Raw genomic sequence first — 45,827 nt, 5'->3', positions numbered from 1 at the left:
CGGCAAGACCGAAGTCGCCAAGCAGCTTGCGCAGATCATGGGCATCCCGCTTCAGCGTTTCGACATGTCCGAATATATGGAACGCCACTCGGTCAGCCGACTGATCGGTGCCCCTCCGGGCTATGTCGGCTTCGACCAGGGCGGCATGCTGACCGACGGCGTCGATCAGCACCCCCATTGCGTGCTGCTGCTGGACGAGATCGAGAAGGCGCACCCGGATGTCTACAACATCCTGTTGCAGATCATGGATCACGGCAAGCTGACCGATCACAACGGCCGACAGGTGGATTTCCGCAACGTGGTGCTGATCATGACCTCGAATGCGGGTGCGTCGGAACAGGCCAAGGCCGCCATCGGCTTTGCGCGTGACCGGCGCGAGGGCGAGGATACCGCCGCGATCGAGCGGACGTTCTCGCCGGAGTTCCGCAACCGTCTCGACGCGGTCATCAGCTTTGCGCCGCTGCCCAAGTCGGTGATCCTGCAAGTGGTGGAGAAGTTCGTCCTGCAACTCGAAGCGCAGCTGATGGACCGCAACGTCACCATCGAGCTGACGAAGGCCGCCGCCGAATGGCTGGCCGACAAGGGTTATGATGACAAGATGGGCGCGCGACCGCTGGGCCGCGTGATCCAGGAACACATCAAGAAACCCCTCGCCGAAGAGCTGCTGTTCGGCAAGCTTGCCAAGGGCGGGCTGGTCAAGGTCGGCATCAAGGACGGCAAGATCGACCTGCGGCTTGAGGCGCCCGAAAACCGGCGCCTGTCGAGCAAGAAGCCGCCCTTGCTCACGGCGGAATGATCCGCGCCGCCACGGCGTTTGTGCTGGCCTTCGCGTTCCCGGTGAACGCGGAGGCCTTTTCGCTTTCGCTGCCGCTGGATTGCAGCATCGGCCGCGACTGTTTCGTTCAGAACTACGTCGACAGCGACCCCACATCCGACGCGGCCGATTACCGGGGCGGGTCGCTCAGCTATGACGGCCACGACGGCACCGATATCCGCCTCATCGACAGGGCGGCGATGCGCCGTGGCGTGTCGGTACGCGCAGCCGCGGCGGGTCGGGTGATCGGCCTGCGCGACGGGATGGACGATGTCGCGATGGACGACCCCGCGCCGCCCGACATCACCGGCCGGGAATGCGGCAACGGCGTGCTGCTGCGTCATGAGGACGGCTGGCAGACGCAGTATTGTCATATGCGCAAGGCCTCTGTCGTGGTGCGCGAAGGTCAGCGGGTGAACCGCGGGCAAGTTCTGGGACAGGTCGGGCTGTCGGGGCAGACGATGTTCCCGCATGTGCATCTGTCCGTCCGCAAGGACGGGCGCGACGTCGACCCGTTCACCGTCGGCAACGCCGATGCCCCCACCCTCTGGCAAATACCGCCGCGCTATATCGCGGGCGGGGTGCTGACGCTTGGCATCGCCACCGCGATGCCGGATTTCGCAGCCGTCCGCGACGGGCTGGCCACGCCCCGATCGCTCGCCGGGCCTGTCCCCGCCCTGGTGATCTGGGGCTATCTCTTCGGCGTCAGGAAGGGCGACACGCTGCGCCTGTCGCTGCGTGGCAAGGACGGCGCGATCATCGACGAAACGCTCACGCTGACGCGCACCCAGGCACAGATCTTTCGCGCGCTTGGCCGACGCTTGCCGCTCGGCGCCGTGCCTGCCGGAGAGCTGCGCGCCTCGGTGGCGCTGATCCGCGACGGCGCGGTGATCTCGCGGCGCCGCATCCGCACACGCATCCAGCCCTGAGCCGACGTCGGCAGAGCGCCCCCCAGTGGCGCTCCGTCAGTGCCGCTCCCTCAATGCCGCTCCCTCACCGCTCGGTCAGTTTCAGTTCGATCCGGCGGTTCTGCGCCCGCGCCTCGGGCGTGTTCGCCGGGTTCACCGGCTGATATTCACCGAATCCCGTCGCCGCCAGACGGTTCGCGGGCATTCCCAGATCCCCGGACATATAAAGCACGACCGACAGCGCCCGCGCCTGGCTGAGTTCCCAGTTGTTGGCATATTGCCCCCGCCCGCTCAGCGGAATGTTGTCGGTATGGCCGTCGACGCGGATGATCCAGTCGATGCCCTCGGGGATGTCATCGGCCACGCGCTTGAGGATATCGGCCACCTTGGCGATTTCCTGGCGGCCGTCGGCGGACAGCTGCGCCGATCCCGGCTCGAACAGCACTTCGGAGGAGAACACGAAGCGATCGCCGACGATCCGCACGCCCTCGACGCCGCCGAGCACGCGGCGCAGCTGGCCGAAGAACTCGGACCGGAAGTTTTCCAGCCGCTTGGCTTCCTGCTCCAGGCGCTTGCGCTCGGCCGCCTCCAGCTCCGCGCGCTTCTTCTGCTCGGCCGCGGTCTGCGCGAGGGCGACGTTCAGCTTCGAGCCCAACGCCTGAATCTGCACCTGATTGACCACGTCGCGCGCCTGCGCGTCGTCCAGCAGCGACTGCAGGTTCGCCAGCTGCTTTCGCAGCGCCGCGGTCTGCTCGTTCAGCAACGCCAGCTTGCGTTCGGCAGCCTGAGTTTTCTCATCGGCCTGCGCCAGTTCGGATTTCGCCTGCGACAGCAGCGCGTCCTGACGCTCGGCGCGGCTCAACTGGCGGCTCGCGGCCTGCTCGGCCTCCAGCTTGGCGGCAAGGGCGCTGGCCAGCCGATCCTCCAGCGTCTGGGTGCCGTCATCGGCAAGCGTGGCGCGCAGCGTCTCGTTTTCCGCCCGCAGGCGGGCGAGTTCCGCGTCGCGGGTCTCGCTCTCGGACTTGAGCGCGGAGGCGGATTTCTCGGCCGCCAGCCGCGCGGCGAGGGCAGCGGCCAGATCCTGCTTCAGCGTATCGCGGCTTTTCCGGGCGGCGGCCAGCATGGCAAGGGTGTCTTCGGCTTTCTTGCGCTGCGTCTCCAGCGACATGCTCATCGCCGTCAGCTCGTCGGAGGCGTTTTTCAGCCGTTCGCGCAGCGCTTCGGCGGCGGCCGCCTCGGCCAGACGCGCCTGTTCCTTCTCTGTCAGCCCGGCCTGCGCGTCGGCGAGTTGCCGGCGCAAGGCCTGGGCGGCGGCGGCCTCGGCCAGACGCTGCTTTTCGGCATCGCTCAGGGTCGCCTCGGCTTCGGCCAGACGCTTGCGCAGCGCCTCGGTCGCGGCGATCTGGTCCAGCCGCGCGGCTTCCTTCTCGCTCAACGTCTCGCCGACGCTCGACAAGCGCGCCTGCGCATCGTCGAGCCGCGCCCGCAGCGCCGAAAGCTGCGCCCGGGCCTGCTCGCCCGCGGTCCGGGCGGCCTGCCGGTCGGCGCGGGCCTGTTCCAGATCGGATTGCAGCACCGCGATCTGCTGCGTCAGATCGGAGGCCTGACCGCGACTGTCCTGCAACTGCGCCAGCATCTGCTGCATCGAGGCGCGGCTTTCGCCCGCGCTCTTGCGCATGTCTTCGATCATCGCCTGCAAGGCTTCGCGGCGGGCGGCCGCAAGACGCGCGGCCTCGGCCCCGGCGTCGATCTCGCTTCGTGCGCGCGCCAACGCCAGCCGCATCGCCTCCTGGTCGGAGATCAGCCGCGCGTTGGCGGCTTCGATATCTGAAATGCGCGCGGCAAGCCCCTGTTTTTCCTGCTCGAGCTGGCTGTTGCTATCGCCCAGGCGCGCCAGCTTCTCATCCGCGGCGCTATTGGCGTCCTCCAGCTGCGCGATGCGCTGGGTCGCGGTATCGTTGAGCGTCATCAGGTTGCCGATACGGGTCTGCGCATCCTCGGCCTGCGCCAGCAAGCTGGCTATCCGGGCCTCCGCGCTCTGCCCCTGCGCGACCAGTGCCGCGACCTGCGCCTCAAAATCGGTGATACGCTGCGCCTGCTGGTCGGTCCTCGCGTTCAGCGTATCTATCAGGCTGGCCTGAACCTGGCTCAGGCTCTGGCTTTCCTTCAGGTTGCCGCTCAGATCATCGACTTGGGTTTCCAGCTGGAAACTGCGCTGTTGCTCCAGCCCCAGCGCCTCGGCCAGGGATGCCACCTGCCCCGACAGCTGGTCGAGTTCCGTATCCTTGGAATTGATCGTCTCGCGCAGCATGAACTGTACGATCATGAAGATCGTCAGCACGAACATCAGCACCAGCAGCAGCGCCGTCATCGCGTCGACAAAGCCGGGCCAGATGCTGGCCGACATGCGCTGCGACGCTCTGCGAGACAGGGCCACGGTTTAGATCCTCGGTCGCGGCGCGGGGGCGCCCATCGTGCGGATCGCGCGGGCGAGAGAGGCCAGATCGCTGCGCAGCTCCGACAGGCTTTCCTGACGGCCCGCGGACATTTCCTCGAGGATGCGCAGCAACTGAACATCGATGGAACGCAGCCGCATTCTGCTTTCGGCGTCGACATGGCCGCCGGTCGCCTGTTTTTCCATCACCTCGATCAGCCGTTCCTGCCCCTCGGCCAGGCGCGCCGCCGCGCCGTCGTCCTGCGGCTGGGGCTGGGGCTGCTGGCCCAGCCGATCGGTCAGCGCATCGAGCGAGCCCGACAGGCGCGAAAGGGTCTCATCGGTCAGCGCGCGGCCCTCGTCGGCGCGCAGAAACAGCCGTTGCAGCGCCTCCATCTGGTCGACCATCTGATCGAGCAGGCTGGCCATCGCGCCCTGATCGCCGCTCGTCTCGCCATCCGCGCCCGCCAGCCCCAGCCGCGTGATGCTGGACAGCCAGTCCTCAAGCTCGCGGTAGAAGCGGTTCTGGCTCTGGCTCGCGAACAGCTCCAGCAGGCCCACGATCAGCGACCCCGCCAGCCCCAGCAGCGAGGACCCGAAGGCCGTGCCCATGCCGCCCAGCTGCTTTTCCAGCCCGCCCATCAGTCGGCCCAGCACCGCAACCGCATCCTCGCCCTGCTGCGGCGTGAGCGAGCGGATGGTTTCCACCACCGCGGGCACCGTCGTGGCCAGCCCGTAGAAGGTGCCCAGAAGGCCGAGAAAGATCAGCAGATTGACCAGATAGCGCGTGATGTCGCGCGCCTCGTCCACGCGGGTGGCGACGGACTCCAGGATTGTGCGGCTGGAAGTCGCGCTGATCTGCATCCGGCTGCCGCGCGAGCGCAGCAGCGTCGCCGTCGAGGCCAGCAGCCGCGGCGCCTTGGCGGGCTCCGCCCCCAGCTGGTCGCTGGCGTAGAGCTTTATCCATTTGACCGAGGCGATCAGCTGGAACACCTGCCAGAAACAGGCCAGCACCCCGATGAAGAACACCGTCACGATAAAGCCGTTCAACCACGGGTTGGACAGGAACACCGGCGCGACGCTGGGGATGACGAAATAGCCGCCCACCACGCACAGGCCGATCACGATCACCATGAAGGTGATCTGACGGATCGGCAGCGCGAAATGTGGATCGGTTTCTCGGCCCGATGGGTCCATGCCTATGGTCCTGTGACCTGTTGTCTTTCCCGGACCATAAGGGGGCGGCTGAGCCGTGCCAACACGCAAAAAACGGCACCGGAAAAGCGTTGCGCTTCAGTCGCGCGGGGATCGCGCACGAACCTGATCGGCCAGCCAGGCGAGATCGTGATCGCGCAGGCCAAGCTCGGCCAGATGCTCGGTCGTGTTGAACAGATATTCGGCGTTGGGGCCGCGCCCGCCGTGGGCGCGCGCGATGATGTCGGCCTGTTCGCTCAGCGGCAGCCCGCCGCAGTACTGGACGTGATCGGCATCGACCACATAGGTCACCGCATCGACCCGGCGCCCGTCGCGCAACGTCACCTCGAGCCGTTTTTCCATATAGGCCGAAGAGATCAGCTCACGCTCGCGCAGGTAGGCCAGCGCCGCGGAGGCGCTGTCGTCGGGGACGCGGAATGCCACGCCATCACAATGATGTGCGGGCGCGTGATCGAGTGCAAGCACCAGTCCCGGGGCCTCGGGCGTGCCGCGATGATGGATGGAACGCATGCAAAACCCGCGGTGATAGCCGTCAAGCCGCGCGATCTGGCGTTCCGCGACATCAAATCCCGGATTCCAGATCAGCGATCCATAGCCAAAGACCCACAACGGTGTCTGCATCTTGCTGGCCCTTCCCCTCTGCGCGTCTATAAACAGCAGCAACGGGACAGATAAAAGGGAAAAGCGGATGCGGGTTCTGACGATCTTTTTCGCGGTGTTGGCGGTGGCGTCGCTCGCTTGGGGCGGCTACTGGTTCGTCGGCTCCAGCGCGCTCAGGGACCGTACCGAAAGCTGGCTGGAACAGCGCCGCGCCGATGGCTGGCAAGCCGAGGCGCAAGTCACCGTCCAGGGGTTTCCCAATCGGTTCGACCTGACGCTGGACAACGTGGCGCTGGCCGATCCGCAAAGCGGGCTGGCCTGGCAGGCGCCGTTCTTTCAGTTGCTGGCGCTCAGCTACCGACCCAATCACCTGATCGCGCTCTGGCCTGACACGCAGCAGATCAAAACCCCCTATGAGACCATCACGCTGCTGTCGCGCGACATGCGCGCCAGCCTGGTGTTCGATGCGGAAAGCCGCGCCGCGCTCAACCGCAGCAGCCTGACGGCAGGCGCGGTCGAGCTGTCGTCGGACATCGGCTGGCAGGCGAGTGCGACGGATCTGCGCGCGGCGGTGGAGCGGACCGAAAAGCAGAAAAACCGCTACCATCTGGGGCTGGAGGCCACGGGCCTGCGCCCCGGCGGCGATCTGCTGGGTCGCCTCGACCCGCAAGGCACGCTGCCACAGGAGCTGGAGATGCTGCGCCTCGACAGTCTCGCCGCTTTCGACGCGCCGTGGAATCTCGATGCGATCGACCGGCGCAGGCCGCAGCTGACCTCGTTGCAACTGGACGATCTGCGCGCGCAGTGGGGCGACATGAAATTCCGTCTGACTGGCCAGATCGACGTGGATGCCCAGGGCTATCCGGCGGGCAAGCTGACGCTGGAGGCGCAGAACTGGCGCCGAATGCTATCGCTGGCCGTCAGCGCGGGCGCGGTCCCGCAGGGGCTGGCGGGCACCGTCGAAAGCGTGCTGGGCATGATGGCCGGCGGCGACGGCGATGCGCTGAACGCGCCGCTCAATTTCCGCGACGGGCGGCTCTTTTTCGGACCCCTGCCGATCGGCCCCGCACCCCGGCTGGTGCTGCGCTGAGCCAGGGCGGCTCCGCGCTCAGCGGCAGTAGGAGCCGCTGCGATAGCGCGCCGTGTCGAGGTGGAAATGATCCTTGTGATACCGGTCTGAATCCGGCCCCAGTACGGTGCCGAACGGCCCGCAGGCAGCGCTGTGCAACCGGCGCAACCGGCGGCCTTCGCCACGGCGCGACCAGCCTTTCAGCACGCTGAGCGTCGCACCGTTCTTCAGCGTGATGCCCGAAATGTCGATGGCGCGCCCCCTGGCATGTTCGCTGAGCTTGGCGCCCTTGCGGCTGTTGCGGGTCCGGCAGGAATAGCCCGCCGCCACGCGCAGCACATCCGCCCCGCCGCCGATCCCGGCCAGCGTCGGGTTGACGCCCTTTCGCACCCAGGATTTCAGCGCCTTGGCGGTGTTGCAATCCATGCGGGTGGGTGTGCTCAGCCGGACCCCCTCGACCGCCTCGACGCGCACGGCGTTGGGAATGCCGCAGCTGCCGCGCCCGCGCACCGGATCGATGACCCGGCCGCGGATGTTGGGATCGCCGCAGACCGACCCCTGCAACCCCTTGGCAATGCGCTGATTGCCGCGGCGGATGTGGATGCTGGCCAGCTCCAGCTCGGACGGGCCCTTCAGCCCACGCGGGCGTGCCAGCGGGCGCGCGGATCGCGCCACCGCCGACAGATCCGACCCGCCGATCGCGGCGATCAGCGCGGCGGCGGTGATGCGCACCCCCTGCCCCGCCTCCATGCGCGGCAACGGGCGCGGCAACGGGCGCGCCGATCTTTCGGGCCCCATCGCGGCCAGCGCGGCCCAGGGCAAAAGCGCGCAAAGCGCGGCCGCACCGGCCAGGCGCCGCATCCTCACCGCGGGGCCCGGCCGCTGGCGCGGCCGAAATTGGGCGCGTCGGTATCCTGACCCGCATCGATGATGCCGCGCCGGATCGCGCGCGTGCGGGTGAAATAATCGTGCAGATGCGCGCCGTCGCCCTGACGGATCGCCCGTTGCAGCGCGAACAGCTCTTCGGTGAAACGGCCGAGAATTTCCAAGGTGGCGTCCTTGTTGCTGAGGAACACGTCCCGCCACATTGTCGGATCGCTGGCCGCGATACGAGTGAAATCGCGGAACCCGGCCGCGGAATATTTGATGACCTCGCTGTCGGTGACGCGTCGCAGGTCGTCGGCCACGCCGACCATCGTGTAGGCGATCAGATGCGGCGCGTGCGACGTGACGGCGAGCACCAGATCGTGCCGGTCGGCGTCCATCGTTTCGACATTGGCGCCCATGCCTTCCCAGAGCGCGCGCAGCCGCGCCAGGGCCGCGTCGTCGGCATCGCGGTCGCCCGTGCCCAAGCCCATGTCGGCGCCGGCCTCGGCACCGCTGCCGTCCTGCGGCGTGATGAGCAGGCACCAACGGTTGTCGAAAAGCTCGGCAAAGCCGGACCTGGGGCCGGAATGCTCGGTCCCGGCAACCGGATGGCCGGGAATGAAATGCACGTCGGCGGGCACATGCGGACCCACCGCCTGGACCACCGCCCCCTTGACCGAGCCGACATCGCTGAGCGTGCTGCCCGGTTTCAGATGCGGACCGATATCCGCGGCCAGCGCGCCCATCGCGCCCACGGGCACGCAGAGCACCACCAGATCGGCGCCCTCGACGGCCTGCCGCGCGGTTTCCACGATTTCGTCGCAATAGCCCAGCTCGGCGGCGACGCGACGCGTTTCGGGCGTGTGGTCCGTGCCCACGACCTCGCCCGCCAGCCCGCCCCGGCGCATCGCCAGCGCCATCGACGAGGCGATCAGGCCAAGCCCGATCAGCGCCACCTTGCCATAGATCGGCGGGCTCATTGCTTGGACGCCTTGAAGACCCCGATCGCATGGGCCACCCGGCGGCAGCTCGCTTCGTCCCCGATGGTGATCCGCAGGCATTGCGGCAGCTTGTACCCCGCGACGCGCCGGACCAGAATGCCCTCGGATTTCAGATGCGCGTCGCAGGCGTCGGCCTCTTCGGCGTCGGCGAAACGCGCCAGGATGAAATTCGTGCAGGACGTGTCCGAAGGCACGCCCAGTTCCGCCAGCGCCTTGCCGAGCCAGGTGCGCATCCGGGTGTTTTCCGCGCGGCATTTCTGTGCATGGCCGACGTCGCGCACGGCCGCCTCCGCGGTCGCCAGCTGCGGTTCCGACAGGTTGAAGGGGCCGCGTATCCGGTTGAGCACGTCGATGACGTGCCGTGGGCCATAGCCCCAACCGATGCGCAGCCCGCCCAGACCGTAGAGCTTGGAGAAGGTGCGCGTCATCACCACGTTGCGGCGGCTGTCGACCAGCCCCGCGCCACCGTCGAAATCCTCGACATATTCGGCATAGGCGCCATCGAGCACCAGAAGGGCCTGCGGCGGAATGCCATCGGCAAGCCGGGCGATCTCATTGCCGCCGATCATCGTGCCGGTGGGGTTGTTGGGATTTGCGATAAAGATCAGCCGTGTGCGGTCGTTGCAGGCGGCCAGTATCGCATCCACGTCGGTGACGCGTTCGCTTTCCCTCACCTCCACGGGTGTGGCGCCCACCGCCAGCGTGGAAATGCGGTACATGCCAAAGCCGTGCTCGGTGTGGATCACCTCCTGCCCCGGACCGGCATAGGCCTGGCACAGAAACGCGATGATCTCATCGGACCCGACGCCGCAGATGATCCGGTCGGCATCCAGCCCGTGCACCTCCCCGATCGCGTGCCGCAGCGCCGCATGATCGGTGCGCGGATAGCGGTGCAGCTGATGCGCGGTGCGCCGGAAGGCCTCTATCGCGGCATCGCTCGGCCCGAAAGGGTTTTCGTTGGAACTGAGCTTGACGACATCGTGCCGCCCCGGAAGCGTGGCCTGCCCCGCCTCATACAGTTCGATATCCAGAATTCCTGGTTGCGGTTGAATTTCCGACGTCATCCCAAACCTCCGTCTCGCCGTTTTCTAACGGCCCCGCAGCGACCCTGACCAGTACCCGCCAGCCGATGGCGGAACAAGGTGGCAAGGGCGACACACCTTCGCCACATTTTCATGACGCACCCCCCTGGCGGGCCGGGACGGATACCCGAACGCCCCGCATTCACCGCCGTTGCCGACCGGGCAGCCCCCAGCCCCCACGCGGCGCCGGAAAAGGGACAGCGCGTAAAAAAGGCCGCCCCGGCTTCCCGGCGCGACCTTTGAAAATCCGGACCGGCGATACGCCGGGTCCGATCAGTTCTTGGCGTAGAATTCGACGACGAGGCTGGGTTCCATCATCACCGGATAAGGCACATCGCCCAGGCTGGGCGTGCGGGTGAAGGTGACGACCAGCTTGTTGGTGTCGACTTCCAGATAGTCGGGGATGTCACGCTCGGGCAGCTGGATCGCTTCGAGGATGGCGGCCATCTGCTTGGAGCGCTCGCGAACCTCGATCACATCGCCTTCCTTGACACGGTAGGACGGGATGTTGACGCGCTGACCGTTCACCATGACGTGGCCGTGGTTCACGAACTGACGCGCGGCAAAGATCGTCGGCACCAGCTTGGCGCGGTAGACGACGGCGTCCAGGCGGCGTTCCAGAAGGCCGATGAGGTTTTCACCGGTGTCGCCCTTGACGCGCTCGGCCTCGGCATAGATGCGGCGGAACTGCTTTTCGGTCAGATCGCCGTAGTAGCCTTTCAGCTTCTGCTTGGCGCGCAGCTGGATGCCGAAATCCGACAGCTTGCCCTTGCGGCGCTGGCCGTGCTGGCCGGGGCCGTATTCGCGACGGTTGACCGGGGACTTCGGGCGGCCCCAGATGTTTTCGCCCATGCGGCGATCAAGCTTGTACTTGGCAGACGTGCGTTTGGTCACGACTGATACTCCTTCGACAGGTGCCGTGCCGGGATTGGCAGCGGCATGAAGGGCGTTGTCCTTTCCCGCGGGCCGGGCCCTCGGGCGACAGGCAGACCCTTGCGGGGGCCACCAACACCAAATGAAAACCCCGGCCATTCAGACCGGGATCGGCGCGCTTATAACGATGCGCGCCCCGTTGTCAACGCCACGCCGCGGCGCGCGTGCGCGCCCGCGCCGCGCTATCCCATCGCGTGGCGCAGGATCGCGGCTTCGGGCCGGCTGAGATCGCGGCGCGCGGTCTCGCCATAGCTGAAGGGATCGTCGCCGAGTTCGGGGTAAAGCTCCAGCAGCCTGTCCCGCGCGTCCTCGGCCAGAGCGTCGAGCGCGGTGTTGGCGGGGTGAAAGCTTTCGCATTCCACGTTGTTGGCCCAGACGATCTGATGTTCCGACAGCATCAGATGGTGATAGGTCACCTCCGCGACGGCATAATCGACCATGATGTCCCGGTCGTTGATCAGCATCTCGGCGGCGACCAGAACCTCGTCGGTGTTGAAGAGCGCGCGCGCGGGCGCCCTTGACCAAGATGCGGTGCAGCGGCGAGACCAGCAGATCCGCGTTCGGATGGTGGCTGTCCAACGCCCCCTCGCGGATGCGCACGGGCCGGAATTCGGGCATGGCGTAAAAGCGCGCGCCGCTCATCCAGCGCGACCCGCGCCAGACGACCTGCTGGGGGCCGTTGTCGCGCGTCAGCAGCCAGTCGCCCTCGCGAATACGCTCCACGGGGCGGGGACCTTCGGGCGTGGCGATCATCGTGCCGGAGGTAAAGCAGATCACGCCGGTGCTGAAATCGGCGGTACGGCGCACCGGCGCATCGTCGCCCAGCAGCTGCACGACCCACAGATCGGTATCGGCGGGTGGCAGACGGCCCGTGAACATGACCAGCGGCTCCTCCCCGCCCCCACGTTCCACGAACGCGGCGGAGAAGGAGTCGCGCCCGTCCGTCAACACGAATCCCTTGTCGAACAGTGGCGCATCGTCGTCCAGCGGGGCCCGCGGCACGGCGATGCGCAGATGGCCCGATAGAACCCGCCGAAGCGACCGCGACGTCCGCTGCCGCATTTGAAACATTTCCGTCGGATCAGCGGTAAGTATCACCTGATCCGGTCCATCAACCCGGAGGGCGCTGCCCGACCATCGCCAGGCGGCGCCAATGCAGACGCTCGACATCTTCGGGGCCTCCATCCCGTCGATCTCGGTCTGCTTCCAACGGATGACGAACGTGCCCGTGGAGCCCGTTATCATGCCTGTAATCTGCCTCAGTCTCTTTGTTTATTGGTTCAAGCTTAACATGAACTTCGTCATTTTGCGATCAGTAATTCCACGGGTTCCCGCATCAGAACGAGAGGTTCAGCGTGAGCGAGCCCACAGCCTGCCCCGAGGGCTGCGATTCGAATTCGCGCGTCAGATAGCTCACCCCGTAGAACACCGACCACGATGCGGTGGAATGCCGGACACCCATCCGCAGCCGCCCGCGGGTCGACATCAGGTCCACGCCCATGCCCGACGGCAGATAAAAACTGTCCGCCACATGGGCCACATCGCCGCCGAGCAAAAAGGACGTGCCCCACGCACCGGCCGCGTCTATCGCGGGCATCCGCTGCCCGGTCACGACATCGCGCACCCGCAAACCGCCCTGCCCGAAGTCGCCCAAGGTCACATCCGCCCCGACGCGCGCCAAGGTCTCGATCCCGACCTGCGCTTGGAAAAAGGGACGCAGCCGCGCGGCCCCGCCCCCGAGCGCGATCCCGATGTCCCGGCCAATCTCGAAATTCACCGTGGGCACGATGGCCCCGTCGACCTGCCGCCCGGCCACATTCGGCAGGGGCTGGCCAAGCCACCGATGGATCTGCCGTTGCCAGTTCAGAATGTTGCTCTGGCTGCCCGTTGCCACCACATCGAGTCCCAGATCCAGATCATAGCCGCGCCGCTGCCAGTAACTGTGGACGCCCAGCGACAGGCTGCCCGCATAGGGGCGGTCGTCGGGGCGCGGCCTGACCAGATTGGCCGGCGCGATCACCTCGCCACGCAGGCGGAATTCGAGCAGATCGCCAAAGTTCAGCGGGCGCGCGCCCGACCACTCCGGCCCGCGTAGATAGCCAAACTGATAGGAACCGCTGCGCCAGCGGTCCCTGCCGTCGCCCAGAAGATCGTTGTTGAACAGGCGCACGAAACCCAGCCCGACCCGATCCTGCGCCAGGACCGGACCCGCCGATATCGCGCAGAGCGCAAAGAGCGCGACCTTGAAGAGACGACTGCACGGCATTGTTTACACTGCTCTTTTTTTTATAAACCTGCCCGGCTTCTGGCGCACCAGGCGCAGATACGCCTGGGTTTATGGAGAAGGATTGAGACAGGAATAAGGCCCGCCGACGCTTTTCGCGCCCGTCCGCCGTTGCGGATTTGCGACAGGCCGGGACGCGCGGACGAAACAAGGGCGACGGCAGGCCCCTCCTTGGCCGTTCACCCCAGACGCCTGGCCTCGATCACGTCCCAGATACGACCCGCGACGTCGATCCCGTCAAAACGCTCCAGCTCCTGGATGCCGGTGGGCGACGTCACGTTGATTTCCGTCAGCCAGCCGCCGATCACGTCGATTCCCACAAAAATCTGCCCCTTCTCGCGCAGCAAAGGGCCGATCCGCGCGCAAATCTCGCGGTCGCGGTCGGTCAGGCCGACCTGCTCGGGCCGCCCGCCCGCGTGCATGTTCGACCTCGTCTCGCCCGCCGCGGGGACCCGGTTGATCGCGCCGACAGGCTCCCCGTCGATCAGGATCACGCGCTTGTCGCCCTTGGATACATCGGGCAGGAACTTCTGCGCGATCAAGGGCTCGCGGTTCATGCTGGTGAACAGCTCATGCAGGGAATTGAAGTTGCGGTCGTTGGGATCAAGCCGGAACACCCCCGCGCCGCCATTGCCGTAGAGCGGCTTGAGGATGATATCGCCATGCGCCTGTTTGAACGCACGCAGAGTAGCCAGATCGCGGGCGATCGCGGTGGGGGGCGTCAGATCGGGAAATTGCAGGACAAGGAGCTTTTCAGGGTAATTGCGCACCCAGAACGGATCGTTCACCACGAGGGTGCCGGGTGCCAGCATGTCGAGGATATGCGTGCTGGTGATATAGCCCATGTCGAAGGGCGGATCCTGACGCAGCCACACGACATCGTAATCCGACAGATCGACGTTGCGGCGGTCGCCGAGGGTAAAGTGATTGCCCTTCTCGCGGCGCACCGTCAGATCGTGCCCGACCGCCATGACGCGGGTTTCGCGATAGCTCAGATGATCGGGCGTGTAATAGAACAGCTCATGCCCGCGCGCCTGCGCGGACTCGGCAATGCGAAACGTGCTGTCCGCATCGATGTCGATCGGTGCGATGGGATCCATCTGGATCGCGACCTTGAGCTTCATCTGATATGTCCCCGCCTGTTGCTGCACATTTACATGGCGCAAGCATGCGCGGGTTGCAACGGCAGCATGGGCCGCAGACGCCTGCGCCCCGCGCCGCCCAGCGCGTTTCAGAGACCGATGGCGTTTTCGATCACGTCGATGCGCCCGACCGCATCCACCAGCGCCACGTCGAAACGCACCTCGGTGTCCTGACCGCGGGGCTCGCCCGCCAGGAATTCCGATCCCGCGGCATAGATGCGGCGCGTCTGCGCCGCAGAGAGGCGCGATGCGGCCCTTGCATGTGTCGAGCTTTTCTTGACCTCGATGAAGATCACCCGGGCGCCGTCCCGCGCGATCAGGTCAATTTCGCCGGAGCGGCCGCGCCAGCGCCGCGCAGTCATCGCCATGCCGCGGCGCGCGTAGTCGCGCGCGACGCTGTCTTCGGCAGCCAGACCCGCGTGATAAGAAGTTATGCCGCTCATTGCCCCGTCTCCTTCGGATGGTCCGTCGCCTTGAGGGACAGCGCGATCTGATAGACCTGCCTGCGCGGCACTCCCAGCATCGCACTCACCGTGTTCACAGCATCCTTGGTCGATTCGCTTAACATTTGGCGAAGAAGCGCCCGGGAAATTTCCTCTTCTCCGGCCCGGGCGGGGGCGGCGCGGTCGATCAGCACCACGATTTCGCCCTTCAGCGTCATCTCGGGCAGCGCCGCGGCCAGGTCCGACAGGCTGCCCCTGCGGATTTCCTCGAAGCGCTTCGTCAGCTCGCGGCAGATCACGCCCCGCCGCTCGCCGCCCATCGCGCGGATCAGCGCATCGAGCAGCTTTCCCAGACGTTTCGGCGATTCATAAAGCGCCACCGTCGCCTGCTGCGCCGCCAGATCCTTCAGGAAGGCCGCGCGCGCGCTTGCCTGGGGCGGCGGGAATCCGGCAAAGAGGAACCTGTCGCTGGGCAGCCCTGAAACCGTCAGCGCGCTCAGCACGGCCGAGGCACCGGGCGCCGCGGTGACCTCATGGCCTGCGTCGATCGCCGCGCGGCCCAGCGCATAGCCCGGATCGGCGACCAGCGGCGTGCCCGCTTCGGACATGTAGGCCACCGATTTGCCCTCGGCCAAAGCCGCCAGCAGCCGCGGCCTTTGCGCCTTGGCGTTATGGTCGTGATAGGCGACAAGCGGCCGATCGCCCAGCGCGATGCCGTGGATTTCCATCAGGCGGCGCGCGGTGCGCGTGTCCTCCGCGGCCAGCACGTCCGCCACGGCCAGGATGTCGAGCGCGCGCAGCGTGATGTCGCGCGCCGAGCCGATCGGCGTGGAGACGAAGTAAAGCATGGGCGCCAGCCGCGCGGGGCGCAGCGGATAATCGCGCCGCGGCCGGGTCCTGTCGGTCTCGCGCCCGTCGGACTCCGTCATCGGATCGGCGTCGGCGGGTGGAACTGTCTGCCTGTCCATGTCTCGGCCCATCCATGTGTTAGCATTATCCGACGTTTACTTGGCTTTCCCGTCGGCGTAGGTTCTATCTAGTGTAAATACAAGTCAGCCAGATCACCAGTTTGCGAGGTTTCCCCCCATGATTGCCCTTCTGCGCAAGGCCCGCGCGTCCCTCACCGGCATGTTCGGCATGCTTTCGCTGTTATTCGTCGCGGCCTGCGCACCCGGCGCCGGCACCGGGATCGGGACGGCGGCGAACACCGGCCCCGCCGTCGACACCAGCCAGCCCGTTCGCGTGGCGATGTTGCTGCCCTACGGCTCCGGCCAGGCGACCGACACGCTGGTCGCACGCAATCTGGAAAACGCCGCGCGGCTGGCGTTGCGCGACGTTCAGGGCGCCCGTATCGACCTCAAGGTCTACAACACCGCGGGCAGCGCGGCGCAGGCCTCCCAGATGGCCACCCAGGCCATCGACGAAGGCGCCAAGATCATCCTGGGCCCGCTTTACGCCCAGGCCGCCAATGCCGCCGGTCTGGCGGCCGCGGCGCGGGGCGTGAATGTGCTGGCCTTTTCCAACAACACGGAAATCGCCGGCGGCAACGTCTTTCTACTGGGGCAGACCTTTGACAACACGGCGCGCAGGCTGGCCGGATATGCCACCACGCGCGGCAAGAACAACATCCTGGTCGTGCATTCCGAGGATGCGGCCGGCGATCTGGGCCGACGCGCCATCCAGCAGGCCGTGCAGAACGCGGGCGGCCGGCTTGCGGGCACCGTGGGCTATCCCCGCTCGCAGCAGGGCATCGCCGCCGCCGCACCGCGCGTCGCCGCCACGGCCACGCGCAGCGGCGCGGATGCGATCTTTATGACGGCGGGGCCGGAATCCGACCTGCCCTTCGTTGCGCAGATGCTGCCCGAACAGGGGCTGACCGCGGACAAGTACCAGTATATCGGCCTGTCGCGCTGGGACAGCCGCCCGGCGCTTTTCGCCACGGGCGCGATTCAGGGAGGCTGGTTCGCCCTGCCCGACCAGGGCCGCTACAACGAGTTCCAGCAGCGGTATCGCGCGGCTTACGGCAAGGCGCCGCACCCGCTGGCGGGGCTGGGCTATGACGGCATCGCCGCAATCGGCGCGATGCTGCGCGGCGGGCGTTCCTCGGCGCTGAGCACGCGGTCGATCACCCAGGGCGCGGGCTTTGCCGGGGTCTACGGCGCGTTCCGCTTCCGTCCCGACGGCGGCAACCAGCGCGCCCTGGCGGTCGCTCAAATCCAAGGCAACAGTGTGGTAGTCATTGACCCTGCTCCGAACAGCTTCCGCGGCGCCGGCTTCTAGGCCGCAGCTTCCCCATAGCGATCCCGAGACGCCGGACGGTCTGATCCGTCCGGCGTCTGCCATTTTCGACGCGGCGCAGGTGCGCGCCGCGCTGGATACGGCGCTGGCACAGGTCAGCGACGACGGCGCGCGCCGCGCCGCGGCCGTCGGCGTGCTGCAGGACGCGCTGCGCGAAGGGCGGCGCGCGATCGACACCGCCTTTTGCGAGGCGCCCACCCACTCCGCGCCGCTGACACGCTCCTACAGCTGGCTCACCGACCGGCTGGTCACCGAGGCGCACAGGGTGGCGACGGAGGTGCTGCACCCCCGCCCCACCCCCACCGAAAGCGAACGCCTGGCCGTCGTGGCGGTCGGCGGCTACGGCCGCGGCGAGATGGCGCCGCATTCGGATGTCGACCTGCTGTTCCTGACCCCCTACAAGATCACCGCCTGGGCCGAGAGCGTCATCGAATCGATGCTCTACATGCTGTGGGATCTGCGGCTGAAGGTCGGCCACGCCAGCCGGACCGTGCGCGACTGCCTGCGCCTGGGGCGCGAGGATTACACCATCCGCACCGCCTTGCTGGAACATCGCCACCTGGCCGGTCACGACAGCCTCACCGAGGAGCTGCACGACAGGCTCTGGGCAGAGCTGTTCAGGTCCACCGCCGGCGATTTCATCGAGGCGAAGCTGGCCGAACGCGCCGAGCGGCATCAGAAGCAGGGCGGCCAACGCTATGTGCTGGAACCCAACGTCAAGGAGGGCAAGGGCGGGCTGCGCGACCTGCAATCGCTGTTCTGGATCGCGAAATACGTGCACCGCGTGCAAAGCAGCCAAGAGCTTGTGCAGCTGGGTGTCTTCCTGCCCGAGGAATATACCGCCTTTGCCGACGCCGAGGAATTCCTCTGGGCGGTGCGCGCGCATCTGCATCTGATCGCCAACCGCGCCGCCGATCAGCTGACCTTCGACATGCAGGTCGAGGTGGCCGAGCGCATGGGCTATCGCGATCACGGCGGCAGGCGCGCGGTCGAGCATTTCATGCAGGATTATTTCCGCCACGCCACCCGCGTCGGAGAGCTGACGCGGATCGTGCTGACCTCGCTCGAGGCCGACAACGTCAAACAGGCACCGTCGCTGGTGGGCCTGCTGCGCAGACGGCGCAAGGTGCGCCCCCTCTACGCCATCCGCCAGAACCGGCTGAGCATCGCGAGCTCTGAGGCCTTTCTGTCCGACGGGCTGAACCTGTTGCAGATCTTCGAGGAGGCGCTGCGCACCGGCTATCTGCTGCACCCCGACGCGATGCGGCTGATCGCGGCCAATCTGGACCTGTTCGACGACGAGCTGCGCGCCTCGAAGGAAGCGCGGCGCATCTTTCTGGACCTGCTGCTGAAATATCCCAGCCCCGACCGCGCGCTCAGGCGGATGAACGAATTGGGGGTGCTGGCCGCCTATCTGCCGGAATTCGAGCCGATCGTGGCGATGATGCAGTTCAACATGTATCATCACTACACCGTGGACGAACATATCATCCAGTGCATCGCCACGCTGGCGCAGATCGAACGCGAAGAGCTGATAGAGGAGCTGCCGATCGCCACCTCGATCCTGCGCGAGGGCGTGAACCGCAAGGTTCTCTATATCGCGCTGCTGCTGCACGACATCGGCAAGGGCCGGACCGAGGACCATTCGGTGCTGGGCGCCAAGATCGTGCGCAGCGTGGCGCCCCGGCTGGGGCTGTCGCGCGACGATGCCGACACGGTGGAATGGCTGGTGCGCTATCACCTGCTGATGTCGGACATGGCGCAGAAGCGCGACATTTCCGAGCCGCGCACCATCCGCGATTTCGCCAAGGCGGTGAAGACGCGCAAGCGGCTGAACCTGCTGACGGTGGTGACGGTCTGCGACATCCGCGGCGTGGGCCCGGGGGTGTGGAACAACTGGAAGGCGGTGCTGCTGCGCGGGCTTTACAACGCCACCGCCCACGCGCTGGAAAACGGGCTGGAGGATCTGAACCGCGACGCCTTCGAGGCCGAGGCCAAGCGCGCCCTGCGCGCCGCCCTGCCCGACTGGCCCAAAAAGGATCTGCGCCATGAAACCGGGCGCCATTACGGCCCCTATTGGCAGGGGCTGCCGACCTCGGCGCATGTGACCTTCGCCAATCTTCTGCGCACCACGGGCGCCAATGAGATCAGCATCGACCTGATGCCCGACGAGGACCGCGACACGACCCGCGCGGCCTTTGTGCTGGCGGATCATCCGGGCATCTTCTCTCGGCTGGCGGGGGCGCTGGCGCTGGTGGGCGCCAATGTGGTGGACGCGCGCACCTATACCTCCAAGGACGGCTTCGCCACGGCGGTGTTCTGGGTGCAGGATGCCGATGGCCACCCCTATGAACAGGCCCGCCTGCCGCGCCTGCGCAACATGATCCATCGCACCCTTAAGGGCGAGGTCGTGGCGCAGGAGGCGCTGGCCGACCGCGACAAGATGCGCAAGCGCGAGCGGGAATTCCGCGTGCCCACCACCGTCACCTTCGACAACGAGGGCTCGGAAATCTATACCATCATCGAGGTGGACACCCGCGACCGCCCCGGCCTGCTGCACGATCTGACCCGCGCGCTGGCCAGCTCCAACGTCTATATCGCCTCCGCCGTCATCGCGACCTATGGCGCGCAGGTGGTCGATACCTTCTACGTCAAGGACATGTTCGGATTGAAATTCTATACCGAGGCCAAGCAGAAGACGCTGGAAAAGCGTCTGCGCACCGCGATCGAACAGGGCGCGAAAAGGGCGCGTGCATGAGCGCACCGATCAGGCTGGGCCGGGCCTTTGCGACGGTCGGCATCTGGACGATGGCCAGCCGCGTCATGGGGTTCGCGCGCGACATCATGATCGCGGGGTTTCTGGGCGCGGGCCCGGTGGCGGAGGCGTTCCTGATCGCCTTTTCGCTGCCCAACATGTTCCGCCGCTTCTTTGCCGAGGGCGCGTTCAACATGGCCTTCGTGCCGATGTTCTCCAAAAAGCTCGAATCCGGCGAAGGGCCGCTGGAGTTCGCCCGCGACGCGATGTCGGGGCTGGCGACGGTGCTGATCTTTCTGACCGTGCTGGCGCAGGTCTTCATGCCGTTTCTGGTGCTGGCGATGGCCTCGGGCTTTGCCGAGGATGAACGCTTCGGGCTGGCGGTGACCTATGGGCGGATCGCCTTTCCCTATATCCTCTTCATCTCGCTCGCGGCGCTGCTGTCGGGGGTGTTGAACGCGGCGGGGCGGTTCATCGCGGCGGCGGCGGCGCCGGTGCTGCTGAACCTTCTGTTCATCGCGGCGATTTCGCTGGCGGCCTGGCTGGGCTGGCCGCTGGGGCTGACGCTGGCCTGGACGGTGCCGGTGGCGGGCGTGGCGCAGCTGGCGCTGGTCTGGATGGCGGCGGCGCGCGCGGGCATGCGGCTGGTGCCGCGGATGCCGCGCATGACCCCCGAGCTGAAGCGCCTGGCCGTGATCGCCGCCCCCGCGGCGCTGGCGGGCGGCGTGGTGCAGGTGAACCTGCTGGTGGGCCGCCAGGTGGCCAGCTTTTTCGACGGGGCGATCGCTTGGCTGAACTACGCGGATCGCCTGTACCAACTGCCGCTGGGGGTGGTGGGCATCGCCATCGGGGTGGTGCTGCTGCCCGATCTGTCGCGCAAGCTGCGCGCGAGCGATGAGGCGGGCGGACAGGCGGCGCTGTCGCGGGCGGGCGAAATGGCGATGGTGCTGACCCTGCCCTGCGCCGTGGCGCTGCTGGTGATCCCGCTGCCGCTGGTATCGGTGCTGTTCGAGCGCGGCGCCTTCGGCCCCGAGGACGCCGCCGCCACGGCGATGGCGCTGGCGATCTATGCGCTGGGGCTGCCGGCCTTCGTGCTGCAAAAGGTGCTGCAGCCGCTGTTCTTTGCGCGCGAGGACACGCGCAGGCCGTTTTACTATGCGCTGGTGTCGCTGGTGGTGAACGCGGGCGTGGCCATCGGGCTGGCGCCGGTGATCGGCTATCTGGCGGCGGCGCTGGGCACGACGCTGGCCTCTTGGGCGATGGTGTGGCTGCTGTGGCGCGGATCGCGCGGCTGGGGTGCTGCCGCGCAGCTCGACGACCGGTTCCGCCGCCGCATCTGGCGGATCGCCGCGGCATCGGTGCTGATGGGGCTGGCGCTGTGGCTGGCGGTGCTGCCGGTGGGCCCGGCGCTGTCGGTTCCGGTGGTCCGGTATCTGGTGCTGGCGGGTCTGGTGGTGCTGGGCGCGGTGGTGTTCTTCGGGCTGTCGGGCCTGCTGGGCGCCGTGCGCCTGAGCGAGCTGCGCCGCGCCCTGCGCCGGTAAGGGTGACGGTGACTTCGACGCCAACGGCGCGGGCAGCGGCGCCTAGCTGCGCCGCAGCTTGGCCAGCACGCGGCCCCATCCGCCGGGGCTGACCACGAAGGACAGGGCAAAGCCGGTGGCGAACCCGACCAGATCCGCCACCCAATCGTTCGCGCTGCCGAACACCAGCGAGAACAGCAGCTGGATGCCCAGAAGCATCCCGATCAGCGCGAAGGCCTGATAGCGCGGCCCGCCGGTCGACGCCAGATTGACCCACAGAAGGAAGGTGTAGGCGCCGATCAGACCATAGACGCCGGGATAGCCGCCGATCAGCGGATAGCGCTCATCCAGCGCCAGCCCGTAGATCAGCGCGCCCAGCGCGCTCGCCGCGAAGAAGATCACCAGAACCGCCCAGGGCCGGAACACCGTCGCCACCATCTTGCCGATCGCCAGGATGAAAACGATCACGAAAAGGGCATGGATGAACGATGTGTGGATCAGCGGATAGGTCACGAAGCGCAACATGACCGGCCCGCTCCAGGTGCCGCGGGCGAGCATCCGGTCGAACAGCTCGTCGAAGAAGGTGTAGTCCTGGATCGCGAAGGTGCGCCAATCTTCGCCGCCGGGGATCAGGCCGGACTGGCCCAGCCAGAACAGCAGCTCGATCCCCCCGATGACGACGGCCAGGGCCACCACCACGGGCGGCAGGGCATGAAAGGGCGAGGTATTGTGACTGCTGGACATTCTGCGGGCTTTCGGTTGACGCTGCTCGGAGCACTGAGTAACCCATTGCGCACTCATTAATCCAGACGGAGTAAGCGAGATCATGGAATCGACCCATACCCCGCGCGTGTTTTCCGGCATCCAGCCTTCGGGCGGGCTGACGCTGGGGAATTATCTGGGGGCGCTCAAACGTTTCGCGGAAATGCAGGATACCGGGATCGAAACGCTGTATTGCATGGTCGACCTGCACGCGATCACCGTCTGGCAAGACCCCGGCGCCTTGCGCCAGCAGACGCGCGAGGTCTGTGCCGGGTTCATCGCCTCCGGCGTCGATCCGGAACGCTCGATCCTGTTCAACCAGAGCCAGGTCGCCGAACATGCGCAGCTGGCCTGGATCTTCAACTGCGTGGCGCGCATGGGCTGGCTGAACCGGATGACCCAGTTCAAGGACAAGGCCGGCAAGAACCGCGAGAACGCCTCCGTCGGGCTGTTCGCCTATCCCGCGCTGATGGCCGCCGATATCCTGGTCTATCACGCCACGCATGTGCCCGTGGGCGAGGATCAGAAACAGCATCTGGAATTGACCCGCGACATCGCGGCGAAGTTCAACAACGACTACGGCGTGAATTTCTTTCCCATCACCGAGCCGGTGATCGAGGGCGCGGCCACCCGCGTGATGAGCCTGCGCGACGGCACCAAGAAGATGTCGAAAAGCGACCCCTCGGACATGAGCCGGATCAACATGACCGACGATGCCGACACCATCGCCAGGAAGATCCGCAAGGCCAAGACCGACCCCGACCCGCTGCCCGAGACGCTGGACGGGCTGGACGAGCGGCCCGAAGCGCGCAATCTGGTCAACATCTATGCAGCCCTGTCCGGCCGGACCCCCGAGGCGGTGATCGAAGAGGTCGCGGGCCAGCAGTTCGGCACCTTCAAGCCGATGCTCGCCGATCTGGCGGTGGACCGGATGGCGCCCATTTCCGCCGAGATGACCCGCCTGATGCAGGACACGGGCGAGATCGACCGCATCCTGTCCCGCGGCGCCGAACGCGCCCGCACCATCGCCGCGCCGATCCTGGCGCAGGCCTATGAGATCGTCGGCATGGTGGGCGCGAAAGCGGTCTGATCGCCACCCCGAAGGCCGCCTGCGGCGCGGATATTTTCACGACAATGAGGGGGCGGAGGCGCCTGCCCACGGGCGCTGCGGGACATGCCCGCCCCCGGGCCCGCGACCCGTGCATCGTCCGTTCACTCACCGCGGGAAACACCGCCGGGAGTTTCAGCCGATTCCCGAAGCGCGTCAGAACCGCTTGCGGGCGCTTATCACCAGATCGTTGCTGCGATAGTCGTAAAGCGAGATGTTCGAGCCGTTGCGGATATGGCGAAGGCCCACGTAGGGCGTGACGCCGAAGATGCGAAACGGCTGATATGCCACGCCGATCTGAACCTCGTAGCGGTCATCCTGCCGCGGAAAGGTCGCTGCGGGGAAATCCGCACTGTAATGGCGCCGCGCATAGCTGAGCGAGAAATCGGCGTAGAGCCCGTTGTCCCAGGTTCGTTCCAGCCCGGCGGAAATCTTGCCCTGCGAATAGCTCAGATGCGATGCCTGCGTAAGCTCGCGCTCGGCCTCTGCGCCGAGGGTCAAGGCGAGGTCGGGCGCAAGGCGGTGGCGCAGCGACACGCCGACGGTGCCCTTGTACCCGTCGAGGAAATCGAGCGTGTCGTAGTTCTGGTGCACGGCGCGCAGGTGCAGCCTGCCGCTGGTCTTGTCCGACAGCTGCCGGGACAGCGCCAACGACAGCCCCACCCGATCAACATAGCGCGCGCCGTCGAGCCACTGGACCTCCGCCACGGGGCCGAAGGACAACAGCGTCCGCTCGAAGCTGTGCTGAACTTGCAGGCTGGGCGCGAAAGACAGCACGTTCTGCTGCGCATCGCTGAAACCGGTTTCCAACGTCAGCGCCGCCGCACCGACGATATCCGTGCGCTCGCCCACCGCGAGTTTGCGAAAACCGGTCAGCCCGAAGGTTACCGTCGCGCCGGAACGCTGGCGGCTGGAGGCATCGATGACGAAGGGCAGCCCGTTGATGATCACGGTGCTTTGGCCGGTGCCGCGGTTCACATTGGTCGAGGGGCTGGCGCCGAAGGTCAGGCCGAGCCCGGTGCTGGGGTTGAGCTGTTCGTATCGGGCCAGAAGGTCGTCGTACTGGCGGCGCAGGTTCGGGTCTGCCACGAAGCGCTGGTTACGGCGGATGTTGAAGACCGCGGCGCGATAATCCTGCTGCGCCAGCTGGGCATTGATCAGAAGATGGCGCGGGCGAACCTGCCGCGGAAAACGCTCAACCCAAGGGCGTATGACGGCTGCCGCCTCTGCCGCGCGACCCTCTGCCAGCAGGGCGTAGGCCAGCAGGTAGTCAGGGGCATAGCGCGGCAGGTCCGGCGCGTCTTCGACGATCTGCCTGGCATCGGCCAGCTGCCCCTTCGCGATCGCGGCGTCGAGCCGATCTAGCGGGTCGGCATGAACAGCGTGAAACGTTACGAGAAAAAGGGCAATGGCGTAGCCGAACACGTGCATGGGTGCGCTCCTTGCAGAACCGACGGTGGAAATGACAGGCGCAGCGGGAAGCCGATTGCGCCTGTCATTCCGACGATCACTTGGTCTGATCACCCGATCGCGTCACCTGGTGCCGGTGATCGTTCCGGTGAGAGTGTGGGTCGAGCTTTCGCCGGTGGTGAGCACGCCGACCTGTTGCGCGGCATTTCCATAGAAACGACCGTAGCTTTTACCCTTGAAGTCCGAAAGATTGATGCCATCGGCGCTAAATTGCGTATCCGCGGCAGTGTTCGTTACCAGATCGGGCGAAAAGCCGTTGTCTGATATTTTGGCGCCGGTGAACGTCACTGCCGCCCCCCGGGTCGCGATGTTGGTGGTGGTGGCTTGGGTTTTGGTGAAACCTTCCCGCTTTTCTTCAAGCTTGGCGTTGCCCGAAACGGTACCCGCGCCGAAATCCGCGGTAATCGTTGCACCGCCCCTGTAGCGCAGCCTCACTTGTTGATTGGCGGCCCCGGTGGAATAATCGGCGGAGCGGTTTCTGAATTCGAAGCGCGTGCGGCCGTTATAGGTGGCCTTGCCGGTCTTCGGCATGGCGCTGGGCGCGGTTTCCAAACCGACCAGCGACGCGCCGGTGATGAAACCGTCGGAATTGTTGGCGGTGGCCGTGCCTTGCGAATTGGTCCTGATGCCGTAGAACAAGGGCACAAGCGCGGTGTTGTTGGTTTTCAATTCGCGCGCGGTATCGTCCTGCTCGCTGAAGAAGAAAGCCAGGGTTCGGTCCTGACCGGCGGTGTTCTTCATCTTGACCTCATAGGCGCCGCCATTCACCTGCGCATCGGTAAAGGTATAGCTTTCGCCGGCGACCTTGATCGTATAACCCGTCGCCGTGCGCTCGATCTCGAAGGTAGAAGGGTCCAGCGATTTGAGCGTATTCGGGCCATTCGAGCCGAATTTCTCCTGAACGGCCACAGTCATGCCCTGCAAGGATTTGCCCGAGGTATCCAGCGCCTGATTGACCTGATTGAGGGTCGGGGTGGCCTGGGTCGGCATGAAGGGCAGCCCCGCGACCCGGTTGTTGCCGTTGCAAGCGGCAACAAGACCTACCGCGGCAAGCGGCAGAAATTTCAAATAGCGTTTCATCTTGCTGTCTCCTGGTTGGATTTTGTCGACGCCGGTGGAAATAAAGGAAAAAAGGGACTGGTACGTTCGCCTCGTTCCGACGCTTTTCCAACAAACCATCGCCTGATAATTGTTTCATGACCCATATTGGCTATTGTTGTTGATTATTATGAGTCGAATCACTGTCGATGCATTTTCCAGCCTGGTGGCCGAAATCGGAAAAGCCGCGCTTGAACCCGCGCGTTGGCCGAAGGTTCTGGAACAGATCCACGTTCTCTCCGGCGGCGCGCGGATTCACCTTGTCGGACATGAATTCCGAGAGACCGCCAATGCCCATGTTTATGTCGGCGGTTATGATCCGCAGATGATCGCAGACTATGTCGATCATTACTGCACGGTGAATCCGTGGCTGCCGGTATTTTCAATGCTTCCCGTCGGCAGGCCGACCTTGGCCCGCGCGATGTATTCGCAGAACAAACTTGAAAAGACCGAATTCTATAGCGACTGGCTCCGCCCTCAGGGTGATATCGTCGGAGGCGGCGGGACGGTGCTTTTTCGCGATGCCTCGCGATTCTTCGTCTTCGGGGGCAATATCGCCAGATCCGATTGCGACCGGCTGGAGCAGGGCTGGATGGATTTTCTCGGACTGGTGACGCCGCATCTTCAACAAGCTCTGGAAATCAACCGGACGCTGGCGGAGCGGCGCCTGGAAGCGGACGCCGCCGCGCTGTCGATCGATGCGACGAAGGCAGCGGTGATCGCCCTGGGGTCCGACGGTGTCCTCCTGTACGCGAACCCGGCCGCACAGGCGCGTCTGGCGCAGCGCAAGACGTTGCGCCAGGATGCGGGCAAGTTGACATTGGCGGAGAGCGGCGCGAACGACCGTCTGCAACAGGAGCTGTTGGCGCTGCGCGTCTCCCGGCCCGGGCCGCCGCTGGTGGTGGAACTCCCGACGCCCGAGGGACCGCTGCTGTGCCGGACGGTCCGGATCCAGGCAGAATGTTGCACGGCGAACTATCTCGCCTTCGTGACCGGCGAGGGCATGCCGATGCTGCTGTTGGTCCTGGAGCCGAAGGAAAAGGCGCCCCTGCGGCCCTGTCCCTTGAATGCCCTTGGGATGACGCCCGGCGAAACGAGGGTGGTGCAGATGCTGGCGCAGGGCCGGACGCCCGCCCAGATCGCCGAGCTGCGCGAGGTCAGCGTGCATACCGTCCGCAATCAGATCAAATCGGCGATGGGCAAGGCCGAGGTCTCGCGCCAGAGCGCTCTGGTCGCCGTGGTGTTGCGGGCGCAGGCCGAAACCTGACCGGCCGCGCCCGGGGGGGCTTCGGGGCAGGCACAGACGCGCGCCCGCCCCGGCTGGATCAGATCAGCTTGACCTGCGTGCCGACCTTGGCCAGGCCGAACAGCTCTTTGATCTGCTCGTTGTAAAGCCCGATGCAGCCGTCCGACGATCTGCGCCCGATCTTGCGCGTGTCCTGGGTGCCGTGCACCCGGTAGTACTGCCAGCTGAGGTACAGCGCATGGGTGCCGAGCGGATTGTCGGGACCGGCCGGGATCATCTTGGGCAGGCTCGGGTCGCGCTCGCGCATCGACGGCGTGGGCGTCCAGGTCGGGCCCTCGACCTTGCGGATCACGCGCGTCATGCCCAGGCGGGTCAGCTCTTCGCTGATGGGAACGCTGGTCGGATAGAGCTTGTAGATGCTTTCATCCTCGGACCAGAAATGCGCGGTGCGCGACTGGGTGTCGGCCAGGATCACGCCGTTCTTGAGGTTGGGGAAATGATCGCGCCAGTCGACCATGCGAAAGCTCGACAGGTTGTGGCGGGCCACGTTGGGCGCGGCAAGCGCGGGGGCCGCCAGACCCGTTGCAGAGGCCGCCGTCAGCGCGATGAAGCCGCGCCGCGACAGGGGGAGTTTCAGACTGCTCTTGGGTGCCATTCTTATATGCTCCTTCTTACATATTCAATTTACGCGATATTTGTCCGGCGCCCCCGGCTCAAGTCACAACTGTGTAATCCACCCTATCCGTGACAGATTTGCCCCGGGGGCCGGTTGTGTCGGCGCGACCGGTTGGCGCGGCCTTCCGGCGCGGGCACGCAGATCCCGGCGGCCCGGCCGCGGGCGGCGGCACGACCACCTGCGCGCTGTCTGCTGGACCTCCGGCGCGCAGGCTCCTAATGTCCGCGCATTCCGGCAAGAGGCACCCATGAGCACTGGCACAAACATCCGCACCTATTTCGACGGTCAATGGCACGATGGCGACGCGATGATCATGCGCGCCGCCGATCACGGCAGCTGGCTGGGCACCACGGTTTTCGACGGGGCCCGCTACTTCGAGGGGGTGGCGCCCGACCTGGCCGCCCATTGCCGCCGTGTCAACGCCTCGGCCGAAGCATTGATGATCGATCCCACGCACACGCCCGAGCAGATGGAGCAGCTGATCCGCGACGGGCTGTCGGCCTATGGGGCCGATGCGGCGGTCTATATCCGTCCGATGTACTGGGCGCTCGACGGCGGCGATCTGGGGGTGCTGCCGAAACGCGGCGCCACCGGCTTTGCCATCTGCCTGGAACAGATCCCGATGATGCCGCGCGATACGGCGACGACCCTGACCACCACGCGGTTCCGCCGCCCCGTGCTGGACGACAATGTCGTCAACGCCAAGGCGGGCTGCCTTTACCCCAACAACGCCCGCATGCTGGCCGAGGCCCGCGCCAAGGGCTTCGGCAATGCGCTGGTCGCCGATGCCACCGGCAACGTGGCCGAAACGGCGACGGCGAATGTGTTTGCGGTGCGCGACGGGGTGGTCTTCACCCCCATCCCCAACGGCACCTTCCTGGCCGGCATCACCCGCGCGCGCCACATCGCCAACCTGCGCGCCGATGGCGTGGAGGTGCGCGAATGCGTGATGAGCTTCGCCGATTTCCACGCCGCTGACGAAGTCTTCCTGTCGGGCAACATGATGAAGGTCACCCCCGTCAGCCGGTTCGACGACACGCAGTATCAGCCCGGCCCGATGACCCGCCGCACGCGCGATCTCTATTGGGACTGGGCGTTGTCCGAGTAACGCTGAGCCGGATGCGCCGCGCGGGCAGGACGGCGGGGCAGCGCGGCGACCGGCTGGCGGGTGCCTGCCTGACGCTGATCGCGCTGCTCACCGCCGCCTCGACCCTGCTGGCCCTGGCGGCCAACCCCTTCGCGCAGCCGCTGATCAACCGATCGACGAACGAACTGCGACAGGCCATCGACCGGGCGCTGCTGCGCGAACTGACGCCCGACCGCCTGCGCACAGAGGTTCAGGCGGCGCTCGAGGCGCAGGACAGGGACCGGCTGGACATGCTGCTGGATCTGGCACAGGCGCGCGGCCTGACGGTGCCGCCCGACCTGCGCGCCCGGACGGATGCGCTGCGCGACGCGCGCTCGGGGCTGCTGGAAAAGGCCTCCGATTGCGCGCTTTGCGCCTATGACATCACGCGCTGCCCGACGCTGAGCCAGATGGCCGCCTGCGCGCTGCCGGTGGAAATCTCGCCGCTGGGCGATCTGAACGCGCTGCGCCGTGCCGGTGCGGCCTGGCTGACGGGCGCCCCTGTCGACCGGCTGGACACCGGGCTGGCGGTGGCGGGGTTGTCGACCACGGCCCTCGTCGGGTTGAGCGCGGGCAGCAGCCTGCCGGTCAAGCTGGGCGCCACCACGCTGCGGCTGGCGCGCAGGCTGGGCAGCCTGTCGGCCCGGCTGGGCGACAGCCTCGCCGATCTGTCGCGCCGGGCGCTGCGCTGGGACGGGTTGGCGGATGTGGCAATCGGGCGGCGGCCCCTCGACGCGGTGGTCAATGCGGGGGCAATGACCCGCCTGACCCATGCCGCGCGCGATGTCGGCCGACTGCGGCAGAACACCTCGTCCGTTGAAACGCTGCGCCTGCTGCGGGTGGCGGAGACCCCTGAGGATCTGACCCGCCTTGCAAGGCTGTCGGATGCAACCGGCCCGTCCACGCGCGCCACGCTAGACATTTTGGGCCCCTCGCGCGCCTTTCGCCTGCTGACGCGCCTGTCCGATCTGGCGCGTCTGGCGCTTGGGCTCATCACGGTTCTACTGGCCCAGATCGGCGGCCTGGTCGGCAGCGCGGCCCTGTGGCTGCTGCGCCGCCACCTGCGACGACGCGGACAACACCGCGCCTGTTGCCACGATCCGGCCGCTCGTCCATGATCCGCCCGTCTGTAACGGAGCCCGAAGATGCGCAAATTCCTCGTCATTCTGGACGACACCCGCGAATGCCTGAACGCCATGCGCTTTGCCGCGCTGCGCGCCTCGCACACCGGCGGCGGGGTCGAGGTGCTGGCCGTCATTCCCCCCGACGAGTTCAACCACTGGATCGGCGTCGGCGATCTGATGCGCGAAGAAGCCCGCGAGCGGATCGAAGCCCATTTCGAGGTGTTCGCCAAATGGATGCGCGACCGGCAGGGAGTGAACCCCGAACTTGTGATCCGCGAAGGCGAGCCGGTGCCCGAGATCCTGGCGCAGATCCGCGAAGATCCGGAAATCGGCGTGGTCATCCTGGGCGCGGGCACCGACAAGGCAGGCCCCGGCCCGCTGGTGACGCAGATGTCGCGCAATGCGGGCATGTTGCCCGTGCCCATCACCATCGTGCCCGGCGAATTGTCCAAGGAACAGCTCGAGGCCATCACCTGATCGCCGCCGCCTTGCGTTCTTCTCGGCCAAATACTCCCGCCGGAGGCGTCCCACCCGCCGCGGTCCCCTCGCAGTTTAGAACCATTCCAAATCTTGACTTCGCGCGCTGGCAGGCGCATATCGGTATCTCTCAGACAAGAGGTCGCCCATGTTCATCCAGACCGAATCCACGCCGAACCCGGCAACGCTGAAATTCCTGCCCGGCCAGTCCGTGCTGGATGCGGGCACTGCCGATTTTCCCAGCGCCGACACGGCCGGAAAATCCCCGCTCGCCCGCCGCATCTTTGCGGTCGAAGGCGTCAACGGCGTGTTTCTGGGCAATGACTTCGTGACCGTGACGAAGGCCGAAGCCGTCGAATGGGACCACATCAAGCCCTCGATCCTGGGCGCGATCATGGAACATTTCCAATCCGGCCAGCCGATCATGGAAGGCGAGGCCGACCAGTCCGGTGGCCACGCCGCACATGACGGCCCCGACAATGAGATCGTCGGCCAGATCAAGGAGTTGCTGGACACCCGCGTGCGCCCCGCAGTGGCGCAAGACGGCGGCGACATCACCTTCCACGGCTTTGACCGCGGCATCGTCTACCTTCACATGCAGGGGGCCTGCGCGGGCTGTCCCTCCTCGACCCTGACCTTGAAGATGGGGATCGAGAACCTGCTGCGCCATTACATCCCCGAGGTGATCGAGGTCCGGCCGGTTGCCGCCTGACCCGTTGATCCTGGCTTTCGATACCTCGGCCGCGCATTGCGCGGCCGCTTTGCTGTAGGGGACCGGGTGCTCGCGCAAACCCACGAACCCATGACCAAAGGCCAGACCGAGGCGCTGTTCCCGATCCTGGAGGATCTGCTGCAAGAGGCCGACCGCGCGTGGTCCGACCTCGACGCGATCGCCGTGGGCACCGGCCCCGGCAATTTCACCGGCATCCGCATCTCCATCGCGGCGGCGCGCGGTCTGGCACTGTCGCTGGGGCGTCCGGCAATCGGTGTCAGCGCGCTCGAGGCGCTGGCGTTCGAGATGCCGCGCCCGGTTGCCGCCGTCATCGACGCGCGCCGGGGGCAGTTCTACGCGCAGGTTTTCGGCCCCGATGGCCCCGCCGGGCCGGAGCTGATCGGGCCGACCGATCTGCCCCGCCTTCTGCGGCCCGTCGCGGCGCCCGATATGGCGCCCGCTCCGACGCCCGATCCAATGCTCGTCTGTCAGCCTGACACGCTGCCCGCGGATCTGCCGATCGCCGCGCGCGCGCAGACGCCCCCTGTCGCGCTGGCCGAGGCCATCGGACGGATTGCGGCGTCTCGCGACTGGACCGCGCAGCCGCGCCCTGCGCCGCTCTATATCCGCAGCGCCGACGCGGCGCCGTCAGCCGACATACCGCCGCCGATCCTGCCATGACGGCACCGTCCTGAAGGGGAGCTTGCGATGACGCCAGAGCCAGATACCCCGGCGGTTGGCGGCGCGACGTCGGCGCCCGAATTGGCCGCCCTCCACGCCGCCGCGTTCCGTTTTCCCCGCCCCTGGTCGGCGGCTGAAATCGCGGCGCTGCTGGCCGCGCCGCATGTCTTCGCGCTGTGCGAGGGCGCGCGGTCGCCGCAAGGCTTTGTGCTGGGACGCGCCGTCACCGGCGAGGCGGAGCTGCTGACCCTCGCCGTGCACCCCGGTCACCGCAGGCAGGGGCTGGCGCGCGGTTTGCTGGCACGGTTCGACGCCGCAGCGCTGGATCGCGGCGCGCGGGAGGCCTTTCTGGAGGTCGCCGCCGACAATGCGGGTGCGATCGCGCTCTACCGCGCCTGTGGCTGGCAGGCTGCGGGTCGCAGGCGTGCCTATTATCGGGGCGGCGCAGGAGGCGCGGTCGACGCGCTGGTACTGCGCAAGGCGCTGGCTGCCGCTTGACCCTGCGTCAGGCGCGTTTATCCCCAACCATTCGCTGCTTCCGGCTGTGCGGCCGGAAAAATCGGTTGACCCTCTGCCGGGGCTGCGGCCTTAATCGGTCATGATCCCAGAAAGATCTTTCTGCACAGGCGCAGCGCCTGAAGAAGGCCTCAGCCCCAAACAAAATACCGGGAGTGCAAAATGACCCTGATGAAAACGATCCTCGGCACGGCGGCCACGCTTGCGCTGGGCACCGCCGCCGCGCTGGCCGAACCCGCGCTGATCTACGATCTGGGCGGCAAGTTCGACAAATCCTTCAACGAGGCCGCACATGAAGGCGCGGAGCGTTGGAAGAAGGACACCGGCAACAGCTACCGCGAGATCGAGCTTCAGTCCGAAGCCCAGCGCGAACAGGCGTTGCATCGCTTTGCGGAGGCCGGTTCCGATCCGATCGTCATGGTGGGCTTTGCCTTCGGCTCCTCGCTGGGCGAGGTCGCCGCGGATTACCCCGACACGAAATTCGTGATCATCGACATGGTGGTCGAGGCGCCGAACGTCCGCTCGGTCGTCTTCAACGAACACGAAGGCTCCTACCTGGTCGGGATGCTGGCCGCGCTGGCGTCCAAATCGGGCACCGTCGGGTTCATCGGCGGTATGGATATCCCGCTGATCCGCAAATTCGCCTGCGGATATGCCCAGGGCGTCAAGGCAGCCAATCCCGATGCCAAGGTGATCGAGAACATGACCGGCACCACCCCCGCCGCATGGAACGATCCGGTCAAGGGCGCGGAACTGACCAAGGCGCAGATCAGCCAGGGCGCGGATGTGATCTACGCGGCTGCGGGCGGCACCGGGGTCGGCGTACTTCAGGCCGCCGCCGATGAGAACATCCTGTCGATCGGCGTCGACAGCAACCAGAACTACATGCATCCCGGCCAGGTGCTGACCTCGATGGTCAAGCGCGTCGACAACGCCGTCTACGACGCCTTCACCGACGGCGCCGATCTGAAACCCGGCGTGCAGGTTCTGGGGCTGGCAAACGACGGCGTGGGCTATGCGGTCGACGACAACAACAAGGACCTGATCACCGCGGACATGAAGGCCAAGCTGGACGAAGCCAAGGCCAAGATCGTGTCCGGTGAGATCAAGGTGCACGACTACATGACCGACAACAGCTGCCCCGCATCCTGAGCGGCACCCGTGGCAGACCTCAACGACACGGGGCGGCCGGCAACGGCCGCCCCAGACAGCGCGCAGCCGGATACCGCGCCCCCCGCGATCGAGCTGCGCGGCATCTCGAAGGCGTTCGGCCCGGTGCAGGCCAACAAGGACATCTCGATCCGGGTGATGCCGGGCACGATCCACGGCATCATCGGCGAAAACGGCGCCGGAAAATCGACGCTGATGTCGATCCTCTACGGCTTTTACAAGGCCGATTCCGGCGAGATCTTCATCAACGGAAAGAAGACGCCGATCCCCGACAGCCAGGCCGCCATCGCGGCGGGCATCGGCATGGTGTTCCAGCATTTCAAGCTGGTGGAGAATTTCACCGTTCTGGAAAACGTCATCCTGGGGGTCGAGGGTGCGCGCCTGCTCAAGCCCTCCAAAGCGCGGGCGCGCGGGCTGCTGAAACAGCTGGCCGCCGAATATGAGCTGAACGTCGATCCCGACGCCCTGATCGAGGATCTGAGCGTCGGCCATCAACAGCGGGTGGAGATCCTCAAGGCGCTCTACCGCGAGGCCGATATCCTGATCCTGGATGAACCCACGGGCGTGTTGACCCCCGCCGAGGCCGACCACCTGTTCCGCATCCTCGAAGGGCTGCGGCGCGAGGGCAAGACGATCATCCTGATCACCCACAAGCTGCGCGAAATCATGGAGATCACCGACACCGTCAGCGTGATGCGGCGCGGCGAGATGACCGCGACGGTCAGAACCGCCGACACCTCGCCCGAGCATCTGGCCGAGCTGATGGTGGGCCGCAAGGTGCTGTTGCAGGTCGACAAGGCCCCCGCCCGCCCCGGCGCCAAGGTGCTGGAGGTCGAGAACCTGCGCGTCACCGACGCCAGCGGCGTCGAACGGCTGAAGGGCATCACGCTCGACATTCGCGCGGGCGAGATCCTGGGCATCGCGGGCGTTGCGGGCAACGGCCAGTCGGAGCTGTTGCAGGTGCTGGGCGGCATCACCCATGGCACCGGCACGGTGCGGCTGAACGGCCGACCCATCGCGCTGTCGGGGCGCCAGGCCAACGGCCAGACCCGGCGCGCGCAGGGCATCGCCCATGTGCCCGAGGATCGCCACCGCGAGGGGCTGATCATGGATTTTCACGCCTGGGAAAACATCGCCTTCGGCTATCACAACGACCCAGCCTATACGCGCGGCGCCTTTCTCGACAATGACGCGATGCGCCGCGACGCGCAGGGCAAGATCGAGCGGTTCGACATCCGCCCCGCGGACTGCTGGCAGGCCGCGCGCAATTTTTCCGGCGGCAACCAGCAGAAAATCGTGCTGGCACGCGAGATCGAGCGCAACCCCGACCTGTTGCTGGTCGGCCAGCCGACGCGCGGCGTCGACATCGGCGCGATCGAGTTCATCCACCAGCAGATCGTGCGCCTGCGCGACGAGGGCAAGGCGATCCTGCTGGTCTCGGTCGAGCTGGAGGAGATCTTTTCGCTCTCGGACCGCATCGCGGTGATGTTCGACGGGCGCATCATGGGCGAACGGCTGCCCGCCCAGACCGATGAGCGCGAGCTGGGTCTGCTGATGGCCGGTATCGACAGCGCCGGGCACGCCCCCGCGACGGAGGCCCGCTGATGGAACGCATGCCGAAATGGGCCGATGTGCTGCTGATCCCGCTGATTTCGCTGTTGCTGGCGGCGCTTTTGTCGGCGCTGGTGATCCTGGCCATCGGCGAGGACCCGGTGGCGGCGGTCAAGCTGATGGTCAGCGGCGCGCTGGGGTCGACCTATGGCTGGGGCTATACGCTTTATTACGCGACGAATTTCATGTTCACCGGGCTGGCCGTCGCGGTGGCCTTTCACGCGCGGATGTTCAACATCGGCGGCGAGGGTCAGGCGATGCTGGGGGGCCTCGGCGTGGCGCTGGTGGCGCTGTCGGTGCCCTGGCCGCATTGGGCGCTGGCACTGCCCGTCGCGGTGATCGGCGCGGCCCTGCTGGGTGCGGCCTGGGCCGCGATCCCCGCCTATCTGCAGGCCAAACGCGGCAGCCATATCGTGATCACCACGATCATGTTCAACTTCATCGCCGCCTCGCTGCTGAACTACCTGCTGGTCAACGTGATGCGTCCCGTGGGCTCGATGGACCCCGCGACGCGGAAGTTTCCCGCCGCGACCCATCTGCCGACCCTGCATGAGCTGCTGGCGCCCATCGGCATTCCCTTTTCCAAGGCCGCGCCCGCGAACGTCAGCCTGCTGGTGGCGGTGCTGGCGTGCTTTCTGGTGTGGCTGCTGATCTGGCGCACCCGCATCGGCTTTGCCATCCGCGCCTACGGACGGTCCGAACCGGCCGCGCTTTATGCCGGAATCTCGCCGTTTCGCATCATCATGGTGTCGATGCTGGTGTCCGGCGGGCTGGCCGGGATGATGGCCATCAACAACGTCATGGGCGAGGCCGAGCGCCTGGTGATGAACGCGGTCGAGGGGGCGGGCTTCATCGGCATCGCCGTGGCGCTGATGGGCCGCTCGCACCCCTTCGGGGTGTTTCTGGCGGCAATCCTGTTCGGGTTCCTTTACCAAGGCGGCGCCGAGCTGGCGCTATGGACCTCGATCCCGCGCGAATTGATCGTGGTGATCCAGGCGCTGGTCATCCTGTTCACCGGCGCGCTGGACAACATGGTCCGCATGCCGCTGGAAAAGCTGTTCATGGCGTTCCGCCCCAAGGCGCCGCCCGCGATCGCCACTCCTCCCGAGCCGAAAACCCACGTCACCCCCGCCGAAGACGCCTGAGGATACGCGCATGGACATGAACACCATCCTTCAGGTGCTGGATTCCACCATCCGCCTGTCCACGCCGCTGCTGCTGGCCTGTCTGGCGGGGCTGTTTTCCGAACGTGCCGGGATCTTCGACATCGGGCTGGAAGGCAAGATGCTGGCGGCGGCCTTCTTTTCGGGGGCGTTGGCGGCGGTGACGGGGTCGGTGTGGATCGGGTTGCTGGCTGGGATCGCCGCGTCGATGGCGCTGTCGATGCTGCACGGGCTGGCCTCGATCACCTTTCGCGGCAACCAGCTGATTTCGGGGGTGGCGATCAATTTTCTGGCCGCGGGCATGACGGTGCTGATCGCCCAGGACTGGTTCAGCCAGGGCGGGCGCACGCCGTCGCTGTTCGGTGGCGGGCGGTTCGCCCCGATCGACCTGCCCTTCGTCGACGCGCTGCGCGATGTGCCGGTCGCGGGCCCGATCTATGCCGAGCTGATTTCGGGCCACACGATCATCGTCTACCTCGCGCTGCTGATGGTGCCGCTCAGCTGGTATATCCTGTTTCGCACGCGCTTCGGCCTGCGGCTGCGCGCGGTGGGCGAAAACCCCGCCGCCGTCGACACGGCCGGCATTTCCGTAGTCGGGCTGCGCTACGCCGCCGTCGCCATCTGCGGCGTGCTGACCGGCATCGCGGGGGCCTATCTGGCGACCGCGCTGCAGGCGGGTTTCGTGAAGGACATGACCGCCGGGCGCGGCTATATCGCGCTGGCGGCGCTGATCTTCGCCAAATGGCGACCCTGGTACGCGTTGTGGTCGACGTTCCTGTTCGGTTTCCTGCAGGCGGTCGCGCTGCGCTATCAGAACATCGACCTGGGCGGCTTTGTCATCCCGGTGCAGTTCATGGACGCCCTGCCCTATATCCTGACGGTGATCATCCTGGCCGGTTTCGTCGGCAAGGCGATCCCGCCGCGCGCGGGCGGCGAGCCCTACGTCAAGGAACGCTGAGCGGGCGCGCCTACAGCCACGCAAGCGCAAGCGCCGCCAGAATCAGATAGCGCCCGCCCTTGGCCAGCGTCACCAGCAGCAGGAACGGCAGCAGCGGCTCTTTCAGCACGCCCGCCACCACGGTCAGCGGGTCGCCCACCAGCGGCAGCCAGCTGCCCAGCAGCGACCAGCGCCCGTAGCGGCGATACCACGCCTGCGCCCGGTCAAGCTGTCGGCCGGAGGCGGGAAACCACCGCCGGTCGCGGAAATGCAGCAGATATCGTCCGAGCAGCCAGTTGATCACCGAGCCCAGCACATTGCCCAGCGTGGCCACCAGCAACAGCGCCCAGACCGGCCGCCCGCCACTGCCCAACAGGGCCAGCAGAACGGCCTCGGACTGCATCGGCAGGATCGTCGCGGCCACCAGCGCCGAGGTGAAGAGCAGCAGATATCCCGTCATCCACGCGCCGCCTGCCCGGCCGCGTCAGAGGTGCCGCGCCGCCCCGCCACGCATCGCAAGCGAATCAATTTACCTATCTCGGTCGTCCTTCCGGCCCTGATGCCCTTGCCCCGCGCGGCGCGAGGCACATAATAGGCGGATCGATCCGATTTGTCGCAGGCTGACATCTATCTCCGCACTGCGGCAAATTGTATGGGACAGGCAGTCCTTCGGGGTTTGTTCAATGCAGATATACCTTCCTATCGCCGAAGTTTCGGTCAATGCCTTCCTTTTGCTGGGGCTTGGCGGAATTGTCGGCGTGCTCAGCGGGATGTTCGGGGTCGGCGGCGGTTTTCTGATCACGCCCTTGCTGTTCTTCGTGGGCATTCCGCCCGTCGTCGCGGTGGCGACCTCGACCAACCAGATCGTGGGCTCGTCGTTTTCGGCGCTGCTGGCGCATCTCAAGCGGCGTACCGTCGACCTTCGGATGGGGCTGGTACTGCTGGTGGGCGGCCTCATCGGCGCGGCGGTGGGCGTTCAGGTCTTTGCGCTGCTGCGCAAGCTGGGCCAGGTCGATCTGCTGGTGAACCTGTCCTACGTGGTGTTTCTGGGCATCATCGGCGCGCTGATGTTTGTCGAAAGTTTCCGCACGATCCGCAAGTCGCGCGGCGGCGCGGTCAAACCCGCCGCCCGGCACAAGCGGACCTGGGTGCACGCCCTGCCGATCAAGATGAAATTCCGCACCTCGGGCCTTTATATCTCGGTGATCCCCCCGTTGCTGGTGGGCTTTCTGGTGGGTGTGCTGGCGGCGGTCATGGGCGTGGGCGGGGGCTTCATCATGGTGCCCGCGATGATCTACCTGCTGGGGATGCCGACCAAGGTGGTCGTCGGAACATCGCTTTTCCAGATCATCTTCGTCACCGGGTTCACCACGCTGATGCACGCCACCACCAACTACAGCGTCGATCTGGCGCTGGCGGTGATGCTGCTGATCGGCGGTGTGATCGGCGCGCAGATCGGCACCCGCATCGGCCTGCTTCTGAAGGCCGAGCAGCTGCGCATCCTGCTGTCGATCCTGGTGCTGCTGGTCTGCATCAAGCTGGGGCTCGACCTGGTGCTGAAACCCGGTGAGCTTTACTCGCTGTCAAGCGTGGGCAAGCCATGATCTACCGTATCGCCTCCGCGCTGCTGTTGGTTTTGCTGGGCCAGACCGCCGCCGCCCAGAACGAAGAGATCGTGGCCGAGCTGTCGCAGAACCGCGTGTCGATCACGGCCAGTTTCGACGGGTCGGAAATCCTGCTGTTCGGCGCGGTCAAACGCGAAACCGGCATCCAGAAGGACAAGCCGCTTCAGGTGATCATCACCGTGTCGGGTCCGCTTCAGCCGGTGATGGTGCGCCGCAAGTCGCGACGCGCGGGCATCTGGATCAACACCGATGCGCTGGAAATCGACGAGGCGCCCAGCTTCTACGCGGTCTCGACGACCGGGCCGCTCGATCAGATCCTGTCCCAGACCGAGGATCTGCGCCACCGCATCTCGCTCGACCGGGCGATCCGCTCGGTGGGCGCGCCCGCGGGCATCGAGGACATGAACGCCTTCACCGAGGCGTTGATCCGCATTCGGAAAAAGAACGGGCTCTACAACGAGCAGATCGACGGCACGCTGCTGATCGACCAGACGCTGTTCCGCACCGAGGTCGCCCTGCCCGCCAATCTGGTCGAGGGCAATTACACCGCACGCATTTTCCTGACGCGTGACCGCAAGGTCGTCAACAGCTACACCACCACGCTTTACGTCAACAAGGTCGGGCTGGAACGCTGGATCTACGTGCTGGCACATGACCAGCCGCTGCTTTACGGCCTGCTGTCGCTGGCCCTGGCGATGTTCGCGGGCTGGGGCGCATCCACCGCCTTCCGCTATATCCGCAGCTGACGGGGCCGCCGCACGGGCGCGCGCCCGATCCGCCGATGGGCCGGATCAGCCGGATCAGAACGCGTTGAACGTCATCGTGGTCAGCGACCGCTGGATGCCCGGAATCTCATCCAGCCTTTCGTTGATGAACCGCCCGACATCCTGATCGTCGGGGATGTAGATCTTGGCCAGCAGGTCGTAATCTCCCGAGGTCGAGTAAAGCTCGGACACGATTTCGCGGTCGTAGATCGCGTCGGCGACCTCATAGGTCTTGCCGGGGGCGCATTGAAATTGGACGAAGACGCAACGCATGGAAAACTCCGGTTGATGATCGCGGGCACGCTAGGATGCTTCGTCCGCCGCCGCCAGCCCCTGTCTCGCCCCCGGCGCGTCGGTGTCGGCCTCGGGGTCGGCGGGCGCTTCGGGCGCGTCCGGGCTTTCGAGGGAAAACGGCACGGCCGCGGGCTTCAGATCGTCGACGACCAGCGGGCCGCCGGGACGCGCCAGCCGGTTGCGCGTGACCCAGAACAGCCGGTGCGAGGCGCGGGTGATCGCCACATAGGCCAGCCGTTTCCACAAGGGCTGGCCCGCCTCCATCCGGCCGGCACGGCTGGCGGCGTATAGATCGGGCGCAAAGACCTGCACGTTTTCCCACTGGCTGCCCTGCGCCTTGTGGATCGTGACCGCCGCGCCGTGCAAAAAGGCCGCCCCCATATGCGCGGCGAAGGGGATGAAGGGCTCTTCCTCGTCGGGATGCTCGATCTTGACGATCGAGGCGGCGCTGACCTGGGGGTCTTCGGCGCCCATGACGTGCAGCCGCGAAAACCCGCGCTTGCGCCCGGGCCCGAGATAGACGACCTGCGCGCCCTTGATCAGGCCGCGCGCCTCCAGATCGATGCGCTTCTTGCGGTGCTTGAGCGGCAGCTCCAGCCCGTCGCAAATCAGCGGCTCGCCCTCCAGCAGCGCGTCGGCGGGCGCGCCATAGGCCGCGCGAAAGGCGTGGATCAGCCGGATGCGGGTGACATTGCGCCAGACAAGAACCGGAGAACGCGCCATCAGGTCGGATTCAACACGCTGCGCCAGCACCACCCGGTCGTCGCGCCGCGCGGCATCCTCGACCATCCGCTCAAACCGCTCGAAGGTGGTGGCCTCCTCGCCCAGCGCATGGGCCAGATCGAGGATCGGATTGTCCTCCGCCTGACGGTGGATGCGGTTCAGCACCAGCCGCTGCTGCTCAGGCATCCGGTCGAAGACCATTTCGCCCGATTGTCCCACCGGCGCCAGCTGGGCGGGATCGCCGAACAGCAGCAGTGTTGGAAAGATTTCCTTCAGATCCTCGAACTGCCGCTCGTCCAGCATCGAGGATTCGTCGACGAAGCCGATGTCCAGCGGGTCCTCACGGCGTTTCCAGCCGGTGATGAAATCCGACCCCCGCAGCCCCGCCGCCGCCAGCGCGCCGGGGATCGAGCTGTGCAGCTTGTAGAAGGCCTCGGCCCGGTCCAGCGCGGTGTCGTTCAACCCCTCGATGACCGGGCGCTCGCCGTCGCCCGCCAGCCAATCGGCGATACGCTCGTATTCCGGGTCATAGACCGGAGTGTAGAGAATGCGGTGAATGGTCGTGGCGGGCACGCCCCGGTTGCGCAGCACCGACGCGGCCTTGTTGGTGGGTGCGAGGATCGCCAGACTGCGCTTTTCGCGGGTCTTCTTGCCCTCATAGTCGCCGGAGACCAGCTGCACCCCCGCGGCCTTGAGCGCGCGCGCGAGCTCCGCCAGCAAGAGCGTCTTGCCCGAGCCCGCCTTGCCGATCACCGCGAGCACCGACGCGCCGTCGGCGCCGGTACGCGGGCGCAGGATGCCGTTTTCCAGATCGACGCCCACGCCGCGCAACGCCTCCGTCACGCGGTCATGGGCCTCGGCCTGATCTTCGGAATAGGTGACGGCGGGCAGCGACATGCCGCCAGACTACCCCTTCCCGGGCGGGGAAGGCCAGAGCTTACGCGCCGTTCACGCCGCGCGCGCCTGAGGTGCCGCCGCCGCCCTGCGGAACCACAGGGCGGATAGTTCCGGCGCCATTCCGGCCGCGCGCGACAGGCTGCGCGTCACGCTGTCGCTGACCTGCCACAGACCGGCGCCGATCGCGTCCCGCCCGACGCCATCGCGCCCGCAAACCTGTGGCGACCAGCCCATGCGGCGATAGACGCCCAGCATCCGCCAGTCGAACACGCCCGCGATCTGCGCCATGCCCATGCCGCTGCCGAACTGTGCCGCCGCCAGCATCAGTCGCGCGCCCGCGCCGCCGCGCGCGCCCGGCGCCAGGCAGAAACGCGTGCATTCCCAGATGTCGGGCGCCGCGACGGGCCTGTCGCACAGGTGCGCGAAATGTTCCGCCAGCATTGTGCGACCCGATGTCGGCAGAAAACGCATCGACCCGCGATGCAGCCCGTCCGGCCCCTCCAGAATGGCGTACCAAGGGTTGAGCGCGTCGTATTCGTCCTGCTCGTGGCCGTCACGGTCGACCTTCAGCGGCCAGCCCAGCCGATCGCGGAACTGCACCGCGCGGTCGCGGAACATGCTGTCGGACAAACGCGGGTAAAGTGGCAGATCTTCTGCGCGGATATAACGGATCATGGTGCCTCCGGTCCCTGAAAAGAGAGGAGGCATTTGCCCGAAGGCGGTTAACGACCGCTTAGCGTTCGCAGGAAGAAATAATCCGCAACGCCCTTAGCATGGGCCAAGGACGGGCCGCAGGCGAGGCCGCGTCACAGCACGATCAACCCCCGCGACAGCGCGGTGGCCACCGCATGGGTGGTGTTTGCGGTGCCCAGCTTGAACCGCGCGGCCTCTATGTAGCTGCGCAGGGTGTTTTCCGAAATGCGCAGGTTCTCGGCCGCCAGCGCACGGCTGTAGCCCAGCGCCAGCAAGGTGAGCGCATCGATCTCCCTCGGGCTCAGGGACTGACCGGCCGCGTCCTCCCGGCCCTTGGCGATTTCCATCGCCTTGCTGTTGAGGTAATAGGCGATCAGGATCAGGTCACGTTGAAACTGCGCCGAAAAAAGCTGCCAGTCGCGATCGCTGCAGCGGTGGTTCACGGTGAACATCGCGAATTGCCCCTTCGGGCCGCGGATCGGCACCGACAGGCCCTGGTTGCCCACCCCGCCCTGTATTGCCTCCGCCAGGAAATTCCGCGACGATTTGGTCGACCAATCCAGCGTCTTCCACTGCACGGGGCCAAAGCGCGAAAAGCAGCCCTGCACCACGGGGTCGATGCGGGCGTAGTTGCCTTCAAGATATCGGGCGACCCAATCGGTTGAATAGGTCAGCAGGATATACTCTTCGGGCAAGGTGTTCAGCGGGTGGTAGATCAGGTGATCCACGCCGTAGAAGTCGCGCAGGAAATGCAGCAGGCGCCGTAGATCCTCAAGCGTTTTCGCCTGCTGGACAAGTTCCAGAAATGTTTCCAGCTTTGGCCCCATGCCCCGCGTGTGCCTTTGCAAACTGGCTGCCGACCTCGGCCCGGGCCACGTGCAACGTGTCGTCAAGCTGGCGCGCGAGCGCGAACATTCCGTTGCGGGTGGCAAAGGTCCGTAGGTCGGACAACACGTCCATCACCCAATCCTGTTCCATCTTCACTCTCGCTCCAAGAAGTTAACGTTTGCTTAACTCAAGCTTAGCCTGACCATAGTTCTCCGCCAATTCGCCAGTTTCACCCCCCCATTTATGAGGGGGCCGGCGTCTCCAACGCACTGATCCGCAATACAACCCCGAAAATGAACCCCCCCGCGATCACAAAAGCGATTCGCGGGGGGCCAGGTCTTGTTGGCAGATGATCGGCCAAGCCGCGCGTCAGTTGGCGCGGCTTGCCTCCAGCGTGTCGTCGAAGGTGCGCAGCCCGATGCGCGGCGCGCTGACCAGAACGGCCATGTTCCCGGGTTTATGTTCGTTGCGGCGCATCTTGACGTGGGCCTGGGGGATTTCCGACCAGGAAAACACCTCCGACATGCAGGGGTCGAGCCGACGCTCCACCATCAGTTTGTTGGCTGCGGCGGCCTGCTTGAGATGGGCGAAGTGGCTGCCCTGCACGCGCTTTTGGTGCATCCAGATGTAGCGCGCATCCATCGTCAGGTTATAGCCGGTGGTGCCCGCGCAGATCACCACCATGCCGCCCTTCTTGCACACGAAGGTGGAGACGGGGAAAGTCGCCTCGCCCGGGTGCTCGAACACCATGTCGACGTTGTTGCCCTTGCCGGTGATATCCCAGATGGCCTTGCCGAACTTGCGCACCTCGGCGAACCAGGCCTTGTATTCGTCGGTGTTGACGACGGGCATCTGCCCCCAGCAGTTGAACTCCTTGCGGTTGATGACGCCCTTGGCGCCCAGGCTCATGACAAACTCCCGCTTGTCCTCGCCCGAGATCACGCCGATGGCATTGGCGCCCGCGGTGTTGATCAGCTGGATTGCGTAGGAGCCAAGCCCCCCCGAGGCACCCCAGACCAGCACGTTCTGGCCGGGCTTGAGCTCATGCGGATGGTGGCCGAAGAGCATCCGGTAGGCTGTGGCCAGCGTCAGCGTGTAACAGGCGGATTCCTCCCAGGTCAGATGCCTGGGGCGCGGCATCAGCTGCTGGGCCTGCACGCAGGTGAATTGCGCGAAGGAGCCGTCGGGCGTCTCATAGCCCCAGATCCGCTGCGAGGGCGAGAACATCGGGTCGCCGCCATTGCATTCCTCGTCGTCACCGTCGTCCTGGTTGCAGTGGATCACCACCTCGTCGCCGACCTTCCAGCGGGTAACCTTGTCACCGACCGCCCAGACGATGCCCGACGCGTCGGAGCCCGCTATGTGGAAATCGGCCTTGTGGACGTCGAAGGGGCTGATCGGAATGCCGAGCCCTGCCCAGACGCCGTTGTAGTTGACCCCGGCGGCCATCACCAGGACCAGGACCTCGTGGCTGTCGGGCTTTTTGACGTCCACGACCTCCAGCTGGAAGGACCGGTCCGGCTCTCCGTGGCGTTCGCGCCGGATGGCCCAGGCGTGCATCTGCGCGGGGACATGGCCCAGGGGCGGCAGTTCGCCCACGGCGTAAAGGTCTTTCTTCGGCGCATCGTACTGCGCGATGGGTGCATTCGTATCCAAGGCCATGTCGCCTCCCTAAACCAAGCTCTTGCCGCGACGCAGAATCAATTGCTGCATCTGCGTCTGTGGTTGGAAATAAAACCACATACGCAACAAAGCAACCTCATGTTATCATTTTTTGTAATTTATGTCTCGGTTATCGCACTCCCTTCGCCAGTTTCTTTGAAAAACAACGGTTAACGCGTTCCGGGCGCGGCAACCGACGATTTTGCGGTGCAGCATCTGGACAGGTAACATTATTACCATTATTCCTATTATTTCAGCAGTTTTGTTGTTCGAGGCCCGTTATGACCGACCCGAAGACCGACGCTAAGACCGGCCCGACGACCGGCCCGACCAACCCCGGCAAGGACCGGCCCTGGCTGTTCCGCACCTACTCCGGCCATTCCACCGCCAAGGCGTCGAACGCGCTTTACCGCAAGAACCTGTCGCGGGGGCAGACCGGGCTGTCGGTGGCCTTCGACCTGCCGACGCAGACGGGATATGACAGCGACCACCTGCTGGCCCGCGGCGAGGTCGGCAAGGTCGGCGTGCCGGTGGGCCATCTGGGCGACATGCGCGCCCTTTTCGACCGGATCCCGCTGGAGCAGATGAACACCTCGATGACGATCAACGCGACGGCGCCCTGGCTGCTGGCGCTCTATATCGCCGTGGCAGAGGAACAGGGCGCCGATGTCGCGGCGCTGCAGGGCACGGTGCAAAACGACATCATCAAGGAATACCTCAGCCGCGGCACCTATATCTGCCCGCCGGAACCCAGCCTGCGCATGATTACCGACATCGCCGCCTACACGCGCGAACACCTGCCCAAATGGAACCCGATGAACGTCTGCTCCTACCACCTGCAAGAGGCCGGCGCGACCCCCGAGGAGGAGCTGGCCTTTGCCCTCGCCACCGCCACGGCGGTGCTGGACGATCTGCGCGGCAAGGTGTCTGAGGGCCAGTTCCCGGCGATGGTCGGGCGCATCAGCTTTTTCGTGAACGCGGGCATCCGGTTCGTGACCGAGATGTGCAAGATGCGCGCCTTCGTCGAGCCGTGGGACGAGGTCTGCCGCGACCGCTACGGGGTGGAGGATGCGCGCTTCCGCCGCTTTCGCTATGGCGT

Annotated in this window: 41 protein-coding genes and 2 pseudogenes; 21 read left to right on the top strand and 22 right to left on the bottom strand. The window is 66.2% G+C overall.

Features of this window, described 5'->3' with window-relative positions; genetic code table 11:
* Both ACU0BR_RS01040 and ACU0BR_RS01035 read left to right on the top strand, forming a co-directional pair.
* A partial coding sequence (locus ACU0BR_RS01040; protein WP_446154979.1) for an AAA family ATPase occupies window positions 1–796 on the top strand: 796 nt, incomplete at its 5' end.
* Window positions 793–1,743, top strand: a complete 951-nt coding sequence (locus tag ACU0BR_RS01035) for a M23 family metallopeptidase (RefSeq protein ID WP_446154978.1) — start codon at window positions 793–795, stop codon at window positions 1,741–1,743. The genes ACU0BR_RS01040 and ACU0BR_RS01035, both read left to right, overlap by 4 nt.
* Before the next feature lie 64 nt (window positions 1,744–1,807).
* On the opposite strand, the gene ACU0BR_RS01030 is transcribed toward ACU0BR_RS01035, so the two are convergent.
* The 3 genes from ACU0BR_RS01030 to ACU0BR_RS01020 all read right to left on the bottom strand — a co-directional run bounded on the left by ACU0BR_RS01030 (window position 1,808) and on the right by ACU0BR_RS01020 (window position 5,992).
* Window positions 1,808–4,159: a peptidoglycan -binding protein gene (locus ACU0BR_RS01030; RefSeq protein WP_446154977.1), complete on the bottom strand. Its 2,352-nt coding sequence runs from the start codon at window positions 4,157–4,159 to the stop codon at window positions 1,808–1,810.
* A 3-nt stretch (window positions 4,160–4,162) separates the two neighbouring features.
* Window positions 4,163–5,353 (bottom strand): biopolymer transporter ExbB, encoded by a 1,191-nt coding sequence (locus ACU0BR_RS01025; protein ID WP_446154976.1) that lies wholly within the window; start codon window positions 5,351–5,353, stop codon window positions 4,163–4,165.
* A 96-nt stretch (window positions 5,354–5,449) separates the two neighbouring features.
* Window positions 5,450–5,992, bottom strand: coding sequence for a gamma-glutamylcyclotransferase (locus ACU0BR_RS01020; protein WP_446154975.1), 543 nt, complete (start codon window positions 5,990–5,992; stop codon window positions 5,450–5,452).
* A gap of 67 nt (window positions 5,993–6,059) precedes the next feature.
* Here ACU0BR_RS01020 and ACU0BR_RS01015 point away from each other — a divergent pair, with 67 nt between their 5' ends.
* Window positions 6,060–7,061, top strand: a complete 1,002-nt coding sequence (locus ACU0BR_RS01015) for a DUF2125 domain-containing protein (protein WP_446154974.1) — start codon at window positions 6,060–6,062, stop codon at window positions 7,059–7,061.
* 18 nt (window positions 7,062–7,079) lie between these two features.
* Here the strand turns inward: ACU0BR_RS01015 and ACU0BR_RS01010 are convergent, their stop codons facing one another.
* From ACU0BR_RS01010 to rsmI, 9 genes and pseudogenes are all read right to left on the bottom strand, one after another.
* Window positions 7,080–7,901, bottom strand: coding sequence for an extensin-like domain-containing protein (locus ACU0BR_RS01010; protein ID WP_446154981.1), 822 nt, complete (start codon window positions 7,899–7,901; stop codon window positions 7,080–7,082).
* Between the two features lie 2 nt (window positions 7,902–7,903).
* On the bottom strand, window positions 7,904–8,887 hold the full coding sequence (locus ACU0BR_RS01005; protein ID WP_446154973.1) for a prephenate/arogenate dehydrogenase family protein: 984 nt from the start codon (window positions 8,885–8,887) through the stop codon (window positions 7,904–7,906).
* Window positions 8,884–9,972: a histidinol-phosphate transaminase gene (hisC, locus tag ACU0BR_RS01000; RefSeq protein ID WP_446154972.1), complete on the bottom strand. Its 1,089-nt coding sequence runs from the start codon at window positions 9,970–9,972 to the stop codon at window positions 8,884–8,886. Before hisC ends, ACU0BR_RS01005 begins: the two co-directional genes overlap by 4 nt.
* Window positions 9,973–10,263: 291 nt before the next feature.
* Window positions 10,264–10,884, bottom strand: coding sequence for a 30S ribosomal protein S4 (gene rpsD / locus ACU0BR_RS00995; RefSeq protein ID WP_446154971.1), 621 nt, complete (start codon window positions 10,882–10,884; stop codon window positions 10,264–10,266).
* 221 nt (window positions 10,885–11,105) lie between these two features.
* Window positions 11,106–11,676, bottom strand: a pseudogene (locus ACU0BR_RS00990) (Hint domain-containing protein).
* Window positions 11,677–12,259: 583 nt separating this feature from the next.
* Window positions 12,260–13,189 carry a lipid A-modifier LpxR family protein gene (locus tag ACU0BR_RS00985; protein ID WP_446154970.1) on the bottom strand — a complete coding sequence of 310 codons (930 nt, stop codon included), beginning with the start codon at window positions 13,187–13,189 and terminating at the stop codon, window positions 12,260–12,262.
* A gap of 197 nt (window positions 13,190–13,386) precedes the next feature.
* The gene (gshB, locus tag ACU0BR_RS00980; protein ID WP_446154969.1) at window positions 13,387–14,331 is read right to left on the bottom strand and encodes a glutathione synthase; all 945 of its coding nucleotides are present in this window, start codon (window positions 14,329–14,331) and stop codon (window positions 13,387–13,389) included.
* Window positions 14,332–14,438: 107 nt separating this feature from the next.
* Window positions 14,439–14,792 (bottom strand): YraN family protein, encoded by a 354-nt coding sequence (locus tag ACU0BR_RS00975; RefSeq protein ID WP_446154968.1) that lies wholly within the window; start codon window positions 14,790–14,792, stop codon window positions 14,439–14,441.
* Window positions 14,789–15,640, bottom strand: a complete 852-nt coding sequence (gene rsmI, locus ACU0BR_RS00970; RefSeq protein WP_446154980.1) for a 16S rRNA (cytidine(1402)-2'-O)-methyltransferase — start codon at window positions 15,638–15,640, stop codon at window positions 14,789–14,791. The genes ACU0BR_RS00975 and rsmI overlap by 4 nt, the downstream gene beginning before the upstream one ends.
* Window positions 15,641–15,878: 238 nt before the next feature.
* On the opposite strand from rsmI, the gene ACU0BR_RS00965 reads away from it, so the two are divergent.
* From ACU0BR_RS00965 to murJ, 3 genes are read left to right on the top strand one after another with little or no spacing between them, the layout of a single operon-like run.
* Window positions 15,879–17,072 (top strand): penicillin-binding protein activator, encoded by a 1,194-nt coding sequence (locus tag ACU0BR_RS00965; protein ID WP_446154967.1) that lies wholly within the window; start codon window positions 15,879–15,881, stop codon window positions 17,070–17,072.
* Complete coding sequence (locus ACU0BR_RS00960; RefSeq protein ID WP_446154966.1) at window positions 17,032–19,848, top strand: [protein-PII] uridylyltransferase; 2,817 nt, start codon at window positions 17,032–17,034, stop codon at window positions 19,846–19,848. The genes ACU0BR_RS00965 and ACU0BR_RS00960 overlap by 41 nt, the downstream gene beginning before the upstream one ends.
* Window positions 19,845–21,386, top strand: a complete 1,542-nt coding sequence (gene murJ / locus ACU0BR_RS00955; protein WP_446154965.1) for a murein biosynthesis integral membrane protein MurJ — start codon at window positions 19,845–19,847, stop codon at window positions 21,384–21,386. The genes ACU0BR_RS00960 and murJ overlap by 4 nt, the downstream gene beginning before the upstream one ends.
* Window positions 21,387–21,428: 42 nt before the next feature.
* On the opposite strand, the gene ACU0BR_RS00950 is transcribed toward murJ, so the two are convergent.
* Window positions 21,429–22,109: a rhomboid family intramembrane serine protease gene (locus ACU0BR_RS00950; protein WP_446154964.1), complete on the bottom strand. Its 681-nt coding sequence runs from the start codon at window positions 22,107–22,109 to the stop codon at window positions 21,429–21,431.
* An 82-nt stretch (window positions 22,110–22,191) separates the two neighbouring features.
* Here ACU0BR_RS00950 and trpS point away from each other — a divergent pair, with 82 nt between their 5' ends.
* The gene (trpS, locus tag ACU0BR_RS00945; RefSeq protein ID WP_446154963.1) at window positions 22,192–23,217 is read left to right on the top strand and encodes a tryptophan--tRNA ligase; all 1,026 of its coding nucleotides are present in this window, start codon (window positions 22,192–22,194) and stop codon (window positions 23,215–23,217) included.
* Between the two features lie 174 nt (window positions 23,218–23,391).
* On the opposite strand, the gene ACU0BR_RS00940 is transcribed toward trpS, so the two are convergent.
* Window positions 23,392–24,666 (bottom strand): surface lipoprotein assembly modifier, encoded by a 1,275-nt coding sequence (locus ACU0BR_RS00940; protein ID WP_446154962.1) that lies wholly within the window; start codon window positions 24,664–24,666, stop codon window positions 23,392–23,394.
* Window positions 24,667–24,768: 102 nt separating this feature from the next.
* On the bottom strand, window positions 24,769–25,785 hold the full coding sequence (locus ACU0BR_RS00935) for a transferrin-binding protein-like solute binding protein (protein ID WP_446154961.1): 1,017 nt from the start codon (window positions 25,783–25,785) through the stop codon (window positions 24,769–24,771).
* A gap of 139 nt (window positions 25,786–25,924) precedes the next feature.
* Here ACU0BR_RS00935 and ACU0BR_RS00930 point away from each other — a divergent pair, with 139 nt between their 5' ends.
* Window positions 25,925–27,070 (top strand): helix-turn-helix transcriptional regulator, encoded by a 1,146-nt coding sequence (locus ACU0BR_RS00930; RefSeq protein ID WP_446154960.1) that lies wholly within the window; start codon window positions 25,925–25,927, stop codon window positions 27,068–27,070.
* A 58-nt stretch (window positions 27,071–27,128) separates the two neighbouring features.
* Here the strand turns inward: ACU0BR_RS00930 and ACU0BR_RS00925 are convergent, their stop codons facing one another.
* Window positions 27,129–27,704, bottom strand: coding sequence for a L,D-transpeptidase (locus tag ACU0BR_RS00925; RefSeq protein ID WP_446154959.1), 576 nt, complete (start codon window positions 27,702–27,704; stop codon window positions 27,129–27,131).
* A 268-nt stretch (window positions 27,705–27,972) separates the two neighbouring features.
* On the opposite strand from ACU0BR_RS00925, the gene ACU0BR_RS00920 reads away from it, so the two are divergent.
* From ACU0BR_RS00920 to ACU0BR_RS00875, 10 genes and pseudogenes are all read left to right on the top strand, one after another.
* On the top strand, window positions 27,973–28,833 hold the full coding sequence (locus ACU0BR_RS00920) for a branched-chain amino acid aminotransferase (RefSeq protein ID WP_446154958.1): 861 nt from the start codon (window positions 27,973–27,975) through the stop codon (window positions 28,831–28,833).
* Between the two features lie 11 nt (window positions 28,834–28,844).
* Entirely contained in the window at window positions 28,845–29,969 is a 1,125-nt protein-coding gene (locus ACU0BR_RS00915; protein WP_446154957.1) for a hypothetical protein, read from the top strand.
* A gap of 27 nt (window positions 29,970–29,996) precedes the next feature.
* Window positions 29,997–30,452, top strand: a complete 456-nt coding sequence (locus tag ACU0BR_RS00910; RefSeq protein WP_446154956.1) for a universal stress protein — start codon at window positions 29,997–29,999, stop codon at window positions 30,450–30,452.
* Window positions 30,453–30,600: 148 nt separating this feature from the next.
* Entirely contained in the window at window positions 30,601–31,164 is a 564-nt protein-coding gene (locus ACU0BR_RS00905) for a NifU family protein (protein WP_446154955.1), read from the top strand.
* Window positions 31,154–31,845: pseudogene (gene tsaB / locus ACU0BR_RS00900) on the top strand (tRNA (adenosine(37)-N6)-threonylcarbamoyltransferase complex dimerization subunit type 1 TsaB). Before ACU0BR_RS00905 ends, tsaB begins: the two are co-directional and overlap by 11 nt.
* A 27-nt stretch (window positions 31,846–31,872) precedes the next feature.
* Window positions 31,873–32,343, top strand: coding sequence for a GNAT family N-acetyltransferase (locus tag ACU0BR_RS00895; RefSeq protein ID WP_446154954.1), 471 nt, complete (start codon window positions 31,873–31,875; stop codon window positions 32,341–32,343).
* Window positions 32,344–32,523: 180 nt separating this feature from the next.
* On the top strand, window positions 32,524–33,513 hold the full coding sequence (locus ACU0BR_RS00890; RefSeq protein ID WP_446154953.1) for a BMP family lipoprotein: 990 nt from the start codon (window positions 32,524–32,526) through the stop codon (window positions 33,511–33,513).
* 9 nt (window positions 33,514–33,522) lie between these two features.
* Window positions 33,523–35,136 carry an ABC transporter ATP-binding protein gene (locus ACU0BR_RS00885; RefSeq protein ID WP_446154952.1) on the top strand — a complete coding sequence of 538 codons (1,614 nt, stop codon included), beginning with the start codon at window positions 33,523–33,525 and terminating at the stop codon, window positions 35,134–35,136.
* Window positions 35,136–36,287: an ABC transporter permease gene (locus tag ACU0BR_RS00880; protein WP_446154951.1), complete on the top strand. Its 1,152-nt coding sequence runs from the start codon at window positions 35,136–35,138 to the stop codon at window positions 36,285–36,287. The genes ACU0BR_RS00885 and ACU0BR_RS00880 overlap by 1 nt, the downstream gene beginning before the upstream one ends.
* Before the next feature lie 10 nt (window positions 36,288–36,297).
* Window positions 36,298–37,263 (top strand): ABC transporter permease, encoded by a 966-nt coding sequence (locus ACU0BR_RS00875; RefSeq protein WP_446154950.1) that lies wholly within the window; start codon window positions 36,298–36,300, stop codon window positions 37,261–37,263.
* Between the two features lie 10 nt (window positions 37,264–37,273).
* Here the strand turns inward: ACU0BR_RS00875 and ACU0BR_RS00870 are convergent, their stop codons facing one another.
* On the bottom strand, window positions 37,274–37,702 hold the full coding sequence (locus tag ACU0BR_RS00870; RefSeq protein ID WP_446154949.1) for a YqaA family protein: 429 nt from the start codon (window positions 37,700–37,702) through the stop codon (window positions 37,274–37,276).
* A gap of 223 nt (window positions 37,703–37,925) precedes the next feature.
* On the opposite strand from ACU0BR_RS00870, the gene ACU0BR_RS00865 reads away from it, so the two are divergent.
* Together ACU0BR_RS00865 and ACU0BR_RS00860 are read left to right on the top strand one after the other, a co-directional pair.
* Window positions 37,926–38,846, top strand: coding sequence for a sulfite exporter TauE/SafE family protein (locus tag ACU0BR_RS00865; RefSeq protein ID WP_446154948.1), 921 nt, complete (start codon window positions 37,926–37,928; stop codon window positions 38,844–38,846).
* On the top strand, window positions 38,843–39,613 hold the full coding sequence (locus tag ACU0BR_RS00860) for a TIGR02186 family protein (RefSeq protein WP_446154947.1): 771 nt from the start codon (window positions 38,843–38,845) through the stop codon (window positions 39,611–39,613). The genes ACU0BR_RS00865 and ACU0BR_RS00860 overlap by 4 nt, the downstream gene beginning before the upstream one ends.
* 54 nt (window positions 39,614–39,667) lie before the next feature.
* Here ACU0BR_RS00860 and ACU0BR_RS00855 read toward each other — a convergent pair whose 3' ends face one another.
* The 5 genes from ACU0BR_RS00855 to ccrA all read right to left on the bottom strand — a co-directional run bounded on the left by ACU0BR_RS00855 (window position 39,668) and on the right by ccrA (window position 44,728).
* Window positions 39,668–39,904 (bottom strand): Lrp/AsnC ligand binding domain-containing protein, encoded by a 237-nt coding sequence (locus tag ACU0BR_RS00855; RefSeq protein ID WP_446154946.1) that lies wholly within the window; start codon window positions 39,902–39,904, stop codon window positions 39,668–39,670.
* Between the two features lie 30 nt (window positions 39,905–39,934).
* Window positions 39,935–41,545: an AAA family ATPase gene (locus ACU0BR_RS00850; protein WP_446154945.1), complete on the bottom strand. Its 1,611-nt coding sequence runs from the start codon at window positions 41,543–41,545 to the stop codon at window positions 39,935–39,937.
* A gap of 51 nt (window positions 41,546–41,596) precedes the next feature.
* Complete coding sequence (locus ACU0BR_RS00845; protein ID WP_446154944.1) at window positions 41,597–42,220, bottom strand: acyl-homoserine-lactone synthase; 624 nt, start codon at window positions 42,218–42,220, stop codon at window positions 41,597–41,599.
* A gap of 131 nt (window positions 42,221–42,351) precedes the next feature.
* Window positions 42,352–43,065: a helix-turn-helix transcriptional regulator gene (locus ACU0BR_RS00840; protein WP_446154943.1), complete on the bottom strand. Its 714-nt coding sequence runs from the start codon at window positions 43,063–43,065 to the stop codon at window positions 42,352–42,354.
* Window positions 43,066–43,435: 370 nt separating this feature from the next.
* The gene (gene ccrA, locus ACU0BR_RS00835) at window positions 43,436–44,728 is read right to left on the bottom strand and encodes a crotonyl-CoA carboxylase/reductase (RefSeq protein ID WP_446154942.1); all 1,293 of its coding nucleotides are present in this window, start codon (window positions 44,726–44,728) and stop codon (window positions 43,436–43,438) included.
* A gap of 281 nt (window positions 44,729–45,009) precedes the next feature.
* Here ccrA and ACU0BR_RS00830 point away from each other — a divergent pair.
* The coding region (locus ACU0BR_RS00830) for a methylmalonyl-CoA mutase family protein (protein ID WP_446154941.1) at window positions 45,010–45,827 on the top strand (818 nt) is incomplete at its 3' end.

This window comes from Brevirhabdus sp. (assembly GCF_052826345.1).
Note: the sequence above shows the minus strand (reverse complement) of the source record. Positions and strands in the feature narration are given on the sequence as shown.

What these genes read in the sequence shown, in the direction of transcription:
- ACU0BR_RS01035 (WP_446154978.1), top strand. Translation starts at nt 793, where the DNA reads ATGATCCGCGCCGCCACGGCGTTTGTGCTGGCCTTCGCGTTCCCGGTG.
- ACU0BR_RS01025 (WP_446154976.1), bottom strand. Translation starts at nt 5,353, where the DNA reads ATGGACCCATCGGGCCGAGAAACCGATCCACATTTCGCGCTGCCGATC.
- ACU0BR_RS01020 (WP_446154975.1), bottom strand. Translation starts at nt 5,992, where the DNA reads ATGCAGACACCGTTGTGGGTCTTTGGCTATGGATCGCTGATCTGGAAT.
- ACU0BR_RS01015 (WP_446154974.1), top strand. Translation starts at nt 6,060, where the DNA reads ATGCGGGTTCTGACGATCTTTTTCGCGGTGTTGGCGGTGGCGTCGCTC.
- ACU0BR_RS01010 (WP_446154981.1), bottom strand. Translation starts at nt 7,901, where the DNA reads ATGCGGCGCCTGGCCGGTGCGGCCGCGCTTTGCGCGCTTTTGCCCTGG.
- ACU0BR_RS01005 (WP_446154973.1), bottom strand. Translation starts at nt 8,887, where the DNA reads ATGAGCCCGCCGATCTATGGCAAGGTGGCGCTGATCGGGCTTGGCCTG.
- hisC (WP_446154972.1), bottom strand. Translation starts at nt 9,972, where the DNA reads ATGACGTCGGAAATTCAACCGCAACCAGGAATTCTGGATATCGAACTG.
- ACU0BR_RS00985 (WP_446154970.1), bottom strand. Translation starts at nt 13,189, where the DNA reads ATGCCGTGCAGTCGTCTCTTCAAGGTCGCGCTCTTTGCGCTCTGCGCG.
- gshB (WP_446154969.1), bottom strand. Translation starts at nt 14,331, where the DNA reads ATGAAGCTCAAGGTCGCGATCCAGATGGATCCCATCGCACCGATCGAC.
- ACU0BR_RS00975 (WP_446154968.1), bottom strand. Translation starts at nt 14,792, where the DNA reads ATGAGCGGCATAACTTCTTATCACGCGGGTCTGGCTGCCGAAGACAGC.
- rsmI (WP_446154980.1), bottom strand. Translation starts at nt 15,640, where the DNA reads ATGCTTTACTTCGTCTCCACGCCGATCGGCTCGGCGCGCGACATCACG.
- ACU0BR_RS00965 (WP_446154967.1), top strand. Translation starts at nt 15,879, where the DNA reads ATGATTGCCCTTCTGCGCAAGGCCCGCGCGTCCCTCACCGGCATGTTC.
- murJ (WP_446154965.1), top strand. Translation starts at nt 19,845, where the DNA reads ATGAGCGCACCGATCAGGCTGGGCCGGGCCTTTGCGACGGTCGGCATC.
- ACU0BR_RS00950 (WP_446154964.1), bottom strand. Translation starts at nt 22,109, where the DNA reads ATGTCCAGCAGTCACAATACCTCGCCCTTTCATGCCCTGCCGCCCGTG.
- trpS (WP_446154963.1), top strand. Translation starts at nt 22,192, where the DNA reads ATGGAATCGACCCATACCCCGCGCGTGTTTTCCGGCATCCAGCCTTCG.
- ACU0BR_RS00940 (WP_446154962.1), bottom strand. Translation starts at nt 24,666, where the DNA reads ATGCACGTGTTCGGCTACGCCATTGCCCTTTTTCTCGTAACGTTTCAC.
- ACU0BR_RS00935 (WP_446154961.1), bottom strand. Translation starts at nt 25,785, where the DNA reads ATGAAACGCTATTTGAAATTTCTGCCGCTTGCCGCGGTAGGTCTTGTT.
- ACU0BR_RS00925 (WP_446154959.1), bottom strand. Translation starts at nt 27,704, where the DNA reads ATGGCACCCAAGAGCAGTCTGAAACTCCCCCTGTCGCGGCGCGGCTTC.
- ACU0BR_RS00920 (WP_446154958.1), top strand. Translation starts at nt 27,973, where the DNA reads ATGAGCACTGGCACAAACATCCGCACCTATTTCGACGGTCAATGGCAC.
- ACU0BR_RS00915 (WP_446154957.1), top strand. Translation starts at nt 28,845, where the DNA reads ATGCGCCGCGCGGGCAGGACGGCGGGGCAGCGCGGCGACCGGCTGGCG.
- ACU0BR_RS00910 (WP_446154956.1), top strand. Translation starts at nt 29,997, where the DNA reads ATGCGCAAATTCCTCGTCATTCTGGACGACACCCGCGAATGCCTGAAC.
- ACU0BR_RS00905 (WP_446154955.1), top strand. Translation starts at nt 30,601, where the DNA reads ATGTTCATCCAGACCGAATCCACGCCGAACCCGGCAACGCTGAAATTC.
- ACU0BR_RS00895 (WP_446154954.1), top strand. Translation starts at nt 31,873, where the DNA reads ATGACGCCAGAGCCAGATACCCCGGCGGTTGGCGGCGCGACGTCGGCG.
- ACU0BR_RS00890 (WP_446154953.1), top strand. Translation starts at nt 32,524, where the DNA reads ATGACCCTGATGAAAACGATCCTCGGCACGGCGGCCACGCTTGCGCTG.
- ACU0BR_RS00880 (WP_446154951.1), top strand. Translation starts at nt 35,136, where the DNA reads ATGGAACGCATGCCGAAATGGGCCGATGTGCTGCTGATCCCGCTGATT.
- ACU0BR_RS00875 (WP_446154950.1), top strand. Translation starts at nt 36,298, where the DNA reads ATGGACATGAACACCATCCTTCAGGTGCTGGATTCCACCATCCGCCTG.
- ACU0BR_RS00870 (WP_446154949.1), bottom strand. Translation starts at nt 37,702, where the DNA reads ATGACGGGATATCTGCTGCTCTTCACCTCGGCGCTGGTGGCCGCGACG.
- ACU0BR_RS00865 (WP_446154948.1), top strand. Translation starts at nt 37,926, where the DNA reads ATGCAGATATACCTTCCTATCGCCGAAGTTTCGGTCAATGCCTTCCTT.
- ACU0BR_RS00860 (WP_446154947.1), top strand. Translation starts at nt 38,843, where the DNA reads ATGATCTACCGTATCGCCTCCGCGCTGCTGTTGGTTTTGCTGGGCCAG.
- ACU0BR_RS00855 (WP_446154946.1), bottom strand. Translation starts at nt 39,904, where the DNA reads ATGCGTTGCGTCTTCGTCCAATTTCAATGCGCCCCCGGCAAGACCTAT.
- ACU0BR_RS00850 (WP_446154945.1), bottom strand. Translation starts at nt 41,545, where the DNA reads ATGTCGCTGCCCGCCGTCACCTATTCCGAAGATCAGGCCGAGGCCCAT.
- ACU0BR_RS00845 (WP_446154944.1), bottom strand. Translation starts at nt 42,220, where the DNA reads ATGATCCGTTATATCCGCGCAGAAGATCTGCCACTTTACCCGCGTTTG.
- ACU0BR_RS00840 (WP_446154943.1), bottom strand. Translation starts at nt 43,065, where the DNA reads ATGGGGCCAAAGCTGGAAACATTTCTGGAACTTGTCCAGCAGGCGAAA.
- ccrA (WP_446154942.1), bottom strand. Translation starts at nt 44,728, where the DNA reads ATGGCCTTGGATACGAATGCACCCATCGCGCAGTACGATGCGCCGAAG.